This window comes from Candidatus Bathyarchaeota archaeon (genome assembly GCA_030739585.1).
Taxonomy (GTDB): Archaea; Thermoproteota; Bathyarchaeia; order TCS64; family TCS64.
The window spans coordinates 173,015-218,483 of the sequence record JASLYX010000003.1; the positions used below are offsets into that span (position 1 = coordinate 173,015).

Below are 45,469 nucleotides of genomic sequence, written 5' to 3' on the forward strand. Positions count from 1 at the left end.
GAATTCTTCGTGAAGGCTGGAGTACCTGTAGCACCGGTTTATGATGTCGATGAAGTAGTGATAGATCCCCACTTGAAAGCCCGTGAAATGTTCGTAGATGTCAAACATCCTAAGGCAGGAGCTGTGAGAGTGCCTAACTTCCCAGTGAAATTCTCGGAGACTCCAGGAAAAATAGTTAATGCGGCCCCTCTACTTGGAGAGCACAGTAAAGAGATACTTGTAAGTTTATTAGGACTTTCGGGAGAACAAGTCTTTGAATTAGAGAAAAAGGGAGTCACTTCGACGTAGGAATATATAAGCATGAGAATAGTCCTCCCTATATTCTGTTTAAGATTTCATTTTGAAAATAGTTTGTAGCTAGATTATATCTAACATTAAAGCGTGTTAAAAATAGTCTTGTAACGTTCGCGAAGATTTTGATAAATAATTCAAAATAGGGGTTTAGAGGTTGACTCCGAATTTAGGCACTCACGTGCTCACGATTAACATCTTGAACGGGTTGAATGGAGTTCCAAAGTCCCATTTTCGGGTTAAATACATAACGCCCCTTAGGTCAATAAAGCGTTATTCGTAAAACAAAAAATTAACCCTATCTTATGTATTAATCCATTTTCTCAGCTCATATCTCCGGGCCCAAGCCCTTACTTGACCTGACTCGAGAAAATGGTTAGTCCCAACATGAGGACCCATGTATGGCTCGATATTGCCGTTAGGGAACACCCAGATGACCGACCGTTTCTTAAGCTCGGCAATAGCCTTTTCAGACTCTGCTTTTGTTATGTGCTTATCCAAAAGCTCATCGATCATCCATGTCCCTGGTCGTGGCTCACGTTCAAGAATCTTTTCGAAGAGGATGTAAGCTAAAGGCGTGAACACATGACTGACGGAATGGGCTAGAACTGTTCCGATAATTCTCCTCAAAAGTGGGGAGAACTCAGGCTCAGGTAAGTTAACAGGATCAACAATTACCTGTTCTAAAAATGTCCTTAGATCAACTCCTTCTTGAAGCAGGGCTGGAATTGAGTTCCAGTTTACCTTCTCAGGATCATTTTGCTTATAATGCATCAGAATCTTTACGAGGTCAAAACCACCGATGATTAAAAGGCTACAAAAGAGATGGTTGGGTCTCCGGAATAATCTGGCTGGATTAGCAACATAATCCGCGAACTCCTGACGATATAACATGTTACGTCTAAAACCGAGATCTCCTCGACTTTCTCCGTAGATTATAAAGGCCATGAGGTTGCACAACCCCTCATCGAACCAAGGTACGAAGTTGGGAAAAGCTTGGATAGCAGGGTGAGCAAGTTCGTGAACTAGTAGAATCTCACTTTCTGGTACCAATGATGCTTCACCAATGTAGATCCCCTCGGGCATACCATATCGATCGGCCTGCCAACGGTCGGCCCCAAAGCCTCCCCCTTTTCGCCCGGGGGTAGGATCCCAAGGCAAAGAAGTTACGATGTTAATGGGGGGCGGTTCGTACTCTACCTCAAGCTTCTTCCGGAGATTAGGGACGATTGTATCTTTTGCATAAGCCTCAAGCCTGCTCTTAATATCCCCAAAGTCTACCGAGTTTTGAGAGAGAAAGTCAACCACAGAGAAAATGTCCCGGCTTAGTAGGAGCAGGAACGCATACTCTTGATCTTTTTTCTGTTCTAGCTCATTAAGTATTTCTTGTCGAACCTGCTTCAGGGTTTGTAAAGTATCAAGGGTATAATCCTTCTCAGACAGGCAGCCCCTAGAAACGATCTCCTCATATGGATATTGTTTTGGGTAAAGAGTTGTTTGAACACGACTCAGAGCATATCTTACCGCTCCTCTCTCATCTAACTTCATATAATCTCACTATTGGTTTGTAATCTCAACTAGAAAATAACGTTTTTGAGTCTTTTTTGGTTAAACAAAAGGCTTGCATCCGAACGCACAAGTAAAAGCTATTGGGCTAATGGCTACTATAATAAATTTCAAATACAAGAACAGAGTCGATTACTTCGATTCAACATGGGATATACAGCGAATATTGATGATGTCAAACCCGAAGAAATATCTCCGGGAGTACTAAAGAGAACACTTCTCACTTCCAAAAATACAGGACGCGGTCCCCCTGGAGATTTAACTGCTACTCACTATACACTCACAAACGGGGGGACCTTGACTCTTGATGACCCCAACGTCGAATACCAGGATTATATCATCTGTGGTACAGCTCGCAGTGGCAAGGGATACATCCATGCGAACACAACTATGTTTGTCCCCTCCGGTAAGAAGCATACATTTACACATGCTGGAGAATCAGACCTTCGGATTTTATCGCATTCCTACTCAGTCCCACACCCAAGCCATAAATGGTGTAAAACTAGAACAGCCCAACTAACTTTTCCCAATGGACAACAGCAACTTATGACCGAGGAGTTCCATGGCCTCGTTGGAGCCCACAGATTCCATGCCTTAGACGTGCAAGATTATGATGTCTCTGAACATACAAATCCTGAAGAAACCGCCTATTTCATGGCTGGTTCAGGTACAATGGGTTCTGGAGACGACGTATTTGAGTTCAAACCTGGTACTCTTGTTTACGTAGAAGAGGGCGACCTTCACTGGATTAAGCGTGATCAAAACTCATTGGTTCCACTCCACTATTTCGTGATGGAGTACACTGAACAAGACAAAATGTGGAGTTCGAGGGGTTTCCAAGGAAGCCTCTAGTGCCATAACATGACAAATCATCTAAAATTGATTCCAATCCCCCCTTTTTTCCATTTTATTTATAAAATTATATTTAACGAATATCCGCGAATTGTTAAATAAAAAAGTAAAATAGCTTTTTTGAGGAGGATTCTTGGAGGGTATACCCTCCATTATTTCCCGAGCGTCCTGTTGATTTAATATTTAAATCGGTTTTATCGGAGATATTTTCCGAACCAGCGTATCATATGACCTAGCAGCTCCACTCTATGCTGTGGATTCCGTATTCCATGTGATTCACCAGGAAAGACAATCAGTTCAGTTTGGACGCCTAAAACCTTCAAAGCTGTGAACCACTGCTCTGCCTGCTCAATACTGCATCTGTAATCTTCATCGGCATGAATTATCATAGTGGGGGTCTTTACTTGACCAGCGTACCTTATAGGTGACATCGATAGGTATTTCTCCTCATCCTCCCACGGTGTCCCTTCCATGTCATAACGGCCAAAGGTCCATCCTATGTCACTAGTTCCGTGAAAGCTGTGCCAATTACTGACACACGCTTGGGGGATAGCTGCCTTGAACCTATTATCGTGGGTTATGATCCAGTTTGTCAAAAATCCACCTTGACTGATCCCGGTGACACCCAACAGGTCTGAATTGATAAATCCGTTGTTGTTTATTACGTGGTCCACTGCGTCCATCAAGTCCTTGTACTCCTGCTCGCCATAGTGCCCGGAAGCCTCACCTTGAAACGCTTCGTTGTATCCCCCATTACCCCATTGGTTCAGGTAGAGAACCACCCATCCTTGTGCAGCTAAAACCTGAAACCTATGCATGAAGCTATAGCCGAAACAGCCGGCAGAGCCTCCTCGGATGTAAAGGATCATCGGATATTTGTCTTTAGCATCAAAATCAGGGGGACGCATTAGCCATCCTTCGACTTTGTGCCCACCGGACGATTTAATGACAAACCTTTCATGGTCACAGATCTCAGTGCTATTCAAGTATTTTCTGTTAAAGTCTGTAACTTGTCTTCTCGTATTTTCAACCGTTACCCATAGCTCAATAGGCGATGTAGTTTTAACGACATTGTACGCAATCTCACCGTTATCGGAAATACTCCAGTCCTCAATGCTGTGGTCTATATCTCCAATAACCATTTCGACTCCACCGCTCTCCACGGGAGTCCTGTACAGCCTGACAGCTCCCCCATAGGTCGATGTAAAGTAAACGAAATTAGAGTCACTGGACCATTGGGGGTTAGGGTTACCTCTCCATGGTTGAACATCAGAGCTGAGTTTATATCCGATATCTTGGTCAAACTCCTTTGTCAAATTCCGTGATTCACCGCCTTCTATAGGAACAAGCCAGATGTCTTGGTTGCTCCATTGGCGTCGTCGATAGTTGTGGCCAATATGAGCTATGAAATCCCCCTTCGGGGAGGGGCTGAGGGCTGTAATTACGCGAGGGCCATCAGTAATCTTTGTAGGATCGCCGCCTTTGAGGTCTTGGATGTAGATGTATTTGTTTGTGGTAAGGTCTGCATCACCGTCAAGGTTGCTTATGAAAGCAATTTTCTCACTATCTATACACCATTCAGCTGTATCAACACCGAAGTCTCCCTGAGTCAACTGCTGCACTTTACCGCCGTCAGAAGGTACGACAAATAAATGGTGCCTTCTTCCCTCGATGAACCCTGAACCATTGAACTTGTACTTTAGACCAGTGATAACCCTTACATCACTACTCAGTTCATTTTCCCGAAAGGAAGATATGAATAAGATTTTTTTACCATCCGGAGACCACCTAGGGGAGAGTACTCCGCCCTCAACATTGGTTAGTTGTTTAGCTTCCCCTCCAGAAACAGGAATCGTGAATAGTTGCGAGGAGCTTTTCCCATCGGCATTAAGTGTAGAGGTGAAAAGGATTCTTTTTTCATTTGGCGCCCACCTGGGGGATGTGTTTGAGCATCCTCTGAAGGAGAGTTGACTAATTTCACCTTCAACGTCTGCCTTCCAAATGTTGCTCAGGTACTCGTCTTTTTCATAATCCATTTTGGAATGAACAAATACAATTGTATGTCCATCTGAAGATATCTGGGGACTCGAAACATACCTTATCTGCATAAGGTCTTTCGCTTCAACCTTTCTTTTCATCTTCAATCTCTTCTAGCTGTTTGAACTATGTTCTATATGTTGATATTGTTATTAGATAATTTTTTTAATTGAGTTAAATGGGAGACAACAGTAATTCAAGAGAGTTCTCCTAATTAAAAAGGATGGATGTAGGGATATTAAGAGGGACTATAAATATGTTGAAGATAACCGAGGGTAAAAAGTTTTATATGTTGATTTAAATTAAATTAAATAGAAATTAAAATGCATGTGAATATTAATGATGTTTCTGGAACGGAGATAAGTTCAGGAACCATTGAAAGGATTCTCCTGAAAAGCAATGTGACCGCCTCAGGGGATCTCACAGTGAAACACTATGTGATGACTGAAGGGGGACAGATAGCATACGACGAGCCATTAACGGAATATCAACATTATACCATCCAAGGAGTCGTTGCGCGAGGAGGTCCAAATGGAGACCTCGTACATGGTGACAGTGCGATATTCGTCCCTTGTAGTGACCGTTTCCCTTCTGAAGGCACCACACCAAATGCCCGTCATATTCTTGCTCATAGTGGAGAGGGTAAAGTCCGGGTGTTGACTCTGGCTCATAAGATTCCCCAGCCTAATTTCAGATGGGCGAAAGGCAGAATTAAAAACCTCTTCCAAGTCCCACAGTATCACTCAAGTCGGCAGATGGTGGGTTATACTCAGATCTTTACTGAAGAAGAGCATGCTATCATGGGAGCGTTAAGAATGCATGGTATTGACATCCAGACAAACCCTCCGGGATACAAGCTACCCGACCATAAAAACCCCGAGGAGATCCTTTACGTCCTGAGGGGGGAGGGAGAAGTTACCTCAGGAGATAACACTTACAAAGTTTCGCCGGGTTCCCTGAGCTACACACCAGAAGGAGAGGTTCATAGTATAACAAATACTCATAAGAGCTTACCTCTTCAATATCTTGCAGTAGAATTTGTTAATCAAGAAAAGATGTGGGCTGCACGTGCAGGCATGTCAATGGAGAAATAGAAAATGCATGTAAATAGTTCAGATATCGAAGGCAAGGAAATCGCACCTGGGGTTGTTGAACGAGTTCTTGTTAGACCTGACCAATCCGTGCCCCCAGGGTTCAGCGCGAGACACTACGTGTTAACCAATGGCGGGCGTGTAGTTTTCAACGAATCTATGACTGAATTTCAACACTACATCATCTCAGGCTGTGTTGTGGGCGCTCACGGAGATACTGCAATATTTATGCCGGCGGGAAACCACAACAAGGCTCAACAGATCCAGGGAAAGAGTATCCATGGATTCAAACATGCTGGTGAGGGCGAGGCACGAATTATATCCTTAAGTCATAAGGTCCCGAGACCTGCCTTTAGATGGGCCAAATCTAGGAAAAGGAACTTGTTCCAGATTCCAAGTCCCCACGCAGAAAGATGGGGGGCCACACAGATATTCACGGAAGAAGAACATGCTATCATGGGTGCCTTACGGATGCATGGCATCGATGTACAAACACACCCAGCAGGATATCACCACCGTGAGCACAGAAACCCGGAAGGACGCCTCCATGAGGTACTTTACTTCCTGCGAGGGACTGGCGAGGCAATAGCGGATGGGGTCACATACAAAGTTCGCCCAGGATCATTCTGCTATTCCGGAATGAGAAGGGGTAAAAGAGGCGGGGTCCATGGCATCTATAATCCTACTGACGACATCATCGAATATTTCGTTATGGAGATCACAGAACAAGACAAATCATGGACAGGTCGAGGGTTCGTTGGAGAGTCTCTAACGGGCGGATATATCTTCGATGCAGGTATCCCTGAAGAATAAACTCCACTTTTTCCTTTTTTTATACTATTTTTTATTTGAGTTGTTTTTAAAATAGATCTCGGAACCTCTCTCACTATACGTGGATAGTTGTGTCTTTCATGAATCCACGTTCCGCTAGATCTCGATATATTCTATTTTCAGTTTCTTTATTTAACCTATAAGGGGAACTTGTTTCCCATTTTTTACGCGTTTTTGAGTGCGCAAATATTATCTCATCAGTTGGAAAGCTGTATGTGTTTTCGTGTAAGATCGCCTCAATGGGCCATCTTACTCTCTCGGCTGGGATTTCATCAGGATAACCAATACAGAGTAGAAGAAAGGGAAGTACATTCTTTGGCACATTAAGTAATTCCGATATTCTAGGTATTGCAGTCCAGATTGACCCGACAAAACATGATGCTAACCCAAGAGCCTCTGCCGCTATTGTCATATTTTCTGCAGCTAAGGATGCATCAATTAACCCCAGAATGAATTTACTTACAGTCTCAAACTTAGCTTCGATTCCAAGTTTCTCACTCAACTTTATATGGCGTGCATAATCTGTGCAGATGACAATCCATACCGGGGCTTCCATCATGAATTGTCGGGTAGATTGGTGGCTCACGGTAGCATCCATAATATCCGTTCTTTTTTGTTGATCAGAAATCAGGATAAAACTATAAGCCTCGACTTTACATGCGGTCGGAGCTCTTTGCCCCGCCTTAACTATTTTTTTTATATGCTCTTTTGAAACTTTTTTGGATTTAAATTTTCTAATACTCTTTCGCTCTAAAATTTTTGTGAGGAGATGCTCAGTGTGACTCTCCATTTTGATCAGAAGGGTACTATTAAAAAATCCTATTTAAATTGAATAGTGGATTAACTTGGTTGATTTAGACGTTTGGTTCTTAGGCATTCCCTTTCTTGTTAATTCCGTTTCACACATTCACCAACATGTGGCATAAGAACAGCTTAGCAACTAGTTCCCGCGCGCATAATGATAAACAGTTATCAAGAAGACACAGACCTTCAAGTTGAGAGGGGTTAACCTCATCCAGGGTTACCCGTAGTTTTTTCGGGCTGGGACCTCACGGTCGTGCATCAACGAGGCTCAAGGAGTGAAACCACTATAAAAGTGGAGTCTACCTGAGGTTTTGTACGAGATGTTTGGTCACAAGTTAAATCAGTTTTTAGGGTCTGCCCCTCCTTGAACTGACCGAGTGGGGGGAGATAAGGACAGGGGATATATTACATACATGCCAACGTGTAATAATCAAGTGTAAGTTTATGAGACTAATCTCCTTTATATAACGTCGGTGTCGACTTGCCTATAAAAAATATACTAATTATAGAATATTTGTCTTCTGGTGCTTTGGTTCCAGATGAGCAGATACCAGGGAGTCTTTTAGCAGAAGGTTTCGCTATGCTTGCTTCTGTGTGCGCCGATTTTACTACATTATTAGCTCCTAAGGGTCGAAGGGCAGTTCACACTTTATTGGATCATCGATTGAAACCATACGGGTCTATTCTAGAGGGCCATGTCTATAAATACTTAAAACGGAAAACCCTTGAAGAGACCCTAGAAAAAATTATAGCGAAATATGATGCGACACTCATAATTGCTCCCGATGGTCCTCCGCTTTTAAATTTACTGGAAATTGCTGAAGATGCTGGTGTAATAATAGTTGGTCCTTCTACAGCGGAAATTGAAAAGGTTAGTCCAAAAAGTCTACTTTATGAGCGATGTAATCAGCTAGATATCCTTTCTCCACCCGAATATAGAGTGCTAACTGACACAGAAAATTTTTCTACCTTTCGTAGAGAACTGGCTTTCTTACACGAGAAATGGCATTCTCCCATAGTTATAAAGCCAGATATGGGTTGTGGCGGACAAGGGTTGTCAATAGTATTAGAAAAGAATAAAAAAAATTTAAAAATAGCTTATGAAAAAGCTAAAGTTTATGATGAAGCAATAATTCTTCAAAAAATGGTCCGTGGATCTTCCATCAGTCTAAATCTAATTGGAACTACAGATTTGCCTAAGATTTTATCTATTAATAAGCAGTTTCTGTGCCTATCATCTCCTGATGGAAATACAGAATATATAGGGGGATTGACTCCAATTGAATACGAAAAAGTTCCAGCGATTATAGAGGATATTAGGAAGTTAACGGCGGATACTGGCTATAGAGGTTATTTCGGAATTGATCTGGTAGTGGATAACAAGGGTTATTCTATTGTCGATCTGAATCCTAGGATTACTACTAGCTACACGGGGCTACGGGAAGTTTCATTAGTTAATCCTGCACAAATAATGAGAGATGTTGCTTTAGGAAACTCGCCTCCTACTCCTCGAATTGAAGGAAGTGTTCGATTTGGAAAAGTTCCTTTTCATTCCTCAACTTTGGAGTTAGCACTAGAAATTTTCGAAATGCCGGGATGCTTAAGCCCTCCATTTCATTTTACAGATAAACCTCATGCATTTTTTACAGCAAAAGGTGACGATAGTGAGGAATCCAAAAAAAAATTCTCAAAATATATACAAGATACAAAAGGTCTAATTGTATCGAGCTAAATGTTCTGAATAGAATAAATAAATGTATTTTTCGTTCTAATCATCCCTTTTAATCGTGGTCTTAGAGTATCTTGGAGTTAATACCACTATATTTTTCATTGTATTATAGGGATATAAAAAAAAGGAAGTCAAAAATATTCATGCATGAGTTTGAAAAGCGTTACAAACGCGTAATAACGCTTGCACGCTTAAGGTTCAGTTTTCAGGGTGCGCGCTCAGAGCGATGAGAAGGATCTCAAAGATATTACTCCGGCACGATATTATTCAAAGGGGAGAGGGTAGATCTAGAATACTCCCGAGGAGTGCATCAGTATAGGCATAACACGCGAGGAAGGGAAGGCGACCATGTTCTTAATCCTCTAATCCTTAATGGGATAGGAGGTGAGCTCTCGGGTGAGCCTTGTGAGGCGCTCACATCCCCCGGCAGTGCAGACGACGGTATCTTCGACTCGGATCCCTATCTCCCCCACAATGTAAATTCCAGGCTCAATGGTGAACGTCATCCCGGCCTCAAGTTCCAGCTCGTTTCCCTGCACAATATAAGGGCGTTCGTGCACCTGGAGACCTATACCATGGCCCAAGCGATGAATAAAGTACTCCCCACAGCCCCCGTTATCAATCACCTTACGGGCGATCGAGTCTAGTTCTCCACATGAGACCCCTGGCCTAACCGCTTTGTAGGCGATCTGATTGGCTTCATTGACGAGAGCATAGAGCTCCGCCTCGCGCGTAGAGGGCTTCCCGTAGAAGACTGTCCGAGTTAGATCCGAGGAGTAACCATGAACATTAGTCCCTAAATCCACTAAGACGCAATCCCCTGGCTCCAATTCTCTCTCACCGGGTCGGCCGTGGGGTAGGGCGGCTCTCTCACCAAAGAGTACCCCTACAAAACCAGCTCCACCCCCATTGGACCTGATCTCGGAGGTGAGGATGCCCGCAAGTTCCCTCTCGGTCAGCCCCGTGTGCAGGTTCCCGAAGCCTACCTCGAGGGCTTTATCAGTGATTGCGCAGGCCATCCTCATCCAGTCTAGCTCCTGCTGGGACTTTACCATCCGAATCTGGCTCATGTAAGAGGTGGCATCAACAAAGAACAGTTTAGGGAGTCTTTCTATGAGCCTGTTAATCCATCCCCATGGGGCGTCCTCATTAATGGCCACCACGGCGTCTTCTAAATCTAGGCGCTCGAAGTTCTCGGCTAAAATCTCCACAGGGTCCTCGTGCTCCAACCAGAGGTCCACATCAGTTATCCATGATTTCTGGCCCCGGAGTTCTGCTTCCAGCTGATTAACAACCAGAACAGGGTTCCCGCTGAAGGGGATGAGGGCAGCCGCGAGCCGCTCGCTTGGCCCTATAGAAAAACCGGTATAGTAGCCTATATCTGCTCCAGGGAATAGGAGCAGTGCATCTGCGCCCCTCGTGTTCAGAATATCAAGGGCCTCGTCTGCCTTCTCTTTGTGGAAGTCAGTCATTGCGATCAAGATTCAGATAGTGTGCTCGCTAATATGAGTTCGCCCCTTCGGGGAACATTGAATGTAGACTAGCCTTGGAGGTACTTTGATTCCACCGCGTATGAAAAGAAGAAAACAAAGGGGCAACGACAACGTTTCCGATTTTGTTAAATAAGATTTTTTTCCATCCATTAAGGATGCAAGTCCCACCAAGAAACTATCCTTCAATATCAATAATTGTACCTGTGAGAAACTCAGTTAAGACTATTGTTGCCCTCATGGAATCTCTTATGGAGCTCGAATACTCCTCTCAAAAGATCGAAATTGTGGTAGTAGACGGTGACTCCTTCGATGGCACCCGAAAGATCGTAGAAGAGTACCCTGTCCGAGTCGTTTGCGAGGAGGGGAGAGGCATCAACGCCGCGAGAAACACGGGCATCAAATGGAGCACTGGGCAGATTATAGCCTTCACCGATGGGGACTGCGTCGTGCCCCCGGATTGGGCGAGTTCAATCGCAAGGAACTTCCAGAGCCCCATAGTAGGTTTCGTTGGGGGTAACGTGGAGGGCTACAATAAGGGAGACCTTCTTTCCACCTATATGGACGAGACCTTTTTTAACGTAAAGCCTAGTTATAAGTTGCGCAAAGTAGCAACGCAGCTTGTATTACGCCAGTTCCCTGCGGGATGCAATATGGCATTTAGGCGGAGTGCCCTTTTCAAGATAGGTAACTTCGACGAAAGGATCAAGTTCGGTTTCGATGACCTGGTTCCAGTCGAAGAGTTAGGGAAAGCTGGGTTCCAAATTGTCCTCGATCCAAAAGTCTACGTCTACCATCAGCATCGAACCCGTTTCTGGGAGATACTATTTCAACACTTCAGTTATGGTCGGGGGGGTGCTAAGCTCATAAAGGTGAAACGCAGGAGCAAGCTAGCCCAATGGTTCATTACATATCTGATCTCATCGACGTTCTCCCTGATTATCATATTGACGCTCCTTTCCGTAGGACTAATGCTGAATCAGCATATGTTAATAGATATTGCCATAGGCATATTCATATTCTTCTACGCAGTCCTGACTTTGCTTTACCTTGAGACGGCGCAAAGGACCCGTACCCTTAGAAAAATGTTATTCTACCCGATCCTGGACATCACCCGAGGGATTTTCTTTACCTTAGGAGGAATAATACAGCTCTTAAAGGAGACAAGAGGGTCTACGAAAGCAAGCCTCTAGAGTGGGAAAATCTCCTATATGTCACCCTGAACAGCGATTCACTTAACTGACTAATAGAGGGATCAACGGGAGGTCCCTGGAGTACGATCTCATACCCCAGGGATTTTTCTCCCTCATTGATGATCACCCGCTCTACCTTGATTCTCAACTTCAAGAGTCCCTGTCTAGGATCTGGAGGTCGGCGACCTTATCTATATTGAAGCGCCCAAACTAGTGGTCGATCACAAGAATCTTTGCGGGAAAAATGGTCCTTAGGATACATCATTAAGAAGCCTGCTTGTGTGAAAAGGGGGGGGACTTTTAGTCCTCTTTTAGTTTATCTTAGGGGAACCCTCTTTGAGCACGTTTCTCCATCATCGCACTCACTCATCTTTCATCTTATAGGTGAACCATTTCACGATGCGGCTTATGTGGAAGAGTTAAGGGATCCCCTTCGACGTCGGCATAGTCACGATGGAAATCACCGCATCTCACCTAATCCTCAGGCCCATCGATAGAGATCATTTCAAGGTCTTTGATCTAGCCGTTCCTCAGCTAGTTGATTCGCCTCAGGGCTAACCTTAGGAACTCCGGCTTCATCACCTAGGCGAAACGCTATTCTAAAGTTTGCGGCGGTACTGTTGCTTATGTGATTCTTTGCCAGCTCAAAGGGATATCCTTATCGCACTGCTCGAGAGGACAAGAGAGGGGCCCACCGACTTTGAGGGGCTCCGGAAGATGGTAAGGGTAACCGATGAGGCTTTCACCGTATTCCTCGAACACCTCACCAAACAAGGATTAATCAGAGCCGGCAAAGAAACCCTCGACGCTACCTTGGAACAGAGGCTTGAGATCGCGATCAGGGCCGTGATGGTTGGTGCCGATATGGAAAGGGTGAGCAAGGCACTCGGGTGGCTCGAGTTCGAGGAGATGACAGCCTACATCTTCGAGGAGAATAGATACAATGTGAGGCGGCGGTTCCGCTTCAAAGCAGAAGGAAGGCGCTGGGAGATCGACGTCCTGGCGACTCGGAAGCCACTAGTTCTCTGCGTCGAGTGCAAACACTGGACCAACGGGCTCGGGAGCATAACTGCGCGGAAGATTGTGGAGACCCACCTAGAAAAGGTCAGAGTTCTCAGCGAGAACCCTGCCATCCTTGTAGATAATGGGATACTGAAAGACTGGAAACGAGCAATCTTCGTTCCCATGACGCTCTCCTTGCAACCTGCCCGGAACAAGATCTACAGGAGGATCCCAGTAGTCTCCATTTTTGAGCTCCCTGGTTTCATCAACGAGTTTCAAGGTCAAATGGAGTGGCTCGCCAGCTTCACAGTTGAACTACCAGAAGTAAAACAGAGACCCAAGCAAACAGTGCTGAAGAAAAAGAGGAAAAAGAAAATGGCGAAGAAAAGAACTACCTGAGTTCAACGTACTTGGCGAGTTGAACAGCCTCTGAGTGCAGCCTGAGTTTTTTCATGGTCGCTGTTGTGGGGATTCCCCTTTTGTCCCATCCCCGCTTGTCATAGTAGACCTGAAGGAGATCATCAAACTTTTTCCTATCAAGGCTGCTCCCCGCCAGGGAGCCTTGGGTTGTTGGCTCATCGAACCATCGCTTTGGTGGATAATCCATTTTTCTGCCCCAAACACCTCCATATTCCCTAACCCAGAAGGCCCGGATCAAGGCATATATCCTATCTCCCAACTCCCAGAACTTATTGAGGGTCGTCTCAACCCCTGTCGCGGCCTTGAAGTACTCAGTATAGTGGTCTAGCTCAAAACCAAGCTCGATCCAAGGGAATCGACAAGTGACGAGGCTCTCAAACATCCCGCCCCGGATCCTCTGTAACTCGATGACCTTTTCGGCTTTCTCAGCGTTATACTCGGTCCTGGTACCTGATGAAATCTCCCAGCTTATTATCCATGCGTCCTTATGATGTGCCCCAATGGGCGAGGTCCCAAAGCTCAGCGCCATCCCCGGGCAGAGGTGACAGTTGTATGCGCTACACTCTAGCCCCTTCACCTCGATCGTAAAGTCAGAGGCCCCTCCCCCTATATTTTCAGCAGCAGCCAAAGTACCCAGTCCTAAGGTGGCCCCGAGACCTCTCATATATGCTAGATCCTCCAAAAGCTTCTTGGCCCCCTCAAAGTCCCCCCATCCGATCTTTTCGCTTATGAGACCCTTTTCGGAGGCCTCCATCGCGAAGGCTATACATGCCCCGGCGCCGATGGTGTCAAGTCCAAGCTCGTCACACATCCTGTTCAGAGTCGCAATCTGCTTAAGATCCCCTAATCCAATGTTTGAGCCCAACATCGCAACATTCTCGTAGTCGAGCTCGCTCTCTGCACCGTCCACGTTGAGAACCACATTGCCACAGGTCATATTGCAGTTAGGGCATCCCTTCTGCCTAACTGTTGTATTCTCCATGGAGTATCCGTTAATGGCGTCAGCCTCCTCGAAGATCCCTTCTCGGAAGTTGCGAGTGGGTAGAGTCTCAGCCTCCTGACACCACTCCAGTATAGCCATAGTACCTTGACGTTTCCACCACTTGAAACTCTGCTTCTCCAGGATGAGATTATAGCCTACCTTCCCAAGCCTATTCAGTTCATCAATATCGTGGGCTGGGAGGGCCTTTGTGCCTAGTAAGACCACGGCCTTCAAATTCTTGGAGCCCATCACAGCCCCCATCCCAGGACGTCCCCCTGCCCGCCCTTCCTGGGAGACCACCGTACTGACCCTGCACAGATTCTCCCCTGAAGGCCCGATGAGTAAAACCCCCGAAGCCCGACCATGTCTCTCTTTTAGCATTGCCTCGGCTGTGAATGAGTCCTGGCCCCAGAGGTCGGAGGCATCCTTTATGGAATACTCATCGTTCTCGATGTGGAGGTAGACTGGTTTCTCGGATCTACCGGAGACCACGACAGCGTCTATCCCCGCCTTCCTGAGGTTTACCGAGGCCCAGGAGCCTAGGTTGCCGTCCCCGTAGCCCCCAGTTAGGGGACTTTTTGAAGCTACTACCATCTTGCCACTGTTGGGGATGACGTGGCCGGTAAGGGGACCCGTCGCGAAGATGAGTATGTTCTTTGGGCCTAAAGGGTCCACACCAGGCTCGAGTTCGTCCCAGAGTAGTTTAATGGCAAAGCCCCGACCTCCTATAAAGCGCCTCGCGAAGTCCTCGGAGTACTCCTCAGCAAAAGCTGTGCCCTTTGTAAGATTAACCCGGAGGAGTTTCCCATTCCATCCCTTCATGTAATGATCACTAACAATGAAAAGGTGAGACTCCGAATAAGCTTTTCACCTGACAAAAAAAGCATCTGGCAGTTCATCCGCCTGCTGCGGGGGGCAAATAGACCACCTCATCCCCTTCGCTGAGAGGAGTATTAAGGCCCCCAAGGAGGTCAATGTTCCTCCCGTTAACAAGGATTGCTAGGTCCCCGCCGACGATCCTGTAATTACCGAGGTATCCCCTGCGTTTCTGGCCTGCTTTCCTGGCGACCTTAGAGGTTAAAGTCCCCACGGTAGCACCGCTTTTAAGCTCTACGCTATATCTCCGTCCAATGACGGGTACAAGGTCGGCGAAGACCCTGACCGTGACCTTCATCAAACTAGCTTGTGGATACTAGAAAATAAAGGGAATGTAAAGAAAGACGCTATTTCCGCAGGTTCTTTATCGAGGCTTCGACATCGCCCAGCCCATATTTTTCTAAGGCCGCCTTAGTAGGGATACCCCTTTCGTCCCATCCAAGGGTCTCGAAATAGGCCGCCCTCTTTTCCCCCACGACGATCTTATCCGTGGTTCGGCCTTTATAGGGACCGCTTGGTAGGGCTTCGTAGAACCGGGGTGGGTTATCGTCATCCTCTAGGGGTTCCCAAAAAATATCTGGTCCCCCGAAGAGGAGGAGTGCCCTCTGGAGGGTAACTATCCTAGGTCCCTGTTCGGTACGCCAGCCCTCTCGGCTTATGGGAAAACCGGTCACACCTTTTGCGAAGTCAAAGACCAGCTGCTGGGGCACTCCTGAGTAGGTGAAATTACAAAAGACTCCTGAGTCAGTGAAGACCGAGGCGGACATCTCCGAGTAACCATCCACGGAAACGCTGGTATGATCTCCTCCCTGGACGTTAGGTCCGTAGCTGATATCATGGGTATAGTCAGCGTCGCTCCGGGTACCGTGGGCGCCGATCTCGATGGCCTTGACATGGACCACATATTTAGTGAGATCCATGCCTTTCATCTCACCCAGCTTTAAGGCGGCCCTGTAGGAGCCCTCTGCTAAGATGTCTCCAATGCCTTCTCTTTGAGCGATCATATAAGCAAGCTGCTCGAAGGCGGCGGTATCCCCCCACTCTAACTTTAGCCCGATCTCCTCCTCGGAAAGGATGCCCCGCTGGTAGAGCTCCGCTGCAAAACCCATAGTATTGGGCCCGTTGATACCACTATGGCCTAGTTTGTCGCAGAGGGTACTGATGTGGATGTTATCACCAGGGTCGAAGATTCCGAGGTTGGTCCCACAATAGGCCTGAAGCTCGTAGTCAGGCATGTCGGTGATGTCCCCTTTCCAGCGGCCGCTCTTGATGCAGCTCACTTTCATGCAACTGGTGCTGCATCCGTAGTCAGCCCAGTACTTTTTGACCCAGTACTTGTTTTCGAAACGGGGCCCGCCGAAGCTCTCAGCGTCGTGCCACTCCTCCTGCCAGTTACGTACTGGCTCGGAGCTTGTTTCATTCCCCACAATGAAGCCAGCATAGCCAGTACCCCATCGGCGCATGCTCCGTGGCCTGACGAGGTGGTCTTCCGTCTTCTCCAGCATCAGCTTTACAGCCTCAGGGGCATCAACCTTGGGGATCATCCCCCTGCCCTTTGCAACGATGGCCTTAAGGTTCTTTGAGCCCATCACCGCACCATAGCCCCCGTAGCCCGCCGCGTGGCAGAGCTTGGAACAGACTGCAGAGTTACGGACCATATTTTCCCCTGCTGGGCCGATATAGATCTTGCCGGGCTCCCGTATGAGCCCGATGTGCCTATTCCTATTGGTTAGTTCATCAACGACCTCCACATTCAGAGTCTTGATGATCTCCTCGCTCTCCTTACCCCAAAGGTGGTCAGCTCCTACTATCTCGCCACCGTCATCAGTGACGAGGATATATACGGGGTCCTTAGATTTTCCTGTGACGATAACTCCGTCGTAACCCGCCATCTTAAGTTCTGAAGCGAACTCGGTACTAGCCGTGGAACCTACAGTACCGTTGCTCAAGGGAGACTTCCCTGTAACACATATCCTGGCCCCAGGGTAGATTGCCGTCATGGGTCCTGTAAGGGCTAACAGGATGTTCTCGGGTCCTAAGGGGTCCACCTTTGCCCAAACTTTTCCGAGACGGTCCCAAAGTATCTTTGCCCCTAATCCCCGGCCGCCGAAGTATTGTTCTAGGATCTCGTTACTAAAGTTGACGTCCTTTACCTTGCCCTTGGTGAGGTTAACCTCTAAGAATTTACCCGCATATCCACCAGGCATCTAGATAACCTCCTCTCCCTTCTCCCCGAAGAGATTCACCGCTAGCTCCTTTGCTACTTGGATTGGATGGACTGCAAAGAGCTTGTGGTTCCCGTTGGGGCTCTCATTGACCACTGCGAGAGCGTTGTACCTCGCCTTTTGGCAGGACTTGACGCACTCGGGGTCCCCACCGCAGAGATCACAGATTACCGCCTTCTTAGTTTCAGGATGAAGTATTGGTATTTGACCGGGGCAGGCCTTGATGCAGAGAGAGCAGCTTGTGCACTTATCATCGTCCACCAGCACTGCGCTGGTCTCTTCTTCGACGCTGAGGGCGTCCACAGGACAGCTCTCGATACAAGGATAATCCTGGCACTGGGCACAGAAATGGGGCACCTCGACCCCAGGGAAGGGCATAAAGACCCTGATTCTAGAGGCCTCGGGCCATATCCAGTCCTCGTGATGGATACTGCAAGCAATTTCGCATCTACGGCATCCGGTACAATTGAGATAATCTCTTGTGATCCATATCTGATCGGTCATATTCTCACCAGAATTGTTGCTTTCAATTACGCCTCTCTCAATAAAAAAAGTTTGCTGATAGTAAAAAGAGATCGGATTATGCGTTTAAAAGAGCATCAACCTTGGGCTATGCTCTCCTTAACCTGCTTAGGCATTCTTTCGAGTGTGCCATCGATTCATGATCATGCTCAAGAGTTCAGGCTGGAGCACATGAAGAGTCTTCGCCTCCCCTTTTGGTATAAAGATCCTGATCAGCATTAGCTTCCCCAGACGATCCCCCGTCTCCAGGTAGGCCTCAGGCTTCCTTAGCTGCTCATCCAAGTGCCTCTCATGAAACTCAGCAATAGCGGGTTGAATGCACTCGTCTAGGATGACCCTGTTAGACAACTCATGCCCGAATCCCACAGTAAAAGTGTACTTGATAAACCCCTCATGAGTGAGGTTTAATATCCGGCTGTTCATTACCTGGGTGTTGGGCACCTTCAGCAGATTGAATGTTGGAGTGTACAAGTTCGTGTAGTTTATAGTGATCTCCTCAACCTGCCCCTCCAGAGCGCCGATCTTCACATAGTCCTTTACCTTAAAGGGCTGGGTTACCAGTACGTAGAATCCTGCTACCACGTTGTTAATGGTCTGGCTAGAACCGAAGCCCAAGACGGCACCAATAAGAGCTGAACTCCCCACGAACCAGTCGGTGGGGAGGCTCCAAACCCTAAGAAGAACTGTGGAGGCTACCATGATTGCGGCGACCCTAAAAACAAGCCTTGCAGCGTTCATCGCATGTGGCTCCAACTCGGCATTCTTTCCAGTACGGGAGAGGAGCCGGCTCAGGTACTTGTAAGTGATAAAGATCACCACAATCGCCACAACACTCTGAAGAAGCTTCACGGCATCAGGGGGAAGCTGAGCCCAAATATCCAACAACGACATATACAGACTTTCAGAAGGCTCTCGCCTTATCTATTTTTCGAGTGTTTTCTCGAAAAATGGTTTTTTGTGCTCCGCACGCATATATTATCTCTAAGGGGAACTACAGCCAGCCCCTGAGTTAGAGGACTGGGTGGAAGAGTAGGAGCCTGATAGATATAGCCTGGAACCCCCAGAGGAGGATCGTGCTGAGGAAGAGTGGAGGTTCACGAAGTCCCCGGGGCTGAGGCAGGTTGCTTTTAGGATAGTTATCAAAGGCCTCAAAGCTCACGCTTTGCATCTGCTGGTTTATGAAAGCTAAGATCATTGAAGAGTCTCACAGTATAGCTTAAATCATCAAAGGAGAACGCTGACTGAATAGCCCTCTCAAAGGCTTGAAAATAAAGCCCTATCCAAAAAAAAACTAATAGAAGATAAGAATACTATAATTGCTACCCGATTTCCACTGCATTTTGAAGAAAAGAGAACTGGAATAAATTAAAAATAGAGGGCAAGGGTACCCCATTCATAAATAGATCTCCAAACACCTAGGTGATCAAAAAAAAGTCCTTTGAGATTATATTCAACTCAATAAGCTAAACCATCCAGCTAAATTTCCGTAAAATAAGCGACCGCTCACTAGGTGGGAATGGAGCCCCGGGCGGGAGTCGAACCCGCGGCCAACAGCTTACAAGGCTGCCGCTCTGGCCACTGAGCTACCGGGGCGCAGTCACAACAAATAACCACCCAACATATAATTATTAGTCAATCGAGTCTAGAGCCGCTATTCTATGTAAAGGGGTTAAATAAGTATGGGTCGATGCCCCTCACTGTTTGCCGATATCTAACGTATTTTTCCGCCCGGAGCTAAATGAGAGGAGCATCTGGATGGCGTGTTCTGATGATGTAGTGTAGGGCTTTAGGGTATAGGACGATCCCCAGGCCGAGGAGGATTTTTACACGGATAACGCGTATCACGTTTTGGTGAAGTATTTCCCTTGTTTCGGGAATTTAAGGCCCATCAACAGCTAGGCAGGCCAGGACGTGATTAATAGCTTTGACCAGCTGCCTTTAGTGAAGTCGGTGCCTGGGAGGATCTATGTGGGGGCGGCGAGCGGAAGGGGTATCATGAAGTGCGATGCTATTGGGAGGATCGCTTCATCCCTGTATGTTGGTGAAAAGAAGGCGGAACTCGTCGGGGGGTGCCGGTTCCGGGTCTCAGACCAGAGGATCCACCACGGGCGGAGCGGGAGACTCTGGTTATCCAGGTTCCCGGTTCTTTAGGCATTCAAGGACACTCTCCGCCATGATGTGGACCGCCTTGAGGCTGAGGACATCATGGTATGAGCCGATTCGGAACGCGCCGCTAGACGGGTGCTAAAATATTATCTCCAAGGATCCAGCTACCTCTTTGCGCGCGCTGGGCGCTAAAGTCTCTCTAGAATTGTGCCTTAGTTCCACTATCTTTGCATAATATTTGCATCAGGTTTTAGAATTGAATATAAATGTCCCCTACGTGGGCTATAACAAACAAGAAATGAGTAAGATCCAAGTCCGAGATAGGGAAAAGTAATGATCAACTCTATCGCTATAGTAGTCATTGTCTTGATCATCGCGGGCTCCCTCTTCATCGTAAAGCAGTGGGAGAACGCGGCAGTACTTCGCTTAGGAAAGATCATCAAAACTGTAGAGCCGGATCTTAACTTCAAGATACCTATCATCGACACAATCACCAAGGTCGATATGAGGACCCAGACCGTTGACCTCAAAGGCCAGTCAGCCATCACCGCGGATAACATCTCCTTGAGCGTCGATGCCGTCATCTTCATGACTATTGAGGACCCCGAGAAGATCATCACCCAGATCGTCAACTATAGGGACGCCGTCTCTAAGTATGCCCAAACGGCCATACGGAACATCATCGGCCAGTATAACCTTGACGACCTCCTTGAGAGCAGAGAGGAGATCGCGATCAAACTCAAAGATGAGATCGACATACTCTCCAAGGATTGGGGCATCGATATCGCAAGGGCAGGCCTCCAAGACATCAGCCTCCCAAAGGACATGAAGCGAGCCTTCGCTGTCCAGGCCGAAGCGGAGAGGGAAAGCAGAGCCATTCTCATCAAGGCTGAAGCTGAGCTCCAGGCCTCTTCTAAACTCGCTGAGGCCGCCATGAACATGCAAGATCCCAATGCCATGCAGCTAAGAATCCTCTCAACGGTGAACGATGTGAGCAAGGACCAGAGCAACACTATCATCTTGGCCCTTCCCCTGGAGACCCTAAAAGCCGCAGGGGTCCAAGGCGTAGCAAGCCTCTCAGCCATAGGCTCAAAGAAAAACACGAACTAGCCAGACCCGGCTAGGACCCCTATGTTTCGGTTAATAAGTGAGGCCCCCCAAGGCAGTTTCATCTTCCCCTTCTTGAGGTCACGCGTGCGACAACCCCTAATCTCTCCTCAAGCTTACCTTATATGACACCTTCGAACAAGAAGAGTGACATATGTTTCATCCAACAGTCATCGTCATCTCCCACGGAGAAGATGCTGACGGTATCACATGCGCAGCCCTAATAAAGCGTATGAAGCAAGCCCGACCTGTCTTGGTCAACTACGACGAGCTCAAAGACGCCTTGAGGAACATCCAGCCCCCACTAGACGAATTATATTTCTGCGACCTCAACGTCAGGGAGGATCTTCTTGAGGAGTTTCTTCGAATCGCCAGCTTCAGCCGGGTTACTATTGTAGACCACCATCCTACTGCACCCGGCATCCTAGAACAAATAGAGAATGCCGGGGCAGAGGTGATCCACGACACTAGGGACTGCGCCAGCGTCCTCCTCTATAACCGATATAGGGACGAGCTAGGACGGAAAGCGGGGAGGATGGCTGCATTCGCTGCATGGGCAGACCAGTTCGATGATGGCCCCATCGCCAAAACTCTTCTCCTGGACTACGACCGGCAATCCGTTCAGCATGAGGGACTACTCCTAGCCCACGCCCTACCCCAAAGGGCCACCAAGGAGTTTAGAGCAAAGGTACTAGATGCGATAAGCCGCCTCGAACCCCCTCACAGGACTCAAGGAGTGCCGGAGGCCGCTATCGAGCATCTTGAAAAGGTTGCTACCCTCATAAACACCCTTACTGGAAAGGCGAAGCGCCTCCGTGTGCTGGCATACGTGAAAGTTGACGAAGGGTTGTCCTCAGGCTCCGTCGCAGGGCTCATAACAGACGCCATTGGAACTCAGGTAGGCGTTTGCTATAAGCAGAAGGGCGATCACATAAACATCTCGCTCAGAAGCAGACGGGAGCTTCCCCATCATTTAGGGGAGATAACAAGACGGATCGCCACTGGACTCGGAGGCTTTGGAGGCGGCCACAAACATGCCAGCGGGGCAAGTATACCCGGGGAAGCTCTTGAGAAGTTCCTAGAGCAGTTGGATGCGAGACTCAGCCTATAAGAGAATAAGTTAACGTTGTATTCGGTCGGTTGTCTTAGTTCACTATTGGATGTTATAAGATAGTTCTAGGAGTTTCTTTGTAATCCTATACCGGGTCTTCATTATTGTGAGGTGGCCTATCTGGGCGGTCCTTGGTGTGTGGTGTTTGTTGCAAGCATTTACATTCCAATCGGGGATGTGGAGGATGGTCAGCCTGGTGATGGCGGCGGGGATGGGGAATAAATCGTAAATGGCGTCGCCGTGTTGCTCTTCAGCATCTATTCTCTCCATTTCGACGACATCAACATGGGCATCTTCCAGTATCTTGGAGTTTGCGAGCTCCTCAATGTGGAGGACCTCTTTAGGTGTTGGTTTCCGGTTAAACTGGAGGGTAAGCCTCCCATGGTTCTCCTTAACGTGCACACCGGCGGTCCACCTGGCACCTAGTACCTTCACAGCAGCACCTTTGAGGACATGTAAAGCTGTGTGGGTCCTCGTCTCGATAGCCATTGTGTATTCACCTAATCCTTAGGAGTTCCTCTATATCGCGATACTCAAAGACAGTCTGAATTGCTCGTGCTATATAATGAAGCTGCTACTATATGCTCGCGTACAATGAGGTTAGGTTCTACTTGGCAGAGCATGCCGCATGGATCAAAGCGATTCCTCAAGATGGCCCTTAGGGTATTCTCAACTCTAATCTCCTCATTCCCCTTTTTGAGGCCCAATATCACAAACACCAAATATCTCCTGGCCCAATTCCGTTTAAAACCATGTGGGCCTTCTACAAAATATTGACGCAGCAGATTAGATAGTGTCGAGATTGCCACACACTAAAACCTAGCATCCAGAGAAGGCATTAAGTGAGCGTTAGTATAACAATTGACTATTGGTGAAAATGGAATGACGGAAATAGATTTTGCCCTCGGAAGCAGGTACACAGAAAAGTACAATACCCTCTCTCTTAGGAAGAGGGCTGAGATCCAAAATAATTGGCTTAAGGAGCGCCTCGACAAGGTGCTTCCGGAGATTATGACAAGAGAGGGCTTTGATATGTGGATAGTCACATCCCGCGAATCCAACGAGGACCCCACATATTTTTCATTGACACCAGAGCCTACCCTATACGCAAAAAGGCGCACGATCCTCCTCTTCCACCTAAAGAACGGGGAGCTAGAGAGACTTACTGTCTCTAAGTCAGGGTCCCCCGGCTTCTATAAGGCCGTCTGGGACCCCAAGAAAGAGAAACAGCATGTATGCCTCGGCAGGATTGTCCGAGAACGAGATCCTGAGTCAATCGGAATAAACACATCCCAGATGACCCAGTATAGCGACGGCCTTACTCACAGCGATTACATCTACCTCGAGAAGGCCCTTGGTAAAGAGTACATGGCTAGAACTAAGGGCGCTTGGAGGCTTACCTGTGGTTGGCTGGAGAGACGGATCCTCCCTGAGGTCATGGCCTACGAGAGCCTCGTGGAGATCACCCACGCCATAATCGCAGAAGCCTTCTCAAGCAGAATAATCACCCCCGGGATCACCACAGTTGATGACGTAGCGTGGTGGATGCGGCAGAAGATCCGTGACCTTGGCTTCCTCGCCTGGTTCCAACCTAGTATAGACCTGCAGGCCGAGGACGTTGATATGATCCCAATGGGACGCAGCAAGATAGAGGGAGAGCGGCGGACTATCATGCCGGGTGACCTTATCCACTGCGATGTTGGATTCAGATATCTTGGGCTTCATACTGACGTCCAGCAAAACGCATACGTCCTGAAGCCGGGGGAAATCAACGCCCCTGAGGGCCTTAAAAAGGCAATAACCCTTGGCAATAGGCTCCAGGACATCCATGCCGAGTCCATGATTACCGGCAGAACAGGAAACGAAATCTTGAAAGCCGCACGGGAGAAAGCGAAGACGGAAGGGATCAAAGCCAGCATCTATACTCATCCTATCGGGTTTCACGGCCACGCCGCGGGGCCTATTATAGGGCTCTGGGATAACCAGAGGGGCGTCCCAGGGATGGGGGACTACGAGCTTTTCAACGATACATGCTACTCTATTGAACTCAACGTACGATGCGGTATTCCTGAGTGGGGAGGAAAACAGATCCGCATGTCTCTTGAGCAGGACGCTGTATTCACCAAGGGAAAACTGAGGTTCTTAGCAGGGAGACAGAAAAAGCTACATCTCGTGGGGAGTCCTCTTCCTACTTGATCTTCCTAAAAGGGGGTCTAATTCACACGCGCTGAGAGCTTGGAAAATTAAGGAGTGCAGGCTCGTTTTCCTAAATATCATCTTCTAAGCAGTCCATCACGAGATTGTCCCTTTTGGGATATTAAAAAACTGATTTGAGGCAGATAAGAGCCTCACGGGGACAACAGGGACCTTCAACCCTCGCCGATTCTCGTGGATCCAGACGGAAAAACGGATTCGTGCGCGGATGCCAACGTTCCCTTGAGGTTTTACAATACTTTTTAGGTTCAAAGTTCTCATCTACTTCATGTAAAAGGGATCTGTAAGCAAGGTCCTAAGAAACGAGATCTTCCCTAGGAACGCTCCGTCCAGCAGATAGACGTCAAAATCATCAACGTTAACAGCTCCAGACCTGAATAGGGGACCCAGAAGGCCCTTTGGTGTCTCTGCATTGACAGGAATCCCCCCCATGAGATCGTTAAACGTAGGCATAATCACTAATTGAGGGGGGCGGATAATTGTACCGAAAGCCGCCTCGAAGGAGGCCAAGGGATTCTCCTTCACTTTTATTTTCTCAAATCCCATGAGTGCCACCGCGAGGCTCACAGGATCAAGATTGCCTCTCACCCAAGCCCTACGCGTAAACCTCACACCCAAAGGCGTGTTTAACTGGACTGCAGGATGGTTGTGTCCCATGACAATAAGGTCTGCCGCGAGGAGCGGGGGATAAGGCCAAGCGTGGCCGTGAAGGACTGCGACCTGATACTCATCTCCAAAGAGGGCGCCCCGGCTGGGATGAATCTCTACCTCTTCGGGGGCGAGGTTCTGGATGTTCGCGTCATGATTGCCCCGAACTAGACTAACCCTATCAACCTCACTAAGAAGGGCGTTAAAGAATCGGGGGATTTCCCTCTTCTCCTGAAAGCTAGTGAGAGGGACACCATGCTTTAGATCTCCGAGAATGACGACCCTATCGGGATTATGCTCCAACACCAGATCCATGAACTCCCTAAGAAAGCGGTTGGTCTGGTAAGGGATGCTGATACCCATCTTCGCGAGCTCATATTCAATGCCCAAATGAAAGTCAGTAGCTAAGAGGATCCTCTCTCCAGCCTCAATGAGCATCGCCGGCCAAGGAGTGAGAAGCTTGAACACCTGGATCCCCGCCCAATATCCTGCGACGTTCAATTTAAACCCGGTTCCTAACCCTCTACTGACAAAAAAGTTGTAAAGGGAGGCATCAAGATATCCCTGGAGATTCAAACTGGCAATCACTGAGGAGCGACGGGTCCTAGAGCAAATCTGCGATGAGCTAAGAGCCACGCCAACCCTCACTAAGGCCCAATGGGATCGTCTCAGGTCAAGCCTTGCAGATCGCTTCGATAAGGCTTGGAGGATCGTAGGACAGAAAAGAGTAAAAAAGTACATCTTTGAGCGCTCAGGTCGGGTAGTCTGGATCGTCGTTGGTCGGGGAAGCGAATATCAAGTGCTCCCCTATTCCGGGTACTGCGACTGTAGCGACTTCTATTTCAGAGTTGTTGATGGGGAGGCTGGACTCTGCTACCACCTCCTAGCGCAGAGACTCTCAGAAGCCCTCAATGAGTATGAGGAGATCCGGGAAGATGATGAAGTGTATGAGCCTCTCATGGAGGATTGGCGTCGCCTCTCAGCGGATCAAGCATCGTAAGTGACAGCTTAAATATGGGTCATGTTGTGATCTCTTCGAAGCATGACGTCCCCTGCCTTCTTCAACTTCCTACAGCAAATGTCCATACTCCTGGGCGTGATCACCCTAGGTCTGGGATTCCTCCATCTCTTTATCCAAAAAGATGAAGATTAGCGTAGCAATTTTATTCCTAAATCGCAGAAGGATGAGATAGGTGTCGTATTGTCAAGTGTAGAAGAGATCATAAAAAGGATACTGGCCTTGAGGCCCAACCTAACTAGGGAGGCTGTAGAGAGACTTATTGATGAGGAGCGAGCAAAGGCTGCAGGGCTCCTCACCGAAGAGGCCGCTACCCACCTTGTAGCCTCAAACCTGGGTCTTGATGGTGCCGGGGAGCGCATCGAGGCTAAGGTGAAGATAGGTGATCTCACTACTGGGCTCAGTGATGTCTCTATCACAGCAAGGGTGATTTTCATCTCCCTACCCCATACTTTCACCCGAACGGATGGAACAGAGGGAAAAGTCCTTAATATGCTCCTAGGGGACTCTACGGGCTCAGTAACTGCTGTTTTCTGGGACAACAAAGCGGACCAGGTCTCCGCGAGCAAAGTGGCCCCAGGAAAGATTGTCCGAGTTCTCCATGGATACAGCCGCGAAAGGAGAGGAGAAATCCAGATAAACGTAGGAAATCGGGGGCAGATCTACATGGAGCCCTTGGACGCCGTAGAAAACGACTACCCGGACCTAGAGAGCTTCTACAAGACCCCAGGGGAGATATTCAACCCGGGAACGGTGAACCTCATAGGAGTCATAATGGACAAGTCCCCAGTATCCAAATTCAACAGGCAGGACGGCTCAGAGGGCCGGGTTGCCCGTGTCAGCCTTGAAGAAGGAGAGGGGAGGATCAATCTAGTCCTCTGGGACAATAAAGTAGATGAAATAAAAGGGCTGGAGCCCGGCACTAGGATTAGGGTTACCGGAGGGAACGCCAGAGAACGCCAGGATAGAAGCCTTGAGGTCCACAGTAATTATGGGACCATCCTAGAGGTCCTAGAGATAGGTACAATGCCTGTGAATCCCGTCCCCAAGTGGACCAAGATCGGGAACCTTAGAACGGGGATGAACAACGTCAACACCGTAGGCAGGATCACCAACATCGGTAGTATACGAGAGTTCAACAGACGAGACGGGGGCTCTGGAAGGGTCATTTCGGTCCTCCTCGAGGATGAAACCGGCAACGTGAGACTCAGTCTCTGGGATGACGACGTTAAGATGGTTGACGACATAAAGCCCAGCACTATCATCTCTATAGAGAACGGCTACACTCGGCTCAGCCTTGGGGATATAGGGCTAAATATAGGCCAGAGAGGTAAACTCCAGATCAACCCTAAAGATATCAAGATCGCTGAGTCAAACCTAGATACCAAGATTGTCCCCCTCGGGGAACTAAGGGAGGGCCAGACTAATATTCATGTCCGGGGCACCGTCTTGGAGCCCCCCGAGGTTAGGGAGGTTGAGACATCTCGGGGCCCTGCCACTGTTGCATCTTTCCGCATTGATGACGGCACCGGAGAGGTCCGAGTCTCATTTTGGAGGGACCTAGTGGACCAAGTAGAGGGTTTATCCGGGGGGACCCAAGTCCGGATAGAGAACTGCAATATCCGAGAGCCCTTCGACGGGCTTCTGCAGGTTAGCTCCGGGATGTTTACCCGGATCGTAGTGGAAAAGAAGTAAGAAAAAAACTTAGTCCAGTCACAATATATGCGGGGACTCTGAACCCTCAAAGCTATGTTCAATCATCACTTTGGTCTCCCTCTAGCGCCTCTATTTGAGTATGTTGTTCTCTCAAGTAAACGCTCGCATATGAGGGCTGGGCGATCCGGATCTCTATGGTGGAAACAAACCGCTCTTTTCCTTCCTCTCCAATGTGCTTATCCGTTCCTATCTCAATCTTATCAACCTCAAGATCCTTTAGAAAGACACTCTGAAGCATGTTGATGGCGTCCACGGCTTTAGTGATATGCCGCCCCCTCGCCCTCAAGATAACATGTTCTGTGCCTGCGTTGAATAAGGTCATACAAGCAACCACGTAGTTCATGATGGGCTTAAGCCCAACGACAACGAAATCCCTAGAAGATTTGAGAGGTGAGTTGTTCATTTCTTATTTTCTATAAAGCTCTCCCTTATTAAAATTCTACATCCAGTGCACCACGAAAGTGCCTATCAAAAACAGTCGAAGATTTATGAAGGGCTGCTTTCCCCGATGAATAAAGAAAATCGCCACAAGTTCTCTATCTACTAAGGGTAATGCTACGCTCAGCAAGCCAAAATGGAGACCAGAGTGTGGATTCAACCTAATATCAAGTGTAAATATCATGAGGGTCCTAGGCCTGAAAATAATAAAATCCCTAAGAAAAGAATATTATGGGAAAGAAAGGTACAAAAAAGGGAGCAGTAGACTCCAAGATACGCGCTGCGTTCAAAGAGGTCTATCTATGAAACCCTCTTCCCAGCAAATCAAATTATAGGCGTTAGTCTTTCAAGGGTTCATCAGGACAAAAGAAGTAGAAATACTATTACAGGGGTTAGAAAACTACATGGGCTACGATTACACTAAGGACGAGTAAAATAGCTCCCCCTAGAACGAACTCTGGCCTTATCTTTATGCCATATGCCTCGTCCTGAAAGAAGCGCATCAGTCCCGCACTAGAAGCAGGCATAGATGGAGTGCTCTCTTTTTTCTTCTTGCTCATTTAAGCATCTCTTTTCTTGAATGGAGACTAGGAGAAAAAGGTTTGGTTTAGTCTACTGTTATTAACCTCTCATGAAATCTGTAAGACTGATCTGTTTATCAAGCTGTTCCTTTACATCCTCTTCTTCACGGAAAAGTGATTGGAGCTCTTCGTTTACGAGGAACAGCCTATCGCTATAATAGCTATCTAAGTCAAACTGTTGTACGAGGTTCAGAGCGGGAGAAACGTATTTCTTAATGCCTCCTTTGTACACGGTGAGGCTTAGCTTGCCACCGCAGCGAAGGCATACCCCTTTAAGTGGGACCCGCCGGTACTTCCGGTTGCAGCCCATGCAACGGAACTTCTGACTGGTGAAAGCCCTGAGGTTTCCGAAGATATCCTTCATGAAATGACTTGTTATCACCTTGAGCGCGACGACCTCAGCGTCTACAGCCCAGATCTTTTCGCTTAGATCCAGCTGACTCTCTAGTTTTTCTAGCATAGACTTAAGGGTAGTATATGCCCCGAAATGAGCCCCTAGGTTGATATCACTGCAAACCTCGGTGTACTTCATGTCTTGGAATTGGCCGATCGACCCAATCCTGTCTCCGATAGTCTCGATAACGGCGGCATACTCTCTAGGGTTTGCACCCTGCTCGCAAAGCGAATAGAATTCAGGGGGATATGCAGACATTACATCGACATTGAGGGCTTCCTTATCTACCTCACTGGGGTTCAGCACGGGGATAACATAGAGAGGCGCATCCATGAGACCTCCGCTCTGCTCTGGGAGGAAGTCCCGGCTAAAGTTGAGAAGGGGATCCAACGCCAGCATAATACCGTCCTCGTCTCCGTCACAGTTACGGCGCTTTGCTGCATGCCATAGGGGATGTGCATAGCAAACTCGGGTTCTGGTATAACCGATAACACGTCCTATGATGGTAGCGCTGGTGTGGGGAGCAAGTCCATGGATGAGTTGCCCCACCATTTGGCCCCTTTCATTGATCTGGTAGTAGGGATCTACGCCGTAAAATAATGTAAGGAGGTCATCTATGAACTTCGAGGCCTTGACAAGATAGTCGCCGCAATCCTCTGGTAAAACGATGTCTTGGACCTTGAGCTCTAACATCTGATCGGCATTCTTCAAGGGATTCCCATGCATGTCATAGATATACCCGAGATTCCGGAGCTGCTCTATGTTACCTCCAACCTCTGAGGGGGTAAAGTGGGTGAGAGGAACATCAGTGAGATCGTATCTTAATGTGCCATCCTTGAAGACTGAGAGATCATAACGAGCCCTGAGAAAACCTTTCTCAAGGGGCTCCGCAGTCTTATTCTTATTCATGAGTGCCTTTACACATTTGAATCGTGCCGGGAGCTGTTCTCCTAACTTGGCTCCAATCTTTTTCCAGGCTTGATCTAAAAGGCTCCTCAGGTCTAGGTCCGTTGAGTGACTGCAATTAGTTTCCACTTTGCAGACTGGGCAGACCATGGTATCAACTGCCCTCCCGCATCTAGGACATCTTTTTCGCGCAATAGCTGTCTCCCCGCAGACGTGGCAACAGACCCCGTAGCAAAGTGTCCCGCACTGGGAGCAGTAATTGGCAGAGATTTGAATAGCGGTAGTCTGTCCCTTTTTAGTCTTTAAAATATTCCTTTGTGCACCCCCGGCACTACCGATGGGAAAGAGGCCATGAACATAGGGGGACATTTTCCTTTCTTTTGCCTTCTCAGGGCGCCCCATCCTGGCACCCACATGAACAGGCGCCTTATCCCTGATGTCGATGTCTGAAAGGGCCCTAACAATCTCCAAGGGCGTCCCTTCCACTACGTCTATTTTTGATTCATATAATCTGAGAAGTTTTTCTAAAATTGGGGCGACCATGTCAAGGCCCACCATACTTCCAAAATAGTCATGAGGTATCAGGAGCATTTCTAGGATTCTCTTAGTTTCGGGTTCTAACCTAAGTTCATAAGGGGCTTGGGATGGCCATGATTCCGCAAGGGCATTTCGGAGCCTTAATAATTCTTCTCGAGTTACAGCATTCCATGTATAGGTATACCTCGGGTGGAGGGGTACTCCAAACTCTGTCAAGGTAATAGCTTCAATGGGACTGGGTATTGTGTCTTTTTTCGCTATAAACGCTTCAAGTCTCGTGGTGCTAATCGGGGTTCCAAGACTGCTTTTGTTTATGGTGTGCCTCAGGTCTTGTACCCATTGGTTCTCGTCGTAACCCGACTTTAACAGTGTCTTATTGTTCTGGAGGAAATCTCCAACGTTAACTAGAACATCCCCGAGGAAAAGAATCTCCTCAATTCTCTCAAAAAGCCTGTTGGCTTCATTCTCGGTCTCTATGCGTACGACTGAGCCATCCTTGAGCTTGACAACGGGAGCTTCAATGGAGTCTACTGGTGTAATAGCTGCAGATTTCCCAGGGAGCTCTATACGAAGCTGGACCCCGGTGCAGAGGAATCGGTTAAGGATGATCATAGTTGCTGGGTGAACTCCCACAGCGGCAAGCCCTGTAGTCCTAGCGCGGCCGTACCTTAGCCTGAAGCCGCCAATTCTGTTTGGAAAAGAAAAGACGGGCCGGCCGACGATGATTTCCGCCATAAAGCTTGCCTCAGGCTTCTTCTTAGAGTTAATTTCTGCCGGTTTGTTTCCGATATTGACCAGCCAATCCCAACCCTCCAACCTGAGAGACTCGCAAATCCCATGTAGCTTCTTTGCCCGCCCCACGATGCCATCAATGACAACTATAAGGGCCCCGCCTCTGAGACGATTTGTTTCAATCCCAGGAATATCCCTATAGTTGGAGACCTCGAAATGATCAGTGGAGACCCCAGTTGCCTCCACTGTGAGGCACCTGAGCGCGTAGTCCAGGTCGGCTTCGGTAACATGAAACTGAAACCGCCTCACCCTCTGCCTGTAGAGTGTCACCTCTTCAATGAACCTGCCTATAGTGTCATCTGATGGTTTAAACCTGTCAAGGCCCAGCATCCGTCTAACATAATCGGCAACTACAAGGGTTAGGGCTTGGGCGGTACCTCCTGCTGGTCGAATGGGCCCCGCAAAATATACTGCGAGATAGCTCGTCTTGTCAGAGTTCTGTTTTATTTTTATTTCTGGGATGCCTTGAATAGGGGCTACAGTGACCCCCTCGGTCACAATGGCGAGGGCCGTTCGAACCGCCTGGTCAGCCGCGTCTATTGCTTCGAGCCTCCCAAATCGTCCTTCCACGATTTCACCTGCGATTTTAAAGGCCATGGCACGACGGTCCATACCCTCGAGCTCGCGCATTCTGTCCCTGATGCCTGAAGGACCAATGAGCTTTTCAATGCGCTCAGCGATATCATGAGTGATCTGAGGTTCGGGCTCAAGGCTAGGGTCTAGACCATTCCTTTTTGCATTACGAGCTACATCGTATAGATCGTTAAGCCCGTCTACTAAGGAGTCAAAATATTCCGCGGCTTCGGAGGACATTGAGATTTTTGTCAATGTAGACTCTCCGCTATTCGGGGCTATGGATTCTGCAGAGCATGATAGTGGGCCACTTTTCAAGCTCCCGGCCTGTCGATGAAATATAAGCCTCAGACGCGATCCCGCTTCTCTTCCCGACGCACTCCTTGCAGCGAACATGGCGCACGTCTGATGGACCATCGCAACTCCCGCAGTTCAATAAGAGCGTGTTCCCAAGCCCCCTGAGGGGGGTCCAAGAGTACTCATTTTCTTCGTAAACTGGTTCAAAATCGGGCCAAACGTCATATAACCGGGGCTTCAGAAGGACCTTTTTAAGTGCATTAAAGAAGCTCTCGAATGAGGTCAGAGTATCACCTAAACTCTATACTAGACACTATCTCGTTTATGCTTTCCCTGACTAGCCTATTCTCTTCAACTAGATTTCCTGTAACAATAATGTCAGCACCCGCATCAACGGCCTTTTTAGCCATAGATGCGTTTCTAATTCCCCCCCCAACAATAAGAGGCACGTCTAGTTGGTTCTTCACAACTTTTATCATAGTGGAAGGGACAGGAGCCTTAGCCCCCGACCCTGCCTCAAGGTATATGAAACGGGTACCAAGCATCTGGGATGCAAGGGCGTATGCAGTTGCCAATTCTGGGCGGTCATATGGAATGCCTCTTGCTTGGCCAATGTAACCAACGGTGCCTCCTGGCCCAATGATAATGTAACCCAATGGTATCGCCTCCAATCCATAACTTTTCACGGTATATGCCGCCATCGCTTGGGCATCTATAACATAATATGTGAGCCTTGAATTAAGAAGGGACATAAACCAAATAGCATCTGCATACTTGCTTATTCCCGTGATGTCGTTAGGGAATAGGATTATAGGAATATCTACTTTAGCTTTGATTTTCTTGATTCCAACATCGAGATCATACTTAGAGATTAGAGTCGATCCACCCACCATTAGCGCAAATGTTCCACCTTTTTTCGCCTCAGAGGCAATCTCTACGCTTTTCTTAGAGCCTATTTTTTGGGGGTCCAACAGTGTCATGTGGATAGCCCCCTTATCAATTATTGCTTCTTTAATTTGATTTTCAACAGAATCAAGCAATCTCCTCTTCCTCCTGGCTCCCATGAGTATAATATTGGTCTATGAAAGTACAGTAGGCATCTACGGACATTAAGTTTCTAGTGGCGGCGAAGCTTGTCCTGAGGGAGCAATTACTGCAGATCACTGTAGCTTTGCTCTCGGCCTTATTGATGCTTGCCTTCACAGTATTTTTGCCACATCGAGGACATAGAAAGAGCTCTGGTAAGGCCCTCCGAATGTATTTTGTTACCTGTTTTTTTCTGCGTCCCATTACAGTTTCACCATTGAGATTTTAGATCATCAGGTGAGGGAAGATAGTCTTAAGATTAACGGGAGATGACGCTTATGCTCATTTGTTTTTACCCGGTTAAGAATACTCTTAACTACTTCTAAATCCGCACCAGTTCGTAAGGAAATATCTTGCGAGGTATAGCCGTTCTTATAGTCTAACAAGATCATATCGATGGTATCATAGGTTGCTCCCATTTCTTTTTCATCAGACTGCCCAGGCCAAAGTCCAGCACTTGGGGTTTTATTTATGATCTTGGGGGGTATTCCCATGTATTTCGCTAGTTGCTTTATCTGACCCTTAAAAAGGTCTCCAAAAGGCATCAAATCAACCCCCCCATCCCCATATTTTGTAAAATAACCGGTCAAAAGCTCTGTTTTATTAGAACTTCCAACAACCATCATTCTTAGGGTATTTGCGTAATGGTAGGAAATTAACATCCGAATCCGTGGTCTAATATTGCCTGTAGATAATTTATCACATTTATTGTGATAAGGAAGGGTTTTACTTATGGAGTCTAGGATAGGCGTGATATCTACGATGTCACATGTTACATCATAAAGTTGCGTAAGATGAATCACATCCGTGATATCACGTTCAGATGTGATGTCACGTTCAGGCATAGTAATTGCATGTACACGTTTAGGTCCTAAGGCTTTTGCTAAATAGGAAAGTGTAAGTGCTGAATCAATTCCGCCACTTACTGCGATTATAGCTCCATTTAATCCGGATTTATGTACTTGATATGAAATAAACTTGGTAATTTTAGACGAAATTTCTATAGGGTCTATATTTAGGGATTCAGTACCAAACATGTTTTGTATTAATGTTTATTATGTAAAAAGATTCTGATTAGGTCTAAATTACATTAAAATGTAAAGTATCGTTATTTTATTTGTAGTATTTATCATTTTGGAGATTAAATATAAAAAAACCTTAAGGACAAAAAGACTAATATGACTTTTGAAATTGTATACACTTTTGTATACCAGGTATCTATAATTTAGGATGTAAAGTTATGAGGTATAGAGGTGTAAAATATTTTTAACCAGGTTCAAAAAATGATTAATAATATAAATAGAAATCCTATTATTTCTATTTTATTAAAAAACAGTAATTTAACTAATATACAATTCGAAAGCATTCTAATTGACCATTATTCGGAAAATATGAGCTCTAATCATATTAATTATGATAATAAGGCACTTTTAAGGTCAAAAAAGGTAAGTAGGGGATCATTTGGCCGTACTTTGAATCAGGGACGAAAAAATATAATTTCGTCTATTTATACAATAATCTTGTTAAGTTATATTGGAATATATGATACATACCCTTTTGAAGATTACAAAAATATCGCAGATAAATTAAGTGAATATACTTCATTTATTGAAAAATCTAATAATTCAAATTTAAATTTAAGATTAAAAAAATTAGAACTTGAATTAATGAAGGGTTTAGAGTCTTTGGCTAACCCTAAAAACCTCAAAAGTTTGTGATATCACAATAAATCACACAAGTTAAAAATCTACTCTAACAAATTTATTGATGAATAAATAGATCGGGTTAAAATAAAGCTGTTTTCTGAATAATTCTTAGTTATATAGTCATAATTGTCTATAATTGATAAAAAAGGCCTTTTTATTCAATAATTTGGAAAAGAGAAGATAAATATTAATTTGATGTATAAATTTTAGGGGATTTTATATTTATCGGCAAAAAAAACATTTACTTTTCAAAATTTTTTTTATATTAGTGTGATATCATATGATTTCCTGGATATCACACCAAATCACATAGAAGTTACATGTGATTTTTCAATAATTCATTTTTATTAACAATCAAAGTACCTCAATTATAACTAAAATATTTTAACAAAATTCTCTCTCCTATTAAGAATAACCGTTAAGAACTTGAATCCTAACAAATAGTTGATATTCTTATATGATAATAATAACTTTTTTTTATTAATATTCTTATATTATGTTATTTTTATATCATAAGAATAAAAACAATCATATACATCATCATCAATTTCTGTTATTGTCAACCTTATTATTTGGGAATAAAAAATGGAATTATTTTTTGCAACCTTAATGCTTTTTACAGTAACTTTTTTTGCATCTTTTATTTATTATCAAAAGATCCGTCTAGCTCATGAGGAATATACTAAATCTAAATTAATAGTAAAAGGAATAACTAACGGCTACAATAAGCAGGTCTCTAGGTTAAGTAAAGCTATTTCTGGTATGAAGGGCGAAGCATCAGAAACTTATGATGTAGCTCTTCAAGCCTTAAACATGAGCAGGAAGGCCATAGCGGCTTCTATATCAGGCGAAGCTGAAAGAAAAATCTTAACTAATATGTTCGAAGATACGAAAAATACAATAAATGACCTTAGAAAAGAGGTTCAGGTGATTTCGAAAAGACCAGTATCTATGTTGCCGGCTTCAATAGATGCGCCCATACCCCTTCAACAGAAGGATGTCCTAGATCAACTTACCCCAACGGAATTTGAAGTGCTTATTTTAATTGATGAATTGGCGGAGGGGTCTGTTCCGGAGATCCGCAAAAGAATCAAAAAGACCCGAGAACATACTGCAAGAGTTTTAAAGAAATTATTTGATAAAGGTTTCATTGACAGGAATAGCAATAGCATGCCCTACAGATATTACCTTAGGAAAGAAATAATGGAGCTTGTAAAAAATTATAATTCTCGAAACGAGATGAACCTTTAATCATCTCCGCAATTCTTAATTGCTATATTAGTTGAAACCATCCTGATAATTCATGAAGTCAACTCGAATAGGTGACGCACCTAAATTTAGTCCTGTGAAAGGTGCTATGATGGAACTAATAGGTGATGGTGAGCGAATGACCTTTATCCGGATCACATCCCAACCAGGCGTAACCTTTCCAAATCATTCCCATCATCACGAACAGATAGGAACCTGTATAGAAGGAAAAGGGATTCTTTCATGTGGCGAGATAGAGTTAGAAGTCAAGCCAGGGCATTCATGGGTTGTATCGCCAAACGAAATACACAAATTTGTAACCGGAGATGAACTAACAATCATTTACGAGTCATGGAGCCCACCACGGGAGGATTACCGCGAGCTCGCGAAAATGATTTAATCAGTTTTATCTTTATCATCTTCCGGAGATTATTTTTGTGTCTGAAAATTTGAGGAAAGTCCTTGAAGATATCATAAAGGCTGGTTACCAGCTTACAGCAGACGGGTTTGAGTATCTCAAGACCTTAGAAGGCGAGAGCCTCGGGGAAAGTGTTCAAGGCGCACTTACCCACGCTTCTAATACTTCACCAGAAATAACGATTCTAGACAAGGCCTTTCTTCAGGATGTCTACAAGAAAGATGAGAGGATCCCCAAAGCCTTCACATTTGCTTCCCGCACCCCCCGGACCAAACCCCTAGCTGCTGAATACGACGAACTGATACGTTTACCCGAGAATATTCCGGGGGAACCCGAAGGTAACATTAACGGATACTTAGAGCTTTTCCGGAATCGTTTCAGTAAGTTGGAGCGTATCCTCCGTCACCGGATTGATGTCAGAGACGCAGTCTCCATTAAAAGCGCGTTAAAAATGCCCCTCAAGTCAAAGTTGAAGGTTATCGGCATTGTAACAACAAGGAGGTCTAGAGGTCATCGTTTATTTTTAGACATCGAGGATCGGGAGGATTCAATCACCGTGATGGCGACAGACAGCGAAGTGGTTCGAAAAGGGCTTTCTATCCTCCAGGATCAGGTTCTTTGTATAGATGCTATTAAGTACCGTCAGGACCTCCTCGTCGCTAAAGACTTTATCTGGCCGGATATTCCAAGTAAACCCCCAAACAGATCAAAAGAGCCTTTATGTGCCGCGTTTCTATCGGACATCCATATTGGTAGCATCCACTTCAATAAAGAGCTCTTTGATCGTTTCACCCGTTGGATGAATCTCGAATTAGGTTCTCTGCAGTCCAAGAAGCTCGCAGGCCGGGTAAAATACGTAATTATCGCCGGGGACCTCGTAGATGGCATCGGGGTTTATCCAAACCAAATAAGGGAACTCGAGATCACAGATATACGGGAGCAATACAAGATCGCAGGGATGCTTCTTCAGGAACTCCCTGAATATGTTGAGATCATCATTATTCCAGGCAACCACGACGCAGTCAGGAAGAGTTTACCCCAGGATCCACTCTCCCGGGAATACGCTGAGGTCTTAGACGAGAACGCAAGGATTCACCTCTACGGGAATCCAAGTCGTCTCCAACTTCATAACGTTGAGACGTTCATAAGTCACGGAAAGGCCCTTGACGAGATCTTGGCACATGCCCCCGGTCTCGAATTTCAAAAACCGGTAGAAGGCATGGAACTTCTCCTTCGTTGCAGACACGTAGCCCCCACCTACGGTAGTTCGACACCTATCGCCCCGGAGAGGGAGGACCGATTAGTGATATCAACTACCCCCGATATCTTCCATATGGGGCATATCCACATTTTTGGAACCAAGAAATATAAAGGATCAACCTTAATTGCCTCTGCATCTTGGCAGAATCAAACACCCTTCCAGGTACGGGTCAACCTTACACCAACGATCGGAGTCGCTCCAATTGTAGACCTCCAGACCCATAAAGTTATACCCATTGACTTCAAGAAATTTGGGTAGACTCACAGGCCGCCAACTCCACTACTCTAGCAAGCTGATGGGGTCAGCTTATCAACACAAAAGTCTTGAGGTCTGCCATGTAGCCTTCTGAACTGAATTTTATGACCAAAAATAGATCTCCACTTTTCCCTGAATTACTCGAGTGCTATGAATTTCATCCCACCTTTTCGATATTACCCATCTTCACTCCCAGATAGGAAAGTGTGTCTTTATTATCGTATACCCTGCACTATGTATGGCTTTTTTGCAAAATTGATGACGATAAGGTTTCACGTTTTTTGTGATTCATATATACAATTATGTGAAATAATCGAAGGTTAATCTCCCGGGGATTAATACCAGAGGTCTCTTACTCTCTCACCATAAAGAGGGGTTTATCGGTGGTGTTAAGGACATTGACTTGGAGCTCAATGTGACTAAGTTCAAAGAACCTCCCTTAGTCTATGATGCCTTCACAGAAAAGCGCCTGGCCTAGGAGGTCTCATTTTAAGGCATCAAAACATCCCCCTCGCACCTCATAAAAGACGGAGAGGGGTCATCTGGTGTTAATACTTCTCGATCTTACCGAAGATATCGGATATAATAAGAAGTTGGGGGTAGAGGGCAGAGGGCACCTCGACGACCCCGTCGTGGACGACTATCCTCTTTATATTTTCCATAGTTTTCTTGTTAAGGTCCTTTTCGAAGGTAAGGCGTCCCGAAGTTTCTATTCTGAATGGACCCACTTCCTTCTTGAGGCCTAGTATATCCTTCTTGGAGAGAGTGATCTCCCCCTCATTTTTGAGAGTAAATGTGCCTGAGTTTTTTTCCTCGTTTAAGTTAGCCTTGCCATTCTGGTGGCCTCCCTTGAGGAAGTCCGTGAGTGCTTGGTTCATCACCTCACTGACCCGTTTGCCATCCTTTTTTGCCATAGTGAACACCTCATGGTATAGCTCTGTATCGAGCCCACGGATGGCTACAGTTTTACGAGGCACCTTAATAACACAACCACACGCTAGAATGTTTACTTGTTTACATGTTAACAAGTTATCTTATAAGGTTGTCTAAACGGTTGTATGATGAAAGACCACGGCCGATTTCTTGGTTGGGGTCTAGGCTGTAATTGTATGTTAGATCTAGACGGTACCATGAGCTTTAAAAAGCGCTCGGAAACCCATGACGGGAGAGGGCACAACTTCGGTAGGTTTATCGCTATCTATCGCCAGCTTTTGCTTCTGAATAAGAAGAACAACCTCGCGACAACACTCAAGAACATTCAAGAACTCCTTACCTTTACCGAACAAGTGTTTTCCTCCTCAGCAGTGGCCGAGGTGTTCCTATACTTCTGTCTACATGGGGCCTCCACCGCTTGGATTCTTCAGAATGAGCTAAGCCTCCCTGAGGCCACTGCTTACAGGGCCTTGAAGAGGCTCAGGTCAATGGGCATCGTGGTCCCCGCACTCAAGGTATCCAAGGTTCCAAGTTCAAAGGGAGGTCCTCGTCCCACTGTCTGGGCGCTTGAAGGGTCATCCAATGAGGAGGTGGCCAAATCTCTTAGGCTACACTTTAAGTTACTAAGCCCAAAATTCCAAGTGGCGGAAACAGTGGCCCAGACCATCCTTGAAGAATACATCATCAAAAGGAAGGTGAACGAGATCAGTTACCAGGAGATTATGGTCCAAGTCAAGGCGCTACATATTCCCTTTAGGACCCCGGACATTGCCAACCTTGCTGCAACATATCTCAACGAGCGGGGTATTAAGGTCTGGCGTTAGAGCTTAGCTAGCCGCGTAAACTAGAACGCCGTCCCGGATTCTTTCTTCCGCCCTCTCCTGATTCCTAAGATAGATAAGATGGGCATATGTCTCCGCAGCTGCCATCCTCTTGGTCCAGAATTGCATCTCGTTCCAGGGCCTGCTATTCCATGAGATAACAGATGATACCCCGAAGACCGTCTCAGCACCCCCCTTTAGCGCGGCAATGATATCCTCGCAACGTCCCTCATGATGAGTCATTAGGGAGGAGACCCGCCCCGCGAGATCATGGAAAATCCTCTCATGTCCCGGGAGCACCGTTTTTGTCGGAAGGTCTCTAATCTTATAGAGTGATTTTAAATAGTCTTTGAGGGGGTCTCCTTCAAATTTGATATGATGGCTTATATGAGAGGTGATGTTTGGAAGAACGTGATCCCCAGAGAAAAAGATCTCTTTCTCCGCGTCATAAAGGCATAGGTGCTCCCTGGCATGCCCTGGCGTCCAGAATGCCTGTAAATAATGGGTGTCAATATAGAAGCATTCTCTATCAGCCAGTTTCTCATCAATCTTAAGTTTCCAGCGGGGACGCCTGAAAACATGCTCGTACTTGTGGTAGTCTTCGAGGAACTTGTTGCCCCCCCATGTAGAGATCTCTATCTGGGTATCTTCAAAAGCCGTTTCTAGGGTATTCTTCCACTGGCGTAGAACATCATCCGCCTCTTTGAGAGCGACAACAGTGACAGAGGTCTTTTCCTGGATCCTGCTGATAAGGCCAACATGATCCATGTGCATATGGGTAACAAATATTTTATGAATATCCGAGATTTCAAGGGATAGGTTCGAGAGTTGTGCTACAAGGGCATCAAATGCAGCCTCATTTTGGATGCCCGTGTCAATGAGGGTTCCTGCGTCCTTGAATAGATAAGAATACGTTTTCCTCTGGGTGTTACGCCGAATTGGTATCTCTAGTTGAAAAACTCCCTCTGCTATCTCTAGCATTGCCTTGGTTATGGAGATACCATTTGTATTAGGTGTTCTGGTAGGGGAGCTATCCTCGTACTTTAGGGGATAAACTGATATAGTGAATAAATAACTGAAAATCAACCTCTCTTAATCTTCCAGCTTGTTCCCTCGTTGGTGTCTGCTAGAAACACCCCCGCCTTGTCCATAAGGTCCCTAACAACATCTGCCATCGTATAGTTTTTCTCCGCTCGAAGTTTCTCTCTAACCTCCGTAATTATTCCTATCAGTTTTTCTGAGAGGTCGTCGCCGCCTCTCCCCCTCTTTATGAAGAGGCCCAGCGCATCTAGAAGCTCCTTAAACACCGCTTCACCTTTGAGGAGAATACCTTTGTTTGTGGGGCCCGAAATGTATTCATTGATTGATCCTGAGAGGGCGTGGATGGTATCGATGGCCCTGTGGGTATCTAGGTCATCATCCATAGCGGCCTCAAAGCTTAATCGTTGGGTTTCAATTGCTTTGAGGAACCCTTTTTCTCTTTCCCCATAGGAGAGGTCTTTATCCTTCTTCCGCAAGGCGTCCTCGATGAGGTCCAGCGTATTCTCTAGCCGATTCACGGAGTTCTGGGCCACCTCCATGGCCTTCTCGGTATAATCGAGGGGTCTCCTGTAATGAACGCTAAGGTAAAAGTAGCGGAAGGCGTTTACAGTATACTTTGAAAGGACCTCGTCGAAGCTTACGTAGTTTCCAAGGCTCTTAGACATCTTGTGTCCATTGATCATTAGGAAGCGGGCATGGATCCAGTTCCTCACAAACTCTTTTCCGGTGAGGCTTTCGCTCTGCGCGATTTCGTTTTCGTGGTGGGGAAACACAAGGTCCTCCCCTCCAGCGTGGATGTCAATGCTATCACCGCATAGACTTCTGCTCATAACACTGCACTCTATGTGCCACCCTGGTCTCCCCGGACCCCAAGGAGAATCGTAATAGATTCCCCTCTCATACTCTTCGGGGGTCGAGTTTTTCCAGAGGGCAAAGTCGTTAACATTCTCTTTTCCGTACTCGTCCACAGACATCCTCTCTGTCTTTTCAACTTCGGAGATATTTATCCCGCTGAGCTTCCCATAATGCGGGAACTTATTGATATCAAAATAGACCCCATCCTTCGCGACATATGCAACTCTCTTTTTCACGAGTTCCGTCACGAAATCAACCATTAGGGGTGTGTATTCCGTGGCTTTCGGGTAGACATGGGCCCTTTTGATATTCATTAGGTCTAATCCCCTGAGGAATGACTCCGTGTACCTCTCTGTGAACTTTTCGAGACTCACTCCTTCTTCCCCGGAGTCTCTGATGGTCTTATCATCAATATCAGTTATATTCATCACGTGGAATACATTGTAGCCCCTGTACTCTAGCCATCTACGTATAATATCTCCAACAGTAAAGGTACGGAAATTTCCGATGTGTGGATCGCTATAGACCGTAGGGCCACAGACGTACATTCTTACCTTCCCAGGTTCTAAAGACTTGAATGGTTTTTTTGACCGCGTGAAGGTATTATAAAATTGAAGATCTTTTTGGTTTTCCTTGGACAAAATTTTTCACTCCTTGTCTGCTAGAATTAGCCAGACAAGGCGAAATACTGGACCCATTTGGGTTGATATATGCAAAAATATTAGTCTCCCTTTCTAGCTGGGAGAAGAGCGGATTTGCCGAAATAAAAACATAAGGATTCCTGTTTAAAGTTGTCCAAGCCTGTCCGTAAATCTTTGCATGCACTCCTCAAGTCTCCGCCTCCCCGCCTCAGCGGTTACCTCGCTCCGGGTCCTCTCAATAACACCCCGAGTGATATCCAACTTTCGTCTAAGTCCCTTCAGCAGTGGTACCTCCTCCATGATCACCAGGGTCAAATAGATTTCCTGCATAGTTGAGAGCCGGGCCTCAGCAGTTTCGATGTCCCCTCTTCTTAAGGCATCGAGGGCCTGCCTTCTTAGCTCACCTGGCACATCTCCCAATCCCAGGAGATAGGATCTCATGGGTACTCCCAGTTTTGCTGGATCAGGAAACTCCCCTGACTTTGTAAGCACCGCGATTATGGAAGCCTCAGAGAACTCCTCTTTTGCAGCGGAGACCTGATCGAAGCGAACCAGTTCGGGATACTTGGCAATGATAGTATCCATCTTGGAAATTAGATCAGATGCCTCTTCAAGTCTACGCTCGGCCTCAACCCCCTCTCCCGAATGCACCTTAATGATGGCTTGTTTGGATAGTATCCTAGCTTTGCGAGCTCGCTTCATAACTTTATCCAAGGCTTTATCTCTAATCCGGAGCTCTTCGGCACCCTTTCTTACCCACTTCTTGAGCACTTGCCTCCCCTCTTACAGAATATCCTTGAGCACCTCCGCAGGCAAATTCCCACCACTTAGGATGAGGGCAACCTTCTTCCCTTGGAGTTTGTCTCGGATCTTAATTCCCGCGGCGAGTGAAGCCGCGCCTGCTCCTTCTGCGATGGTGTGAGCTTTTTCTACGTAAAGCCTGATCGCGGCCTCGAGCTCCTCATCTGTAACAAGGAGGAACTTATCGAGGAGATCCTTCATAATACTAACAGGTAGCTCAAAAGCGACCCGGGTGGCAAGTCCATCAGCCATCGTTTTCGCAGAATCCGTTACCTCGAGTTTCCCGCTCCTCCAACTGTTATAAACGCTAGGTGCGTTAGCTGACTGAACAGCGATGATCTCGACGTTCGGGGTTGCAGTCTTGAAACACGTGCAAATGCCTGATATTTGGGAGCCTGCTCCCACCGGGGCGATCACAACATCCAAGTCAGGAAGGTCTTCTAGGATCTCTAGGCCAATTGTGCCCACCCCAGAGATGAGAAGGGGCTCGTTAGCGCTGTGTATATACCTGTACCCTTTTTCTATGGAAAGGCGCTCTGCGTTCTCTCTTGCCTGGTCAAAGTCCCGTCCCTCCTCAACTATTTCTGCCCCATAGCTCTTTATCCCCTCGATCTTGACGTGGTTTGCTCCCTTTTGGACACAGACAACTGCTTTTACACCGAACATCTTACTCGCGAGGGCTATTGACTGGCCATGGTTCCCCGTGGAGGCCGTGATCACCCCTTGTTTTTGTTCTTCGGGGCTCAGTTGGCTTATGAGATTGATGCCTCCCCGAATCTTAAAGGCCCCCGTAGGCTGGTAGTTTTCGTGCTTCACATAGGCTTTGAAGCCGAGCGCCTTGGATAAAAGAGGATACTCTTGCAGGGGAGTTTTTGAGAGGTAAGGGGAGATTCTATTTTTCGCCTTTAAAATATCAATAAATGTGGGCTTTACATACAATCTTATCAAGAACTATGTTAACCAACAGGGTTTATATCTCTAAGCTTAGAGTCTTTGCCATCCGATGAGCTTCACCCCAGAGATACTAAATTAGACGCCTTACGTGCGCGGTATCCTCTGAATTTCGTTGTGGGCTGAACCGGTAATACCATAATTTCATTATATTTCCCCATATATTTACGATAAGGGCCCCTATCGGAGCTTTGATGGATACCTCCTAACGTTCATCCTTTTTGAGATATATCTCCTTAAGAAAAATTTTATTTTCGAATAAAACCGCTTATTAACTAACTTTATTATATAACCGTACGCCTGAAGCTTGGTATTCCTTAGGTAATAACAATGAAAACTCGTTCTCTAACTCTTTTAGCGGTCTTAGCCGCTGTGTACGCCGTGGCCAGCCTACTGCCCGGGTTCCCTATGATCGGGGTCCCCAGCTCCAAGATCGACCTGGCCAGAGCCCTGGAGATGGGCTTTGGCTTCGCCCTGGGGCCCTACCTCGGCCCACCGACAGCGTTCCTTGGAGCCCTCGTTGGGAAGACCCTAGGCGGAGGTGGCGTCGGCCTATTCTTCACCCCGCTGGCGTTGGTCTCCTCTCTGGTGGCTGCATGCCTCAGCCGGAGGCAGGTCAGGGGAGTGGATGGATGGAAAATAGCCGCAGCGATACTGGCCCTCCTGATCTTAGGCTGGTACGCGACACCCACAGGGCGGGCAGTCCCCTACGTCCCCATGATACACGTCGCCGGCCTCGTCATCATACTGGCTTTCCGGGGGATGCTAGCGGAGGAGTTCTCGGAGTACCTCGGGGGAGGTGACCGGAGGCTTCTCACCCTGGGGGTGGCTCTCTCCTGCTATCCCTCGACGATGGCGGGCCATATGCTAGGGAACCTGATCTACATCCAGATGTTCGGCCCCGATCCCCTCTTCTTCGCCTCTGTGCTCCCGATAGCAATTATAGAGAGGCTTGTCTTGACGGCTATCGGGACCGCAATAGCGGTGCCCCTCCTCGTGGTGGTCAGGCAGCTCTACCCAGAGCTGGATAGGTATAGAAGAGGGGATGCGGAGGGAAGCCGAGTTGATGGTACAAGTGATTTTTCACGCTCCTAGGGGGGTTG

General features: G+C 46.8%; 43 protein-coding genes and 1 tRNA gene (1 of these 44 only partly in view). 19 read left to right on the forward strand and 25 right to left on the reverse strand.

Annotated features, from left to right (window positions below; genetic code table 11):
* Window positions 1-288 carry the end of a CaiB/BaiF CoA-transferase family protein gene (locus QGG23_04415; GenBank protein ID MDP6048670.1) on the forward strand. The gene continues 864 nt to the left of window position 1, outside the view, so the window shows 288 of its 1,152 coding nt (coding positions 865-1,152); its start codon lies beyond the left edge, outside the window; the stop codon is at window positions 286-288.
* 306 nt (window positions 289-594) lie between these two features.
* Here the strand turns inward: QGG23_04415 and QGG23_04420 are convergent, their stop codons facing one another.
* Window positions 595-1,839, reverse strand: a complete 1,245-nt coding sequence (locus QGG23_04420; protein ID MDP6048671.1) for a hypothetical protein — start codon at window positions 1,837-1,839, stop codon at window positions 595-597.
* A 315-nt stretch (window positions 1,840-2,154) separates the two neighbouring features.
* Between QGG23_04420 and QGG23_04425 the strand changes: the two genes are divergently transcribed.
* A complete protein-coding gene (locus QGG23_04425; protein ID MDP6048672.1) occupies window positions 2,155-2,709 on the forward strand; it encodes a hypothetical protein in 555 nt (184 codons plus the stop codon).
* Between the two features lie 194 nt (window positions 2,710-2,903).
* On the opposite strand, the gene QGG23_04430 is transcribed toward QGG23_04425, so the two are convergent.
* Entirely contained in the window at window positions 2,904-4,847 is a 1,944-nt protein-coding gene (locus QGG23_04430; GenBank protein ID MDP6048673.1) for a S9 family peptidase, read from the reverse strand.
* A gap of 222 nt (window positions 4,848-5,069) precedes the next feature.
* On the opposite strand from QGG23_04430, the gene QGG23_04435 reads away from it, so the two are divergent.
* Window positions 5,070-5,840 carry a cupin domain-containing protein gene (locus QGG23_04435; GenBank protein ID MDP6048674.1) on the forward strand — a complete coding sequence of 257 codons (771 nt, stop codon included), beginning with the start codon at window positions 5,070-5,072 and terminating at the stop codon, window positions 5,838-5,840.
* Window positions 5,841-5,843: 3 nt separating this feature from the next.
* Entirely contained in the window at window positions 5,844-6,650 is an 807-nt protein-coding gene (locus QGG23_04440) for a hypothetical protein (GenBank protein ID MDP6048675.1), read from the forward strand.
* Window positions 6,651-6,723: 73 nt separating this feature from the next.
* Here the strand turns inward: QGG23_04440 and QGG23_04445 are convergent, their stop codons facing one another.
* On the reverse strand, window positions 6,724-7,458 hold the full coding sequence (locus QGG23_04445; GenBank protein MDP6048676.1) for a nitroreductase family protein: 735 nt from the start codon (window positions 7,456-7,458) through the stop codon (window positions 6,724-6,726).
* Between the two features lie 495 nt (window positions 7,459-7,953).
* On the opposite strand from QGG23_04445, the gene QGG23_04450 reads away from it, so the two are divergent.
* On the forward strand, window positions 7,954-9,204 hold the full coding sequence (locus QGG23_04450) for an ATP-grasp domain-containing protein (protein MDP6048677.1): 1,251 nt from the start codon (window positions 7,954-7,956) through the stop codon (window positions 9,202-9,204).
* 359 nt (window positions 9,205-9,563) lie between these two features.
* On the opposite strand, the gene QGG23_04455 is transcribed toward QGG23_04450, so the two are convergent.
* Entirely contained in the window at window positions 9,564-10,673 is a 1,110-nt protein-coding gene (locus QGG23_04455) for a Xaa-Pro peptidase family protein (protein ID MDP6048678.1), read from the reverse strand.
* Window positions 10,674-10,849: 176 nt separating this feature from the next.
* Between QGG23_04455 and QGG23_04460 the strand changes: the two genes are divergently transcribed.
* Window positions 10,850-11,884: a glycosyltransferase gene (locus QGG23_04460; protein MDP6048679.1), complete on the forward strand. Its 1,035-nt coding sequence runs from the start codon at window positions 10,850-10,852 to the stop codon at window positions 11,882-11,884.
* A gap of 636 nt (window positions 11,885-12,520) precedes the next feature.
* Complete coding sequence (locus tag QGG23_04465) at window positions 12,521-13,285, forward strand: restriction endonuclease (protein MDP6048680.1); 765 nt, start codon at window positions 12,521-12,523, stop codon at window positions 13,283-13,285.
* Here the strand turns inward: QGG23_04465 and QGG23_04470 are convergent.
* From QGG23_04470 to QGG23_04500, 7 genes are all read right to left on the reverse strand, one after another.
* The gene (locus tag QGG23_04470) at window positions 13,278-15,110 is read right to left on the reverse strand and encodes an aldehyde ferredoxin oxidoreductase family protein (protein MDP6048681.1); all 1,833 of its coding nucleotides are present in this window, start codon (window positions 15,108-15,110) and stop codon (window positions 13,278-13,280) included. The two genes, QGG23_04465 and QGG23_04470, sit on opposite strands and share 8 nt — an antisense overlap.
* A gap of 73 nt (window positions 15,111-15,183) precedes the next feature.
* Window positions 15,184-15,462 carry a MoaD family protein gene (locus QGG23_04475; GenBank protein ID MDP6048682.1) on the reverse strand — a complete coding sequence of 93 codons (279 nt, stop codon included), beginning with the start codon at window positions 15,460-15,462 and terminating at the stop codon, window positions 15,184-15,186.
* Between the two features lie 49 nt (window positions 15,463-15,511).
* Complete coding sequence (locus tag QGG23_04480; protein ID MDP6048683.1) at window positions 15,512-17,371, reverse strand: aldehyde ferredoxin oxidoreductase C-terminal domain-containing protein; 1,860 nt, start codon at window positions 17,369-17,371, stop codon at window positions 15,512-15,514.
* Window positions 17,372-17,893 carry a 4Fe-4S dicluster domain-containing protein gene (locus tag QGG23_04485; protein ID MDP6048684.1) on the reverse strand — a complete coding sequence of 174 codons (522 nt, stop codon included), beginning with the start codon at window positions 17,891-17,893 and terminating at the stop codon, window positions 17,372-17,374.
* 126 nt (window positions 17,894-18,019) lie between these two features.
* Complete coding sequence (locus QGG23_04490) at window positions 18,020-18,802, reverse strand: mechanosensitive ion channel (protein ID MDP6048685.1); 783 nt, start codon at window positions 18,800-18,802, stop codon at window positions 18,020-18,022.
* Window positions 18,803-18,920: 118 nt separating this feature from the next.
* Complete coding sequence (locus QGG23_04495; protein MDP6048686.1) at window positions 18,921-19,106, reverse strand: hypothetical protein; 186 nt, start codon at window positions 19,104-19,106, stop codon at window positions 18,921-18,923.
* A gap of 322 nt (window positions 19,107-19,428) precedes the next feature.
* A tRNA-Thr gene (locus QGG23_04500) sits at window positions 19,429-19,504 on the reverse strand.
* A gap of 318 nt (window positions 19,505-19,822) precedes the next feature.
* On the opposite strand from QGG23_04500, the gene QGG23_04505 reads away from it, so the two are divergent.
* The 3 genes from QGG23_04505 (at window position 19,823) to QGG23_04515 (ending at window position 22,235) form a co-directional block, all read left to right on the forward strand.
* Entirely contained in the window at window positions 19,823-20,062 is a 240-nt protein-coding gene (locus QGG23_04505) for a hypothetical protein (GenBank protein ID MDP6048687.1), read from the forward strand.
* Between the two features lie 288 nt (window positions 20,063-20,350).
* Window positions 20,351-21,127 (forward strand): SPFH domain-containing protein, encoded by a 777-nt coding sequence (locus QGG23_04510; GenBank protein MDP6048688.1) that lies wholly within the window; start codon window positions 20,351-20,353, stop codon window positions 21,125-21,127.
* Between the two features lie 151 nt (window positions 21,128-21,278).
* On the forward strand, window positions 21,279-22,235 hold the full coding sequence (locus QGG23_04515) for a DHHA1 domain-containing protein (protein MDP6048689.1): 957 nt from the start codon (window positions 21,279-21,281) through the stop codon (window positions 22,233-22,235).
* 42 nt (window positions 22,236-22,277) lie between these two features.
* Here QGG23_04515 and QGG23_04520 read toward each other — a convergent pair whose 3' ends face one another.
* Window positions 22,278-22,724: an alanyl-tRNA editing protein gene (locus QGG23_04520; protein MDP6048690.1), complete on the reverse strand. Its 447-nt coding sequence runs from the start codon at window positions 22,722-22,724 to the stop codon at window positions 22,278-22,280.
* A 393-nt stretch (window positions 22,725-23,117) separates the two neighbouring features.
* Here QGG23_04520 and QGG23_04525 point away from each other — a divergent pair, with 393 nt between their 5' ends.
* Window positions 23,118-24,431, forward strand: a complete 1,314-nt coding sequence (locus QGG23_04525; protein ID MDP6048691.1) for a M24 family metallopeptidase — start codon at window positions 23,118-23,120, stop codon at window positions 24,429-24,431.
* 279 nt (window positions 24,432-24,710) lie between these two features.
* Here QGG23_04525 and QGG23_04530 read toward each other — a convergent pair whose 3' ends face one another.
* The gene (locus QGG23_04530; GenBank protein ID MDP6048692.1) at window positions 24,711-25,838 is read right to left on the reverse strand and encodes a metallophosphoesterase; all 1,128 of its coding nucleotides are present in this window, start codon (window positions 25,836-25,838) and stop codon (window positions 24,711-24,713) included.
* A 58-nt stretch (window positions 25,839-25,896) separates the two neighbouring features.
* On the opposite strand from QGG23_04530, the gene QGG23_04535 reads away from it, so the two are divergent.
* Window positions 25,897-26,097 (forward strand): hypothetical protein, encoded by a 201-nt coding sequence (locus tag QGG23_04535; protein MDP6048693.1) that lies wholly within the window; start codon window positions 25,897-25,899, stop codon window positions 26,095-26,097.
* A gap of 201 nt (window positions 26,098-26,298) precedes the next feature.
* Window positions 26,299-27,810, forward strand: coding sequence for an OB-fold nucleic acid binding domain-containing protein (locus tag QGG23_04540; protein MDP6048694.1), 1,512 nt, complete (start codon window positions 26,299-26,301; stop codon window positions 27,808-27,810).
* 58 nt (window positions 27,811-27,868) lie between these two features.
* Here QGG23_04540 and albA read toward each other — a convergent pair whose 3' ends face one another.
* From albA to QGG23_04575, 7 genes are all read right to left on the reverse strand, one after another.
* Window positions 27,869-28,234 carry a DNA-binding protein Alba gene (gene albA, locus QGG23_04545; GenBank protein ID MDP6048695.1) on the reverse strand — a complete coding sequence of 122 codons (366 nt, stop codon included), beginning with the start codon at window positions 28,232-28,234 and terminating at the stop codon, window positions 27,869-27,871.
* Window positions 28,235-28,661: 427 nt separating this feature from the next.
* Window positions 28,662-28,829: a preprotein translocase subunit Sec61beta gene (locus QGG23_04550; GenBank protein ID MDP6048696.1), complete on the reverse strand. Its 168-nt coding sequence runs from the start codon at window positions 28,827-28,829 to the stop codon at window positions 28,662-28,664.
* Between the two features lie 61 nt (window positions 28,830-28,890).
* Window positions 28,891-32,307 carry a DNA polymerase II large subunit gene (locus QGG23_04555; protein MDP6048697.1) on the reverse strand — a complete coding sequence of 1,139 codons (3,417 nt, stop codon included), beginning with the start codon at window positions 32,305-32,307 and terminating at the stop codon, window positions 28,891-28,893.
* 13 nt (window positions 32,308-32,320) lie between these two features.
* Window positions 32,321-32,488 carry a hypothetical protein gene (locus QGG23_04560; protein ID MDP6048698.1) on the reverse strand — a complete coding sequence of 56 codons (168 nt, stop codon included), beginning with the start codon at window positions 32,486-32,488 and terminating at the stop codon, window positions 32,321-32,323.
* Between the two features lie 151 nt (window positions 32,489-32,639).
* Window positions 32,640-33,413, reverse strand: coding sequence for a geranylgeranylglyceryl/heptaprenylglyceryl phosphate synthase (locus QGG23_04565; protein ID MDP6048699.1), 774 nt, complete (start codon window positions 33,411-33,413; stop codon window positions 32,640-32,642).
* The gene (locus tag QGG23_04570; GenBank protein ID MDP6048700.1) at window positions 33,382-33,639 is read right to left on the reverse strand and encodes a hypothetical protein; all 258 of its coding nucleotides are present in this window, start codon (window positions 33,637-33,639) and stop codon (window positions 33,382-33,384) included. The genes QGG23_04565 and QGG23_04570 overlap by 32 nt, the downstream gene beginning before the upstream one ends.
* 29 nt (window positions 33,640-33,668) lie before the next feature.
* Window positions 33,669-34,472: an NAD+ synthase gene (locus QGG23_04575; protein ID MDP6048701.1), complete on the reverse strand. Its 804-nt coding sequence runs from the start codon at window positions 34,470-34,472 to the stop codon at window positions 33,669-33,671.
* Window positions 34,473-34,718: 246 nt separating this feature from the next.
* On the opposite strand from QGG23_04575, the gene QGG23_04580 reads away from it, so the two are divergent.
* The 4 genes from QGG23_04580 (at window position 34,719) to QGG23_04595 (ending at window position 38,326) form a co-directional block, all read left to right on the forward strand.
* Window positions 34,719-35,153, forward strand: coding sequence for a hypothetical protein (locus QGG23_04580; GenBank protein MDP6048702.1), 435 nt, complete (start codon window positions 34,719-34,721; stop codon window positions 35,151-35,153).
* Window positions 35,154-35,726: 573 nt separating this feature from the next.
* On the forward strand, window positions 35,727-36,392 hold the full coding sequence (locus QGG23_04585) for a MarR family transcriptional regulator (GenBank protein MDP6048703.1): 666 nt from the start codon (window positions 35,727-35,729) through the stop codon (window positions 36,390-36,392).
* Window positions 36,393-36,498: 106 nt separating this feature from the next.
* Window positions 36,499-36,789, forward strand: coding sequence for a cupin domain-containing protein (locus tag QGG23_04590; protein MDP6048704.1), 291 nt, complete (start codon window positions 36,499-36,501; stop codon window positions 36,787-36,789).
* A 37-nt stretch (window positions 36,790-36,826) separates the two neighbouring features.
* Window positions 36,827-38,326 (forward strand): metallophosphoesterase, encoded by a 1,500-nt coding sequence (locus tag QGG23_04595; protein MDP6048705.1) that lies wholly within the window; start codon window positions 36,827-36,829, stop codon window positions 38,324-38,326.
* 545 nt (window positions 38,327-38,871) lie between these two features.
* Here the strand turns inward: QGG23_04595 and QGG23_04600 are convergent.
* A complete protein-coding gene (locus QGG23_04600) occupies window positions 38,872-39,300 on the reverse strand; it encodes a hypothetical protein (protein ID MDP6048706.1) in 429 nt (142 codons plus the stop codon).
* Between the two features lie 81 nt (window positions 39,301-39,381).
* On the opposite strand from QGG23_04600, the gene QGG23_04605 reads away from it, so the two are divergent.
* Window positions 39,382-40,080, forward strand: a complete 699-nt coding sequence (locus QGG23_04605) for a hypothetical protein (protein ID MDP6048707.1) — start codon at window positions 39,382-39,384, stop codon at window positions 40,078-40,080.
* A gap of 3 nt (window positions 40,081-40,083) precedes the next feature.
* Here the strand turns inward: QGG23_04605 and QGG23_04610 are convergent, their stop codons facing one another.
* The 4 genes from QGG23_04610 to QGG23_04625 all read right to left on the reverse strand — a co-directional run bounded on the left by QGG23_04610 (window position 40,084) and on the right by QGG23_04625 (window position 44,354).
* Entirely contained in the window at window positions 40,084-41,058 is a 975-nt protein-coding gene (locus tag QGG23_04610) for an MBL fold metallo-hydrolase (GenBank protein ID MDP6048708.1), read from the reverse strand.
* A gap of 101 nt (window positions 41,059-41,159) precedes the next feature.
* Window positions 41,160-42,614: a cysteine--tRNA ligase gene (gene cysS / locus QGG23_04615; GenBank protein MDP6048709.1), complete on the reverse strand. Its 1,455-nt coding sequence runs from the start codon at window positions 42,612-42,614 to the stop codon at window positions 41,160-41,162.
* A 144-nt stretch (window positions 42,615-42,758) separates the two neighbouring features.
* Window positions 42,759-43,385 (reverse strand): translin, encoded by a 627-nt coding sequence (locus QGG23_04620; GenBank protein ID MDP6048710.1) that lies wholly within the window; start codon window positions 43,383-43,385, stop codon window positions 42,759-42,761.
* 12 nt (window positions 43,386-43,397) lie between these two features.
* A complete protein-coding gene (locus tag QGG23_04625; GenBank protein ID MDP6048711.1) occupies window positions 43,398-44,354 on the reverse strand; it encodes a threonine/serine dehydratase in 957 nt (318 codons plus the stop codon).
* Between the two features lie 342 nt (window positions 44,355-44,696).
* On the opposite strand from QGG23_04625, the gene QGG23_04630 reads away from it, so the two are divergent.
* On the forward strand, window positions 44,697-45,461 hold the full coding sequence (locus QGG23_04630) for a hypothetical protein (protein ID MDP6048712.1): 765 nt from the start codon (window positions 44,697-44,699) through the stop codon (window positions 45,459-45,461).
* Window positions 45,462-45,469 lie beyond the last annotated feature (8 nt).

Coding starts and splice junctions, on each gene's coding strand:
- QGG23_04420 (MDP6048671.1), bottom strand. CDS start 1,839: ATGAAGTTAGATGAGAGAGGAGCGGTAAGATATGCTCTGAGTCGTGTT.
- QGG23_04430 (MDP6048673.1), bottom strand. CDS start 4,847: ATGAAAAGAAAGGTTGAAGCGAAAGACCTTATGCAGATAAGGTATGTT.
- QGG23_04435 (MDP6048674.1), top strand. CDS start 5,070: ATGCATGTGAATATTAATGATGTTTCTGGAACGGAGATAAGTTCAGGA.
- QGG23_04440 (MDP6048675.1), top strand. CDS start 5,844: ATGCATGTAAATAGTTCAGATATCGAAGGCAAGGAAATCGCACCTGGG.
- QGG23_04445 (MDP6048676.1), bottom strand. CDS start 7,458: ATGGAGAGTCACACTGAGCATCTCCTCACAAAAATTTTAGAGCGAAAG.
- QGG23_04455 (MDP6048678.1), bottom strand. CDS start 10,673: ATGACTGACTTCCACAAAGAGAAGGCAGACGAGGCCCTTGATATTCTG.
- QGG23_04460 (MDP6048679.1), top strand. CDS start 10,850: ATGCAAGTCCCACCAAGAAACTATCCTTCAATATCAATAATTGTACCT.
- QGG23_04470 (MDP6048681.1), bottom strand. CDS start 15,110: ATGAAGGGATGGAATGGGAAACTCCTCCGGGTTAATCTTACAAAGGGC.
- QGG23_04475 (MDP6048682.1), bottom strand. CDS start 15,462: ATGAAGGTCACGGTCAGGGTCTTCGCCGACCTTGTACCCGTCATTGGA.
- QGG23_04480 (MDP6048683.1), bottom strand. CDS start 17,371: ATGCCTGGTGGATATGCGGGTAAATTCTTAGAGGTTAACCTCACCAAG.
- QGG23_04485 (MDP6048684.1), bottom strand. CDS start 17,893: ATGACCGATCAGATATGGATCACAAGAGATTATCTCAATTGTACCGGA.
- QGG23_04490 (MDP6048685.1), bottom strand. CDS start 18,802: ATGTCGTTGTTGGATATTTGGGCTCAGCTTCCCCCTGATGCCGTGAAG.
- QGG23_04495 (MDP6048686.1), bottom strand. CDS start 19,106: ATGATCTTAGCTTTCATAAACCAGCAGATGCAAAGCGTGAGCTTTGAG.
- QGG23_04510 (MDP6048688.1), top strand. CDS start 20,351: ATGATCAACTCTATCGCTATAGTAGTCATTGTCTTGATCATCGCGGGC.
- QGG23_04515 (MDP6048689.1), top strand. CDS start 21,279: ATGTTTCATCCAACAGTCATCGTCATCTCCCACGGAGAAGATGCTGAC.
- QGG23_04520 (MDP6048690.1), bottom strand. CDS start 22,724: ATGGCTATCGAGACGAGGACCCACACAGCTTTACATGTCCTCAAAGGT.
- QGG23_04525 (MDP6048691.1), top strand. CDS start 23,118: ATGACGGAAATAGATTTTGCCCTCGGAAGCAGGTACACAGAAAAGTAC.
- QGG23_04530 (MDP6048692.1), bottom strand. CDS start 25,838: ATGTACTTTTTTACTCTTTTCTGTCCTACGATCCTCCAAGCCTTATCG.
- albA (MDP6048695.1), bottom strand. CDS start 28,234: ATGAACAACTCACCTCTCAAATCTTCTAGGGATTTCGTTGTCGTTGGG.
- QGG23_04550 (MDP6048696.1), bottom strand. CDS start 28,829: ATGAGCAAGAAGAAAAAAGAGAGCACTCCATCTATGCCTGCTTCTAGT.
- QGG23_04565 (MDP6048699.1), bottom strand. CDS start 33,413: ATGGGAGCCAGGAGGAAGAGGAGATTGCTTGATTCTGTTGAAAATCAA.
- QGG23_04570 (MDP6048700.1), bottom strand. CDS start 33,639: ATGGGACGCAGAAAAAAACAGGTAACAAAATACATTCGGAGGGCCTTA.
- QGG23_04575 (MDP6048701.1), bottom strand. CDS start 34,472: ATGTTTGGTACTGAATCCCTAAATATAGACCCTATAGAAATTTCGTCT.
- QGG23_04580 (MDP6048702.1), top strand. CDS start 34,719: ATGATTAATAATATAAATAGAAATCCTATTATTTCTATTTTATTAAAA.
- QGG23_04585 (MDP6048703.1), top strand. CDS start 35,727: ATGGAATTATTTTTTGCAACCTTAATGCTTTTTACAGTAACTTTTTTT.
- QGG23_04590 (MDP6048704.1), top strand. CDS start 36,499: ATGATGGAACTAATAGGTGATGGTGAGCGAATGACCTTTATCCGGATC.
- QGG23_04605 (MDP6048707.1), top strand. CDS start 39,382: ATGATGAAAGACCACGGCCGATTTCTTGGTTGGGGTCTAGGCTGTAAT.
- QGG23_04610 (MDP6048708.1), bottom strand. CDS start 41,058: ATGCTAGAGATAGCAGAGGGAGTTTTTCAACTAGAGATACCAATTCGG.
- QGG23_04630 (MDP6048712.1), top strand. CDS start 44,697: ATGAAAACTCGTTCTCTAACTCTTTTAGCGGTCTTAGCCGCTGTGTAC.